We start from the raw sequence: 56,675 nt of genomic DNA, 5'->3' as shown, positions 1-56,675 counted from the left end.
CAAATACCGGGAAGCGGAACAGGGTGTCCTGATAATAGCGGGGGCCACCCAGCCGGATGCCCAGCGAGCTGGATAGCTGGGCGAGCAAGATGCCCATGGCGGGGTAGGGCCACTGAATGGCAGTGCGCATCCTGGCGCCCAGCTGGCGCACTTGGGTCAGGCACAGGGGCAGTGCCAGCAGCAGAATGGCAGGGGTGCAGAGGGCCTGATAAAGCACGGCGGCGGCGCGGCCGAAGTGGCTGAATGCCACCTGCTTGGGGCTCCAGCCCTGATCCATCAATTGGGCGAGTCGCCACAGCAGGGCGCCCTGAACGCCTGCCAGTGCAAACCCCAGCAAGGGACCCGCCCATTGTCCTGCCAGGCGCAGTGCACAGGTCTCGCTGACGGCCTTGGCAATCCCCATCACGGAGAGCTTGCCGGTATCGCGCCTGAGCCAGGGGGTTGCCTGCAGGCGGGCAACGACCAGCGTCTCCTGGCTTGCCAGGGAACGGGTTGCCTTGGCCAGCTCACGCAACGGACGGGACTCTATCATCAGCAACAGAAACAACAGGTCAAACAGCGGCTCGGAGAGGGAGAGATTGCGCACCGCCCAGAGTCCGGCTGCGCATGGCAGCCAGACGACCAGCAGGGCCAGCAGGCCGGCCCGAAACTGTTGCTGAGGGGAGCCATCGGGGCGGTGAACCTTGTGGCCCAGGCGGGTCAACAGGGGTACCAGGGCAGAGAGTCTGAACTGGGCAGGCCAGGGCAGTATGGCTTCCAGCAGCACGGCCCCGAGCAAAATGGCCGCCGGAGTGGCGGCCATGTGTTCCAGTGTGGCGAGGTCGATCACAGTTTGCCGAGCATCTTGATGATCATCTCGGCAGAATGCTGGCCCGCCACCTCGATGAAAGCATCGAAGGATTCAACCTGTTCCTTGCCGGCGATGTCTGACATGGCGCGCACCACCAGATAGGGCACCTTGAACATGTGGCACACCTGGCCGATGGCGGCCCCTTCCATTTCGACCGCCAGCATCTGCGGGAAATCGGCACGGGCCTTGGCGATGGCGTCTGGTTTGCACATGAACTGATCACCGGTGCAGATGAGGCCAACTTTGGTCTGATGCTTGCCTTGCTCGGCGATGCAATCCTGTGCCACCGCGATCAGTTTCCCATCGCAGGGGAAGGCGGCAGGTTGCTGTGCCATCTGGCCCATCTCATAACCAAAGGCGGTCACGTCCACATCGTGAAAGCGCATCTCATCGGCGATGACCATATCACCGATGTGCAGATCCTGAGCGAAGCCGCCAGCTGAGCCTGTGTTGATGACACAATCCGGGGCAAATTTTTCCAGCAGCAGGCTGGTGGCGACACTGGCGGCGACCTTACCGATGCCGGAGCGAGTCAGGATCACCTCTTTGCCTGCCAGCTTGCCTTGATAGAATTCGCAGCCGCCCAGTTGCAGCGTGGTTGGCTCGTTCATCTGGCTGCGCAGCAGGGCCACTTCCTGTTCCATGGCGCCGATAATACCTACTTTCATCACTCACCTCGTCTCGATGGCCGCACGGCCGAATAAGTTGTTGTGGATCATAACAAAAGTTGGTGATGGCGCCGAGCATTCAGATGACGCGGGGAAAGATACGCTAGCGGTAATGCTCGACCAGGCTGGCCAGCTCCCCGCTGTTGGCGACTTGCTGCAGCGTGTTGGCAAACAGGCCAAGCCGCTCGGGGGAAGTCTGCTGGTAAAACAGGATATAAAAGGGCGTTTCCTCCATGACCGTCGGGAGTACGCGGATCTGGCTGGCGAGGTTGTGCTGGCGGATATCGAATTCAAAACCCGGTGAGCGGTAATAGACGAAACGTCCCCGTTTCATCAGCAGCTTGTGGTAATTGGCTGAACTGCTGATCCCGCCGCTATCTATGATGAGACCGCCTATGGTTTGCAGCCGCTCTATGGCGCCGCTGCCATGATTGATAAGGATGGTGCCCTCCTTGCCGAGTGCTCTGACATCATCCCAGCCCTTGACCTCGACAGTGTCGTCGCTGCGCACCGCCAGGTGGTAGCGCACGGTAAACACAGGTGGTTGCAGATAGATGAACTGATGCCGACGCGCCGGGTTGTCGCCGACACCACAGATAAAATCGAGCTGGCCATGCCGCACGCTCTTCTCCAACCGCTTTAGCGGCAGGAAGGCTTGATCGCCCTGGATGCGCAGGGCGGGCTCTCGCTGCTCCATGAGACGAAACAGGTCGACGCAAATGCCGCCGATCCGGCCATCCGGGTTTCCAATGTACTTGGGAGCCGATTCCGGTTGCGCCGCCGTGTGATAAACCTCGGGGGAACTGGCTGCCCAGAGTGCAGGGGCAAGCAGGCAAAGCAGTGAGGCCACCCAGGATCTCATGTCATGCAGGCCCTCGATGAAGGCTCGGGGAGATCCCGATGCCAGCTATGTCAGTATCGTCAACGAATGAGATATCAGGCTATTTATCAGCATGTTATCAACCCAAGGCGGTGTCGAGGGTCATCATCAGGGCAAAGCCGGCCATCAGCCCCAGGGTGGCGTGGGTCTGGTGACCATTGCGGTGCGTTTCCGGGATCACCTCGTGGGAGACCACAAACAGCATGGCGCCTGCGGCCAGCCCCAGCCCTATAGGGTAGGCGATGGCCATGCCGCTGGAGAGGCCGACCCCAAGCAGGGCGCCGAGGGGTTCGAGCAAGCCGCTTGCTATGGCGACCAATACCGCAACCCAGGGTCTGAATCCGGCGGCGCACATGGCCAGCGCCACCGCCAGCCCTTCCGGAATGTCTTGCAGGGCGATGGCCGTGGTCAACGGCAGCCCCACCGACATATCCCCCTGAGAGAAGCTGACCCCGATGGCCATCCCCTCCGGCAGGTTGTGCAGGGCAATGGCAAACACGAACAGCCAGACCCGGGAGCACTGCTGGTGGCCTGGGCCGCAGGGGCCTGTCTTGTCGTGTTCATGAGGGGTGAACTGATCCAGCCCCAGCATCAGCAGTACCCCCAGGGTCATACCGGCTACCACTACGGCTGCGGCGAGAAAGCCATCCCCTGTGATCCCTTCTGCTGCTTCGAGCCCCGGCAGCAGCAGGGAGAAGGCGCTGGCGGCAAAGCCTGCTACCCCGCCGATGAGACCATAACGGACGCCTGTGCTCATATCGTCAGTCGCCAGCATGATGAGGCTCTGCAATAGCAGCAGCAAGACGGCGGCCAGCGCGATGAGCAGACCGAGGGCGGTCAGTGGGCGAGCCTGCACCTGCTCGCGCAGTTGGATTGACCAGGAGGAAACCGGCAGCGCCGATGCATTATCCATAAACTAGACCTCTCTACAGCAGATGAGGATGGCTTGTAACCATCCTGTGCATTACACCCAGCCTGACCTGCTTTGTCCATGCCCGCCCGTCGATTGTCCCCATCGGCTAACTATTTGAAATGATTTGGTCGCTATAAAAAGTGCGTGATGAAAGTCTGGTTATGGGGGAAAACAACTTGCTTTCTCGCCGAAAATCCGGTGAGGGAGTGAGCGGTTTTATGGTAAAGTGCCGCCCTCGCGAAACCCGCCCTTCCCTTGGTCTTTCGCAACGCCCCACTTCCCGGCAGGAATGCCCGGGTATCAGCTCATACGGATGTGATCGCCACAGTGCACCTGCTTGTCAGCAGTTGAGGATCACCAGCCACTATGTTTTATAAAAATCTGTCTATCGGCAAAAAGATTGCCGTGGTTTTTGCGGTCATTGCCGCCGTCAATGTGATATTCGGTATTTTCCTTTCCAGCGAGTTGCGCGGCGTGCGCGACCGCGTGCTGAACTTTACCGACTCAACCTTGCCGAGCGTGCTCTCGGTAGAAAAATTGCTCTACGACGTCTCCTATGTGCGTCGTGCCCAGTTTGCCCTGTTGATGGTTGACGATGCCGCCGATCTGCAGGCTCGTCGTGGCCGCATCCAGGACAATGTCCAGAAGGTCGAGCGTGCTTTTCGTGCCTACGAGGCAACGGTCGGCGCCGATCATGAGCGTCAGGTATTCAATCGTGCCAAGCAGGACTGGCAACAGTACCTGAACTCGGTCAATGCCGTTGATCAGATGCTGGTGCAAGGTCAGCCTGCCGAGGCCAAGGCGTTGCTATTCCAGTCAAACGCCGCCTATGGCGCCCTGGAGCAGTCGGTCAACAACCTGGTGGAGGTGAACCTCGGCTTCGTGAAGGAGAATCGGGGCAGCCTGCTCGGCAGCGTCAACATGGTGATCAGTTTTGCCATGGTGAGCATCGGCGGCCTGCTGCTGTTCATGATGGCCATGACCTGGTTCCTGACTCGCCAGATCTGTTTGCCGCTGTACGCCGTCGTGGCACAGGCCAACGCCATCGCCTCCGGTGACCTGACCCATCAGCTGGATCGTCAGCACATAGGTCGCGATGAGCTGGGCATGCTAGCCAAGGCATCCCTCAAGATGCAGGACAATCTGCGTGGTCTGATTGAAGAAGTGGTGGCTGCAGTGACTCAGCTTGGCGCCGCCATCGAAGAGGTGAGCGCCGTTTCCGAACAATCGGCGCAAGGGATCCAGAGCCAGCAGCAGGAGATCTCTCTGGTCGCGACCGCCATGACCCAGATGAAGGCGACCGTGGCCGACGTGGCAGGCAACACAGAGACAGCCTCCGAATCCGCCAGCTCTGCCAACGCCCTGGCCCGTCGCGGCAATCAGGATGTGCAGAGCTCGCTGGTGGCCATTACCCGGGTTGCCGAGGAGATTGAACAGGCAGGGACCTTGGTCGCCGAGCTGGAGCGTGAATCTGCCCAGATCAATCTGGTGGTGGACGTGATCCGCGGCATCGCCGATCAGACCAATCTGCTGGCGCTCAACGCCGCCATCGAGGCGGCTCGTGCCGGTGAGCAGGGACGTGGCTTCGCCGTGGTGGCCGATGAGGTACGAACCCTGGCGGGTCGCACTCAGGCATCCACCGGCGAGATAGTGGCCATCATAGAAACCTTGCAGGCACGAGCCAACCAGGCGAAAGAGGTGACAGGCCAAAGCTGTGACATGATCCGTCAGTGCGTGGTGCAGAGCGAGCAGACCAGCAACGGCATTCAGCAAATTGAAGAGGCGGTCGCCCAGATTGCCGACATGGCCATTCAGATTGCCAGTGCCTGTGGCGAGCAGGATGCTGTCTCCGATGAACTGGGTCGCAACGTGGAGCGGATCAATGAATCCTCCAACGAGGTTGCCATCGGCGCCGATCACACCGCCCGTGCCTGTCTGGAGCTGAGCCAGCTGGCCGCCGGCCTGAAGCAGACCATGGGTCGCTTCCGTCTGGCTTGATGACATGAGGGCAGTGCCGGGTCGGCTCACGCTGAGCTGGCACTGTCCCCGTTGGATTGATAACAAAACCCGGCTCAGGCCGGGTTTTGTTATTTGGTAAAGACGACAGTACTGAAAAGGCCGGCGCCCAGTGGATAAACTCCTGTTTGCGGCTGATTGAGCCAAGGCGGGCAGTGGCAAAAGGGAGGGGCTTGATATCGGATGCAAGACACTTGCTGAGTGCATGTGTATAGCAAGCTCCCGGATAAGGGCATGGCAGGATTGTTTTGCGGCTTTGCAGATAAATTGCTTGGCAATAGACATAAAAAAACCCGGCCTGGACCGGGTTCAATGTGTGTGCGCTGTGGGTAACGACTTACTTGGCCAGAGATTCCGGCAGGTTCTCACGGATCTTGCCGAGCATCTCTTTCAGGACGCGCGGGTTGGCAACCACTATGTTGCCGGAGTTTTCGTAGTTGTGACCACCCACGAAGTCGGTGACGATGGCGCCGGACTCTTTGGCCAGCAGTTCACCGGCTGCGGTATCCCAGGGCTTGAGGCCGATCTCCCAGAAACCGTCGACGCGACCGGCGGCCACATAGGCCAGATCCAGTGCGGCAGAGCCGGAACGACGGATGTCGGCACATTCGATGAACATGCTCTGGAACATCTTCAGGTAGGGCTCGATATGATGCTTCTGCTTGAATGGGAAACCGGTGGCCAGAACGGTGCCAGCCAGCTCTTTGGCCTTGCCGACACGGATGCGGTAGCCGTTCAGCTGAGCGCCGTTACCACGGGTCGCGGTAAACAGCTCGTCACGGATGGGATCGTAGACGACGGCTTGTTCTGTCTTGCCCTTGACGCGCAGAGCGATGGAGACGGCAAAGTGCGGAATGCCCTTGACGAGGTTGGTCGTGCCATCCAGTGGGTCAATGATCCATTGGTAGTCCGGATTGGTACCGGCAATCTCACCAGACTCTTCAGCAATGATGCTGTGTTCCGGGTAAGATTTTTTGATGGTGTGAATGATGGCCGCTTCGGCGTCACGGTCAACGTTGGTCACGAAGTCATTGCTGCCTTTCTGGATGGCCTCGATGTTTTCGGGCTGGGAAAAGGCTTTTACTACTACTTGACCGGCGTTGCGCGCAGCGCGCACGGCGATATTCAGCATCGGATGCATAGGTTCACCACTGGATGTTAAAGAACGGGGGATAAAAGGACGCGGTATGATACCAGTCTTTTCGATAATGGCAACCGTTATACGCCTTCTCCCCGACCTTGGCGACTGCCAGATCTGACGGCTCCAATACAGACTCTTTTTGGTCTAGTCTTATGGCAGTAGCCGAATAACAGGCTGCATGAGCATAGGGATGTGGATCATGAATTTGTCATTAGTCAGTCAAAAACCGTCGGCAGCAACTACCCAGGGACTGCTAGCGGCGCTGAGAGCATCAACCGGATATGGCGCCTACTTCGACGAGGTGAATATTACCCAGCCATCGCAATGGCAGCCGGGTAAAGAGGAGGCGGCCATTCTGCTGCTCGATGGCGATACTGTCTGGCCCGAGTTCGGTTGGCAGCGAAGTGGCGATAGCTTCGGCTTGCCGGTATTACCGCTGCTGATGCACAGGGGGGATGACTCCCTCACCATTCAGGGGCCGGATGTACGGGATCCCCGTTTTTATTTTGTCTCCAATGGCATAGCGCTGGCCGAGTCTGAACTGGCTGATCCCGCCTGCAGCCGGGTGCTATTAAACAAGCTTGAGTCCTACTTTCCGCTGCTGTCCCGCCTCATTCTGCTGCGCCAGCGCCAACCCATGGGGTTGTGCAGCTAACCTGGCGTCCTCTTTTATCGGGCTGTTCAAGCGGCGCAATATTTGTCATAACTGGCCGATATTGTGCCGCTGCTGCGAGATGCGCAGCCCACATCCAAGTTGTCTTGCTGCATGTGCACATAGCACCAACCCGGATCCGGCATAAATGGGCCGAGGTTAGCCTCTGCACCCAGGCCTGAATCACAAGGAGTCCATGATGATCGATTTTTATACCGCAGCCACCCCCAATGGTTTCAAGGTGGCGATTGCCCTCGAAGAGCTGGGATTGCCCTATCGGGTGATCCCGCTCGATTTGTCGGCGCTGGATCAGAAAAAGCCCGAGTTTCTGGCCATCAACCCCAATGGTCGCATTCCGGCCATCGTCGATCGGGATAACGGCGATTTCGCGGTGTTTGAGTCCGGCGCCATTCTGCTCTATCTGGCAGAGAAGGCGGGCAAGCTGTTGCCGCAGGATCCCAAGCGTCGCTCCCAGGCCATCCAGTGGTTGATGTTCCAGATGGGCGGTGTGGGTCCCATGATGGGGCAGGCCAACGTCTTCTATCGCTACTTCCCGGAGAAGATCCCGGCCGCCATCGAGCGATATCAGAAAGAGGGGCGACGCCTGTTCGAGGTACTCGACACCCATCTGGCGGAGCACGAGTATCTGGCCGATGAGTACAGCATCGCCGATATTGCCACCTGGCCCTGGGTGCGCATCTATGACTGGAGCGGTATCTCCATCGACGGGTTGACCCATCTGCAAGCCTGGATGGCGCGTATGGCGGCTCGCCCCGCGTGCCAGAAAGGGATTGCCATACCGCCGCGCAACGAGGATCCGGCCGATCTGGTCAAGCAAGCCCAGCATATGGTGACTCGCTAAGCTGACAAGATGGCCCCGTGACGGGGCCATCTTTTTCTCGCTTCTCCGCCTTGTTTTTACATCACCCCGCCACATCATCCATGCCCTTTGAGAAGGGGCGTCTGGCCCCACTATTTACTCCCCACAAACGAGTGATTCATCAAGAGTGGAAAGTCATTCTGCACGATTAATTGTTATGTTATAACTACATCCTTTCGGTTGATGGCAATGATTATTCGGATGGAGACGATGACAAAAAAATACGCCTATTCAGGATGGTGTGCCCTGGCGTTGCTGGCAGGCATGAGTGCTGGTGCACATGGCAAGCCACTGACCATGGTGGGGCCATGGGAAATCCACAGTATCGACCCGGCCAGCAACGGTGTCTTTTTTACCCGTTTGCAGGTAGCAGAGACCCTGGTCGAAGTTGACAGTCAGGGAGGCTTGCAGCCGGGGCTGGCCAGTGATTGGTCCCGCTCAGAGGATGGCTTGCAGTGGCGATTCACGCTGCGCCCCCACGCCCATTTTCACGATGGCAGCAAGGTGAATGCCGAGCAGGCTGCGTTTGCGTTGCAACAGGCCTGGCGCAAACCAGGGGTACTGACCAGCGCACCGATTACCGCCATTGAGGCCAAAGAGGGGGCACTGCTTGTCACCCTTTCCCACCCCTTCGCCTCGCTGGCGGCTGTGCTGGCCCATCCCAGTACCCAGATCCTGGCCAGGGGGCCTATGACGACAAGGGGGAGGTGACGCAGGTGATTGGATCCGGCCCCTATCGCATTACTCGTTTGCAGCAGCCTCAGCGGATCGAAACAGCGCGCTTTGACCGCTGGGATGGCCCTCAGGCCGCCATCGAGCAGGTCAGCTACCTGACGGTCGGCCGCGCCGAGAGCCGTACCCTGATGGCAGAGAGTGGTCAGGCCGATATCGCATGGGGGCTGGATCCGGTCAGCATACGCCGCTTGCAGCAGGCGCCCAGGGTGAGCATTGCCTCTGTGACCTTGCCACGCACCATACAGCTCAAACTCAATGGGGCCGATCCGCGCCTGAGCGATCCGGCCGTGCGGCGTGCGCTCAGTCTGGCCATCAACCGCAGCGGCATGGCGGCAGCTCTGCTGCGGGATCCCGAGATGGCGGCGACCCAGCTCTTTCCTCCCAGTCTGAAGGAATGGCATCAGCCCGGCTTGACACCGCTTGCCTATGACGTGCAGGCGGCGCAAGCGGCCTTTGCCGCGGCAGGCTGGCAGAAGGGGGCAGATGGCGTGCTATACAAAGGGAAGGATCGCTTCACTCTGACCCTGCGTACCTTCCCGGATCGCCCCGAGTTGCCTCAGCTGGCGACGGCGTTGCAGGCACAGTGGAAAGAGGTTGGTGTCGAGCTCAAGGTGGCGGTGGGCAACTCGAGCGAGATCCCGGCAGGTCATCAGGATGGCTCGCTCCAGCTCGGCCTTTATGCCCGCAACTATGCGCTGGTGCCGGATCCGCTGGTGACCCTGCTGGGGGACCTGGCCCCTGCCGGTGCCGACTGGGGTGTAATGAACTGGCAATCCCCTGTACTGACAGCTCAACTGGCGCGGCTTGGTCGTGAAGCCTTGCCCACGCAAGAGGCCGCCATGCTGAGGCGCGACATCGCCGCTACCTTGCAACAGGAGTTGCCGCTGCTGCCCATTGCCTGGTATCGCCAGAGTGCAGCCGTCAGCCGCCAGCTCAAGGGTTTTGAACTGGATCCCCAAGAGCGCAGTTATTACCTGACCAGGCTGACTTGGGGTGCGCAATGACAGGCTTGCCCTTGTCTGCTGTCGTGGGCGTCCTGAGTCAGCGTCTGGTACAGGCACTGATGGTGGCGCTGCTGGTGGCCGGTCTCTGTTTTCTGATGGTGCAATCCCTGCCCGGGGATATCGCCTTTCGCATCGCCGCCGGTCGCTACGGCTATGACTATGTCACCGCAGAGGCGGCGAGCGCTGTGCGCCATGAGCTGGGGCTGGCCGAGTCGGCCCTGTCCCGCTTCGGCGACTGGCTGGCCGCCTTGCTCCAGGGGGATCTGGGCAGCTCGCTGGTCACCGGGGCTCCGGTCGTCGGTGAGATTGGTCATCATCTGGGGGCGACTTTGTCGCTGGCACTGGCCGCCTTTGTGCTGGCCTTGTTGCTGGCGCTGCCCCTTGGCAGCCTGAGCGCCTTGCATCCGGGGGGGCTCTGCGATCGGCTGACTCTGGCCTGGAGCGTACTGATGCGGGCACTGCCGCCCTTTCTGCTCGGTCTGGTGCTGATGGTGCTGCTCTCGGTGGAGCTGGGCTGGTTCAGTGCCGCCGGGCACGGGGAGGGGCACAACCTCTGGCTGCCCGCCCTTACCCTGGGGCTCGGCCTGTCCGGCGTGCTGGCCCGGGTCGTGCGAGAAAGCGTGCTCACTGTCGTGCAGTCCGATTATTACCGCTTTGCCCTCACCAAGGGGCTGTCGCCAGTACGGGTATTTCTGCGCCACGGGTTGCGCAATACCGGAGTCAGCGTCATTGCCTACACCAGCGTACAGCTGGTGCTCCTGATTGAAGGTGTGGTGGTGGTCGAGAGTCTGTTTGCCTGGCCCGGCATCGGCCATGCGCTGGTGCATGCCATTTTCTGGCGCGACGTGCCCATAGTGCAGGGCACAGTGCTGGTGCTGGCTGCGCTGTTTGTGCTGCTCAACACCCTGACCGATCTGCTCTGCCTCGCCATTGATCCTCGCGGTCCCAAGGAGTCTTGATCATGTCTCTCTCATTGAAAGCCGGCGCGAGCCTGCTCCTGCTGGTGGTGCTGTTTGCCTTGCTGGCACCGCTCATCTGGCCCGATCCTGCCGCCCAGGATCTGGTCAACTTTCTGGCCGACCCTTCCTGGCAGGAGCCCCTCGGGCGGGATCAGCTGGGGCGCAGCCTGATGGCGCGGCTGGCCGCTGCTACCCGCTTGTCGCTGCTGCTGGGGATCCTGTGCGTCATGACGGCCGCCCTGCTCGGTTCTCTGCTGGGTTGGCTCTCAGCCTGGCGCGGTGGCTGGGCAGATGGGCTGCTGCGCAGCCTGGCCGACGGTGTGCTGGCCCTGCCCAGTCTGCTGCTGGTGCTGTTGTTCTCCGCCATGGCTCAGGGCGGCTTTGCCATCCTCTATCTCGGTCTGGCCATGGCGCAGTGGGTGGAATACTACCGGGTGGTGCGGGCCCGCAGTCGCACCTTGCTCGCGTCACCCCAGGTGGAGGCGTCCCGTCTGCTCGGTTTTGGCAACGGCTACATAGTGCGCCGCCACCTCTGGCACGAGCTGGCACCCCAGTTGCTGACCATGATGGCGTTCGGTCTGGCGGGGGCCATTCTGACCCTCTCCACCCTGGGCTTTGTCGGGGTGGGCATTCAGCCTCCCACCCCCGAGCTGGGGCTGATGATGACGGAGGCGTTGCCGCACTATCAGGAGGCACCCCGTTTGCTGCTGGCCCCCATCATGGTGATGGGCTTGATGCTGCTGGCACTGGTGCTGCTCAACCAGAAGGCAGAGCCCCATCCCCGTTCTTCACAAGGAGCCAGGTCATGACTGCTATTCACATCAAGGGCGTGCAGGTTGGCGATGGCAAGCAGACCCTGCTGCAAGCGCTGGACTTGACCCTGACTCCCGGCAGTGCCCTGACCCTGGTGGGGGAGAGTGGCTCGGGCAAATCCCTGCTGGCCCATGCCCTGATGGGCACTCTGCCTGCATCGCTACTTGGGCAAGGCCAGCTTGAGGTGGCCGGTCATCACTACGATCTGGCCGAGCCCCATCGACTGCGTGCCTTGTGGGGGCGGGAGCTGGCGATGTTGCCGCAAGAGCCTGTGATGGCACTCGACCCTACCATGGGGCTGCTGCACCAAGTGGAGGAGGGCTGGCTTGCGGGAGGTCAACAGGCCCGCTCGCGGGCGAGAGCCTCCCTCGAACACCAGGGGCTTGCAGGGCGTGAGCCTCATTTCGCGCACCAGCTTTCCGGCGGCATGGCCCAGCGCGCCGCCTTTGCGGCCGCCACCCTGGGGCAGGCCCGACTGCTCATCGCCGACGAGCCTACCAAGGGGCTAGACAGTCTGGCCCGCGCCAGGCTGCAAGGGCTGCTGCTGGGCTATCTGGCGCAGGCTCGTCAGTTGTTGACCATCACCCACGACCTGACTCTGGCCCGTGCGCTGGGTGGCTGGGTGTTGGTGGTCAAGGGGGGCGAGATAGTGGAGCAAGGGCCCGCCGAGCGGGTGTTGCATCACCCGGCCCACACCTACACCCGGGCGCTGCTGGCGGCAGAGCCGGCGGCCTGGCCCAAGAAAAGTGCACCGGCCACAGGCGACTGGTTGCTCAGGGGGGAGGGGCTGACCATGGGGTATGGCGAACAGACCCTGTTCCAGGGGCTCGATGTGCAATTGGCGCAAGGGGAGCGGCTTGCCATCATGGCGCCGAGCGGTGCGGGCAAGAGCACCCTCGGTAATGTGCTGCTCGGTCTGCAGCGTCCCTTGCAGGGGCATGTGGTGCGCCGGGAAGGGGTCGCTCACCATCGCTGGCAGAAACTCTATCAGGATCCTGTGCAGGCGTTTGCCAGTCGGGTGCGCCTCGGGACCCTGTTTGACGATCTGCTGCGCCGCCATCGGTTGCCCCGTCAGCGTCTCATCGATTATCTGGCGAGGCTTGGGCTCGATGAGAGCTTGCTGAGGCGTCTGCCGGGTCAGGTATCTGGGGGCGAGTTGCAGCGGTTGTCGCTGATTAGGGCCCTGTTGCTGCGCCCCGTTCTACTGTTTGCCGATGAGCCCACCTCCCGGCTCGATCCCCTCAGTCAGCAGCAGACCATGACCTGCCTGTTGGAGGAGCTGGGAGAGATCGGCTGTGCCCTGCTGCTGGTGACCCATGACGAAGCCCTGGCCGACAAGGTGGGGGAACGCTGCCTGCGGCTGGGGATGACAGCAGGCACCCAAGATGAGGGGCTGGATGTTGCCCGCGTGCGGCGGACAGTATGATGATGAGGTCTGAAAGCATCTTGTCGATGATAACCCCTTGATTTGTTTCGCAGACGGGGTGAATAATCCCGTCACATTAGAAAAACTAGGGAAAGCTGATTATAAAGATTCGTTCGTTTTTCGTGATCTGAATCACTAAGATCACCCCAAGCCAAGGGAGTGTCCTGCTCCCGGCCGGTGCGGGTTCTCCGCCTTGTATTTTCACCTTTGATTGACTCTGTTTTTTGGATCCCCTCTGCAGATTATCTGCCAGGGGTGCGGCAGCTTTTGATGATTCGCGGGACTGAGATATGTATCGGCACAGTTTTTACCCTCTGTTTTTTCTGACCATTCTCATGGTCGCTGTGGGCCAGATGACCCAGACCCTGTATGTGCCCTCCATTCCCATGATGGCGGGGGACTTCAACGTGGCCTCCGGCCAGTTGCAGGCGGTGATGGCCTGTTACCTGATCCCGTACGGGCTCTCCCAGTTTGTCTATGGTCCGCTGTCGGATCGCATCGGCCGTCGCCCCGTGCTGCTTATCGGCATGATGGTGTTTCTGGTGGGGACACTGACCATTCAGCTGATCCCGAGCTTCACCGCGCTGCTGGTGGGCAGCCTGATCCAGGGGATGGGTACCGGTGCTGGTGGTGCCATGAGCCGGACCGTGATGCGCGACCGCTACAGCGGCGCCGAGCTCAACCGGGCCAACAGTCTGGTGAGCATGGGGGTGATCTTCTCCCCGCTGCTGGCCCCTGTGCTGGGCGGCTGGTTGACCGAGCTGTTCAACTGGCGTGCCGGCTACTGGTTCCTGTTTGGTTTTGGTGCCGTGACTACCCTGGCCCTGCTGGCCTGGTTTGGTGAAACCCTGCCGGTGGCGGCGCGTCAAGAGCGGCTGCGGGTCGGCGCCGCCTACCGCCATGTGCTGGGCAATCCACGCTTCCAGGGCAATCTGCTCTGCCTGATGGCGACCTTTGCAGGACTTGCCGTGTTTGAAGCGGCGGCAGGCGTGCTGCTCGGCGATGTGCTCAAACTGAGCGCCCGCACTGTCAGCGTATTGTTCGTGCTGCCGCTGCCCGGTTATCTGTTTGGTGCCTGGCTCTCTGCCAAGCTCAGTTTTCGCCTGAGCCAGGGCAAACTGATGCGCCTTGGCATCGCCTTCCTGGCGCTGGGGTCGCTCATCATACTGCTGCCAGGCCTGTTCGGGGTGGTGAGTGCCGCCTCTTTGGTGGGGGGCGCCGCTGTTTACTTCATCGGTAGCGGCATCCTCTATCCGACCGCGACTTCCTGCGCCATCGAACCCTTCCCGGGTCAGGCAGGGACGGCTGGCGCCATTCTTGGCGGGATGCAGAACCTGGGGGCGGGGATAGTCACCCTGCTGGCGGCTTGCTTCCCGATGGAGGGCCAGGTGACCCTGGGGGCCATCATGACGATCATGGTCCTGCTGGTAGCCCTGAGCTTTGCCTGGCTGCGCCATCATGGATCGCCCCACGAGCAGATGGCGACCTGATCCTGTCTGTGCTCCTTGCATAACGAAGAAGCCCGCCATTGGCGGGCTTCTTCGTTATTGCCCCCGGCCTATGGTGGCGTCTTCTGCCACCAGATCCAGAAAGGCCCTTATGGCGGGAGTGATGCTGTGCTGGCGAGTGAGGAAGACGGTGCTGCCGGCTTCGATCGGTTCTAGGGGGTGACAGACCAGATCAGAGAGCTTGCTGGCGGAGTGGGCGAGGCCAGCGCTGACGATGGCCCAGCCCAGCTGGTGGCGCACCGCACTCACCAGATGGAACAGGGAGTCTGTCTCCAGCACCACATTCAGATTTATCCGTGCGCGCTCGGCGGCGAGATCCAGGTATCGGCGAAACTGCATGGAGCGGCTTGGCAGCACCAGTGGCCGGGTTTGCAGACTGGCCAGGGTCATGGGCGCAGAGGAGGGGAGGGGTTCCACCGCGCCGCGGTTCATCAGCACCGCCATCCGGTTGTGACCTTGAGGGTAAAGGTTGAAGGCGTGCCTGCCAGGTTCACCAGGGGGCTCGTCAAACCCCAAACCTATGTCGCATTGGTGCAGCGCCAGCTGTGACAGCAGGGCTTCGTTGCTCAGCACCAACAGGCGAATGACGATATCTGGGTAGCGCTGCTTGCACCTGGCAATGAGCGGCATGATGTCGACATTGGATTGGGGCACTATGCCGATGCGCAAGGTGCCCGACAGTTCGCCGTGAAATAGCGCCAGCTCCTGCTTGAGCGCCTCCTGCTCCAGCAGCATCCGCTCGGCGTACTGGCGCACCAGCTCGCCCGCCTCGGTGAGGGCGACGAACTGGCTGGTGCGTACCACCAGATCCGTGCCCAGGTTTTTTTCCAGTGCCGTGATGCTGGCCGACAGGGTCGGCTGGGTGATGTGGCAGGCTTTGGCGGCCTTGGCAAAATGCCGATGCCTGGCCAGTTCGTGGAAATAGTGCAGTTGCTTGATGTTCATGGCGGTGTTGCGAGGCGTCTGGCGGGGTGATACTTAAAATTAATCAATTGAAAATTCATCGTCAATAGAGTGATTCTATCGGGAGATAGATTTAATTCATTGGTTTTGCCGGTGCGGCCTCTCTAAACTTGAATGCAGTTTGCATTTTTAGGCCAACCTTTCATGCCTGCAGCCAACCCCATGGTTCAACCTGCCATCCACCATGCCTTGCCTTCGCTGGATCATCTGGTGGAAGAGGTGGCGGTATCCATCAATATCAATGGCATCAACCATGCGGTGATGATGGCGACACCGGACGATCTCGACGATTTTGCCATAGGATTTCTGTTCTGCGAGTCGATCATCCGGCACAACCACGATGTGCACGATATCCGGGTATCCCCTGCTGAACATGGCTTTGTGCTGGATGTTACCATCGCCAATCGTTGTCTGGCGCAGCTACAGCAGCGTCGGCGCAGGCTGACCGGCGCCACCGGCTGCGGCATCTGCGGGGTGGAGGCGGTCGAGCAGGCGTTTCCCCCCTTGCCAGCTCTGCCGCTCACCCCACCCCTTGATGTCGCCTTGCTGGCCGAACTGCGCCCGCAGATCGCCCGCTGGCAGCTCAAGGGGCAACACTCTGGCGCCCTCCATGCGGCGCTGGCGCTGGATGAGCATGGGCTGATCCTCCACTGCCGAGAAGATATAGGGCGCCACAATGCCCTCGACAAGCTGATCGGTCTCCTGTTGCGCCAACCACAGGCCTGCGACACCCTAGTGGTGACCAGTCGCTGCGGCAGCGAGCTGGTGCAAAAAGCAGCGCTGTTCGGCGCTCGCCACCTCGTTTGTCTGGCGTCCCCCAGCCAGCTGGCGGTCAGGCTGGCCCTCAAATACAACCTCAATGTCGTCCATATTCCCAAGTTTGATGCCCCGGTCAGCTACTCCAGCTATCGCCCGGCGGATCCCATCGGAGAGTGCCATGAGTCATATTGAAAAACCTGCCAAAGCAGGCGGTTTCTCGTCCCTGCAGTCCACCATGAAGCAGGTGTTGCGCAGCCAGAAGACCCGCCAGAACATCAAGAATCTGCTGCGGGTCAACCAGACCGATGGCTTCGACTGTCCGGGCTGCGCCTGGGGCGACAACGATCACGGCGCCTTCCAGTTTTGCGAAAACGGCGCCAAGGCTGTGGCCTGGGAGTCCACCGGCAAGACGGTGGGGGCCGCGTTTTTTGCGGCCCACTCGGTGCGCCAGCTGGCCACCCAGAGCGACTACTGGCTGGAGTATCAGGGGCGGCTGACCGAGCCCCTGTGCTACAACCCGGCGACCGATCACTATGAACCGATAAGCTAGGATGAGGCCTTTTCGCTGATCGCCGATACCCTCAAGGGGCTCGACAGCCCGGATGAGGTGGAGTTCTACACCTCGGGGCGCGCCAGTAACGAGGCTTCTTACCTTTATCAGTTGTTTGGCCGCCTGTTTGGCACCAACAACTTCCCCGACTGCTCCAACATGTGCCACGAGGCGAGCGGGGTAGCGCTGGCTCAGTCGGTCGGCGTCGGCAAGGGCACTGTGGTGCTGGATGATTTTGACCGTGCCGAGGCGGTGTTCGTTTATGGCCAGAATCCGGGCACCAACCATCCGCGCATGATGAATGCCCTGCGCAAGGCTGCGCGAAATGGCTGCAAGATTGTCAGCTTCAACAACCTCAAAGAGGTGGCCCTAGAGCGTTTTGCCAGTCCGCAGAGCCCCCTTGAGCTGCTGACCCCGGCGGCCACCACCATCAGCCATCAATACCTGACGCCCAAACTGGGCGGCGACATGGCCGCCATCCGCGGCATGGCCAAATACATGCTGGAAGAGGCGCCCGAGGTGGTGGATCGCGACTTCATCGCCCGCCATACCCGTCATTTTGACGAGTACGAGGCGCAGGTGCGCGCCACCGGCTGGGCCGAGATCGAGCAGCAATCTGGCCTGACTCGCGCCGATATCGTGCAGGCTGCCCGGGTCTTTGCCGCCAGCCGCAGCGTCATCAGCTGCTGGGCTATGGGGCTGACCCAGCATCTGCACTCGGTCGACACCATCCGCGAGATAGTCAACCTGCACCTGATGCGCGGCCAGCTTGGCAAGCCGGGGGCGGGGCTCTGTCCGGTACGGGGCCACAGCAATGTGCAGGGCAACCGCACCATGGGGATCAACGAGAAGCCGACAGTCGCCTTTATTGACCGGCTCGAACGCCATCTGCAGGCGAGCCTGCCCAGGGCGCGTGGTCACAACGTTTATGAGGCGCTCAAGGCATTGCACGAGGGCAAGAGCAAGGTGCTCATCTGCCTGGGCGGCAACCTGGCCGCCGCAGCACCCGACACAGACTTCACCTACGGAGCCATGAAGAGGGCCGCGCTCAATGTGCAGATCAGCACCAAGCTCAACCGCAGCCATCTGCAGGTGGGCAAGGCGGCGCTGATCCTGCCCTGTCTGGGTCGTACCGAGCTCGATATCCAGCGCACGGGCAACCAGAAGATCACGGTGGAGGATACTTTCAGCATGGTGCACGCCTCGACCGGTACAGCCGAGCCGGTGTCGCCGCTCTGCTTGTCAGAGACCGACATAGTGGCGCGGATGGCCCACGCTACCCTTGGCAGCGAGCGGGTCGACTGGTTGGCGCTGCGCGATGACTATGGCCGCATTCGCGATCTCATCGAGCAGACCATCGCAGGTTTCACCGATTTCAATGCCCGCATCCAGCAGCCGTGTGGCTTTCATCTGGACAACGCCGCGGCGCAACTGAGGTGGAATACCGCCAGTGGCAGCGCCGAGTTTCGCGCCAGCACCCTGCCGCGCTCTGTGCTGCCGGAGTGTACCCGCCATGCCGAACAGATGAGCGACCAGCCGGTCTTGCTGCTGCAGAGCTTGCGCTCCCACGATCAGTACAACACCACCATCTACGGCATGGACGATCGCTATCGTGGCATCAAGGGCCAGCGCAACGTGGTCTTCATGAACGGGGAAGATGCCCGTCGTCTTGGTTTTGCCGAAGGGGATCGGGTCGATATGGCGGCCATCTGCAACGATGGGCGCGAGCGGATTGTTACCGGATTCAACGTGATGATCTACGAGATCCCGCAGGGCAATATCGCGGCCTACTATCCCGAAACCAACCCGCTGGTGCCCATCGACAGTATCGGCGAGGGCTCGTTTACCCCCACCTCTAAGTCGATACCCGTGCTGGTCACCGCCACCCGTCAGCAGGACAATCTGCTGCTGAGCAAATGAGATAGCACTGCCGTGCCGGTTACTGAGTGATCTTCAAGCAAAGAAAAAGCCCGTCATCGTGATGACGGGCTTTTTGCTGTTGGTACCCCGGAGATGCCGTTGCCGGTTTGGGCCCTTGAACCGTAGGTTCAAGGCGGGAATCGAATCTGACCGCAGGCTTCTCGGTCGTGCCGAGCATGCGCAATAGCCAGAAGGCCGATCCCCTGTTGGGTATGATTATCGGCTCGGGGACTTGAACCGGCTGACGCACATCCCAGGGAATTTTAAAACATTGCGCGATTAGGGCTGCTGGCCCTGTTCGCTGGATTCGCCATACTGTCCGTGTTCGATCAGCGCTGCTTCTATGGTGCGTTGCAGCATCTTGATCCGCTTGTCCATGGTCTCAGAGTATTGGTGATTCTTCTCTTTTTCAAGGCAGAGCTCATGGCAAAAATTGAGTGCTGCCATCACCGCCAGCTGTTCGTTGCTGGAGACCTTGGAGCGCTGACGCAGCTCTATGAGTTTGTCAGTCAGCTGGTCGGCGGCCTGGCGCAGGGCGTCCTGCTGTCCCAAGGGACAGGATACCTTGTAGGGACGTCCCAAAATGACGATTTCTACGGCCTCTGTGCTCATGCCTTCCTCAATACGGCGGTGCTGATTTCCGCCTTTATCCACGTGGACAACTGGGCGGGACTATATAGCGCAGATGCAGAAGTTTCAAGGCCTTGCTGGCTCTGGAAGGGGGAGAATGCTAGGATCCTGACCATTAATTCTGCATATTTGCCTGAACTTTGAGCGGATCCTCGATGAGCAAAACGAACCCCCTGAAATACACGGCCGTGGCCGACCTGATGGAACAGCATGAGCTGATGGCAACGGCGGTGGAGGCCCATGGCGTGATCTGCGGTCTCGTCTGCGGTGGCGTGGCACTGGATGACAAGAGCTGGTTGCCGCCTTTCAACGATCTGGTCAACGACGGTTTCGGCCTGCCGGCCCCGGTGCGCCAGGTGATGACAGATCTCTATCACGAGATAGTCGAGAGCCTGATGGCCCAGAAGGGTGTCGAGCTGCTGCTGCCAAGCGACGAGGCGCCGCTCGACGAGCGCATCGATTCGCTGGTGGACTGGTCCCAGGCATTCCTGGCCGGTTTTGGTGTGGCGCAGCAGGAGCTGTCCAAAGCGTCTGAAGAGTTGCAGGAGATGATCCAGGACATCGCCAGCATCACCCAGGTTTCTGCCGAGTTCGATCAGGAAGATGATGAAAACGAAGCCTCCTTCCTGGTGCTCTACGAGAATGTGCGCCTGGGGGTCATGATGACCTTCGAGGAGTTTGGCAAACGCCCGGATACCCCGATCGCACCGCCGACTTTGCATTGATTGGCCCTTGCGGTCGTCACTGCGACAGAAACAGCATAAAACAACGCAGAGCGCCCAGGTGGCGCTCTGCTTTTATCCGGCTTTTTTGCAGGTGTCGGCTTGCCGACATAGTCCGGCAGGTTTTCGATTGCATCATGGCCGCCCCCCGATTTTTGCCCGTGGCTTCGCATCCTGGCCCACTGCTTTGTGATAGCATGAGGCCACGTTTTAGCTTATCCCTCTCATCTCATGTCTCAATCTGATCTGGTTCACGTCGATGTGGCTATCGTCGGCGGTGGAATGAGTGGCGCCGTGTTGGCGCTCTCCCTCGCAGCGCTACGAGGTGCTGACGGCAAACCCCTGCAGATCCTGCTGCTGGAGGCGAGTGCCCCCGAGTTCACGCTTCACCCTGGCTTCGATGCCCGTGCCATAGCGCTCTCTGCAGGCACCTGCGAGGCGCTTGCCCGCCACGGACTCTGGCCTCGCTTTGCCCCTCACTGCTCCCCCATCACCCAGGTTCATGTCTCGGATCGGGGCCATGGCGGTCAGGCCAGGCTGTCGGCGACGGAATATGGTTTGCCCGCGCTTGGTCAGGTGATCGAGCTGTCGGCGGCAGGGATTGAGCTGCAACAGGCGATCGCGGCTTGCCCGCAGATCCGGATGTTGTGCCCGGCCATGCTGGCCAGGGTCGAGCCGCTGGAAGAGGGCGTGGATTTACTGCTGGCCAGCGGTGAGCGTTACCAGACCCGACTGCTGGTGGCGGCCGATGGCGGCAACTCCTTCGTGCGCCAGCACTTCAAGATGGCGGTGACCCGCCACGATTTTGAGCAGAGCGCCATCATAGCTACCGTCAAGACGGCGCAGGATCTTGCCGGTCGGGCGTTCGAGCGCTTCACCGAGGGGGGCCCGCTGGCCTTGTTGCCGATGCAGGAGGGGCTCTCCTCTCTGGTGTGGAGCGTCGGGCGGGATCAGGTGGATGAACTGATGGCGCTGAATGAGGCCGCCTTTCTCGCCCGGCTGCAACAGGCGTTTGGCTGGCGGCTGGGGCGCTTCGAGCGGGCCGGTCAGCGCCACGTTTATCCGCTGGTGCTGACGGCGGCTGACTATCCACTGGCCCAGCGCACAGTGCTGGTGGGCAATGCCGCTCACCTGCTGCACCCTATCGCAGGGCAGGGCTTCAACCTCGGCATGCGCGACCTTGACCTGCTCACCCAGGCGGTTGCTGGCGCGCTTGCAGTGGGGAAGGACATCGGCAGTTTCGGCGTGCTGAACGGCTACTGGCAGCAACGCAAGGAGGATCAGGCCAAGACCATCTGGCTCACCTCCTCCCTGGCCCAGCTCTTCTCCAATGGTCATGAGCCCCTGGTGGCAGGCCGCAACCTCTTGCTCTCCCTGATGGGGCGGCTGACTTGTCTCAAGGCGCCGCTGGCCTCCCGCACCCTGGGGTTTGTGGCCGACCTGTGCCGTAAATAAGGTGTGCCGCCCATAGGTGGCAGCAAACCGCGTATTGAACGGGGTCGATGCCAATGGGCGTCCCCTGCTGACCCTGTCGGTCAGCCACGAAAGGAACAGATGATGCAGATGCAAAACGTGGATGTGGTGATTGTGGGAGGTGGCATGGTGGGCCCGGGGCTCGCCGCCGCACTCAAGGAGAGCGGCCTCAAGATTGCCATCGTGGAGGGGCAGTTGCCCGAACCCCAGCTCGGCGAGGCACCGGACAACCGGGTCAGTGCCCTGAGTCTGGCCAGCCAGCGGATCTTGCAGCAAGTTGGCGCCTGGGCCGGTATCGAGGCGCGCCGCCTGCAGCCCTACGAGAAGATGCAGGTGTGGGAGCAAGACAGCTTCGGCCAGATTGGTTTTGACGCCGCCAGCCTGCGCCAGGCGGCGCTCGGCCACATAGTCGAGAATCGGGTCATCCAGCTGGCGCTGCTGGAGGCGATCCTCGATGACAGAAACGGGGAGGCGAGCAACATCAGCCTGCTGAGCCCCGCCCGGGCAGCCAGCCTGCAAAGTGGCGAGGCGGGGTCACTCCTGCTGCTGGATGATGGTCGTGCCCTGTCGGCCAAGCTGGTGGTGGCCGCCGATGGCGCCCACTCCTGGGTGCGCCGCCAGGCCGATATTCCGCTCACCAGCTGGGATTACGGCCACCATGCCCTGGTGGCGACGGTACGCTGTGCCGAGCCCCATGAGGCGGTGGCCCGCCAGATCTTCACCCCGGATGGCCCGCTCGCCTTCCTGCCCCTGTGGCAACCCAACCTCTGCTCCATCGTCTGGTCCGTGCCCGCCACCCGGGCCGAGGCGCTGTGCGCCTGCGATGATGAACAGTTCAACCGCCAGCTCACCACCGCTTTCGATGGGCGGCTGGGATTGTGCAAGGTGGAAGGGGCGCGCAGCGCCATCCCGCTCACCGCCCGCTATGCCCGCGACTTCGCCCGCGAGCGACTGGTGCTGGTGGGGGATGCGGCCCATACCATACATCCGCTGGCGGGGCAGGGGGTCAACCTCGGCCTGCTGGATGCGGCGGCGCTGGCGGAGCAGATTGTGCAAACGCATCGTGCCGGTAGGGACATAGGTCTGCTGGCCAACTTGCGTGGCTATGAGCGCTGGCGCAAGAGCGAGGCGGCCCGCATGCTGGCGGCGATGGAAGGGCTCAAGCGATTGTTCAGCGGGGCCAACCCCCTCAAGAAGCTGGTGCGCGGAATGGGATTGTGCGCCTTCGATGCGCTGGTGCCGCTCAAGCAGGGGGTGATCCGGGCCGCCATGGGGCTCGATGGCGAACTGCCTGGGTTGGCCAAGGGTGAAAAAATCTAATACTACTCAGGTTTTTTTACAACAAAACTAATGTGACGAGGCTGATGACCCATTTTGGGCATCAGCCTTTAATCTGGGTGGCAGGCGAAACGTTTTTCTTCAAATTGTGACGAAACGGTAAAAATCAAAATTTAATCTCGTGTGAGTCGCTGTTCGACTGTTTTTATCACTGTTTTTATCACTGTTTTTACCTTAGTGTCTGGGGTCTGTTTACTAGCGGTGGATTAGTTTTTTTTGAGCGGCGTGCTCGCCCTCTTGTCATATAATCCGCTGCGTTCAAGGAATCACTCTTGCCCTGCGGGGCTGGAACGAGCACAGACTCCGACTGTCTCTTCTCTTTCTGTTGCACAGGCGATTGACCGTACTGTTGGCTGTCAGAGGAAGGCGGATTGCGAGTGTTGTCGCGAACGCTTAAGGAAACACAGCGATGATCCAGACTACAGTACTGCATCCCAAGCACCTGGAAGCCGGCGCCAAAATGGTGGACTTCCACGGTTGGGAAATGCCCATCAACTACGGCTCCCAGCTGGAAGAGCACCACGCGGTGCGCACCGATGCCGGCATGTTCGACGTCTCCCACATGACCATAGTCGACTTGACCGGCGAACGGGTCAAAGCCTTCCTGCAACACCTGCTGGCCAACGACGTAGCCAAACTCACAGTCCCGGGCAAGGCCCTCTACAGCGGCATGCTCAACCCCGATGGCGGCGTCATCGATGACCTCATTACCTATTATCTGACCGATACCTTCTACCGTCTGGTGGTCAACTCCGCCACTCGCGAGAAGGATCTGGCCTGGATCCGCCACCACGCCATCGATTTTGCCGTGAGCGTGACCGAACGCCCCGAGCTCGCCATGATCGCGGTACAGGGCCCCAACGCCAAGGCCAAGGCGGCCAAGGTATTCACCCCTGAGCAGAACGCGGCAGTGGAAGGCATGAAGCCCTTCTTCGGCGTGCAGGCAGGGGATCTCTTTATCGCCACCACCGGTTACACAGGTGAAGACGGTTATGAAATCGTGGTGCCGCAAGAGAAGGCGTGTGACCTGTGGCAGGCGCTGCTGGATAACGGCGTGGCCCCGTGCGGACTGGGCGCGCGGGATACCCTGCGTCTCGAAGCCGGCATGAACCTCTACAGCCAGGATATGGACGAAAGCATCAGCCCGCTCGCCGCCAACATGGCCTGGACCCTGGCCTTCGAACCGGCCTCCCGCCAGTTTATCGGTCGCGCCGCGCTGGAAGCACAAAAAGCGGCGGGTACCCAGCTCAAGCAGGTCGGTCTGGTGATGGAAGAGAAGGGAGTACTGCGTGCCGGCATGCCAGTCACCTTCACCACCGCCAGCGGTGAAAAACGGGAAGGTGTGATCACCTCCGGCTCTTTCTCGCCGACCCTGGGTTACAGTATTGCCCTGGCGCGGGTGCCCCGAGATATCGGCGAGCAGGCCGAGGTGGAGATCCGCAAGAAGCTAGTCACCGTCAAGGTCACCAAGCCCGCTTTCGTGCGCAACGGCCAGAAACTGGTGTAACAACCCCATTGCGGCGAAGGGGATCGCCTTCGCCAGTACCCCTTGTACCCCCTCCAGGTACAAGTGATCCAAGTGAATAAGGAAGCACAAATGAGCCATATCCCGAGCGAACTGAAATATGCCACCTCCCACGAGTGGATCCGTGTTGAAGCCAACGGCGAGGCCGTGGTCGGTATCACAGAGCACGCCCAGGATCTGCTGGGAGACATGGTATTTGTCGACCTGCCGGAAGTGGGCAAGCAAATTGGTGCCGGTGATGACTGCGCCGTGGCCGAGTCGGTCAAGGCCGCCTCTGACATCTACAGCCCGGTGAGTGGCGAGATTGTTGCCATCAACGAGGAGCTGGAAGGCAGCCCTGAGCTGGTCAACTCAGACCCCTACGGCGCTGGTTGGCTGTTCCGCATCAAGCTGGACGACGCGGGTGAGCTCGCCAACCTGCTGGATGCCGAAGGCTACCAGAACCTGGTGGACGAAGAGTAATGCCCCCGGGCCCTGCCAACACGGCAGGGCCCGTTTGTATGTCTGCCAGCCGGACCCGTTCCGGCCGGCATCAGGGTGAAGTCGCCCGCGCCCGCCGCTTGCAGGTATTGCCTGCCATCGGGCCAGTCTGTTTGTGCGCCAGGTTATGCGTAACAAGGTGACCCCCTGTCGATGCTGTCGCAGCATCCGGTACCGCACTGTGCACACTGCCTGCGGTATTCAGAACATGAGTAGAGTCGGTATCAGCCGGCTATCAGGAACATCAGGTCTTGGTTACCAGGACTTATTACCAGGAATAGGGAAATGACCCAGTCACTGTTTGAACTCGAACAAAAAACCGATTTCATCCGCCGCCACATAGGCCCGGGTGAGGAAGAGCTGCGTGTGCTGCTGGCCGAGGTGGGCGCCGAGAGTCTGGATGACCTGATTGAGCAGACGGTCCCCGCCGCCATTCGCCGTCCGGGTCCGCTTGGCATTGGTGCCTCCATGACCGAAGTGGAAGCCCTGGCCAAACTCAAGGGCTACGCCGCCCAGAACAAGATCGCCAAGAGCTACATCGGCATGGGTTATCACGATACCCATGTGCCCCATGTCATCTTGCGCAACGTGCTGGAAAACCCGGGCTGGTATACCGCCTACACCCCCTATCAGCCTGAGCTGGCTCAGGGCCGCCTCGAAGCCCTGCTCAACTTCCAGCAGCTCACACTTGATCTAACGGGGATGGATCTGGCCAGCGCCTCCCTGCTGGATGAAGCCACCGCCGCTGCCGAAGCCATGGCGCTGGCCAAGCGCATGGCCAAGTCCAAGTCTCATCTCTTCTTCGTAGCCGATGACGTGCATCCGCAGGTGATCGACGTGGTCAAGGAGCGCGCCGTGCACTTTGGCTTCGACGTGGCTGTCGGCCCTGCCAGCGAGGCGGTGAGCGAAGAGGTGTTCGGTGCCCTGTTCCAGTACCCCACCACCACGGGGGAAGTGAAGGATGTACGGGCGCTGGTCGCCGCCGTGCAAGCCCAGAAAGGGCTGGCCTGCGTCAGTGCTGACCTGCTCTCCTTGCTGTTGCTCAAGTCCCCGGGCGAACTGGGCGCTGACGTGGTGTTCGGCTCCGCACAGCGCTTCGGCGTGCCCATGGGTTACGGTGGCCCCCACGCCGCTTTCTTCGCCACCCGCGACGCCTACAAACGTTCCATGCCGGGTCGCATCATAGGCGTCTCCAAGGACGCCCGTGGCAAGAGTGCCCTGCGCATGGCGATGCAGACCCGCGAGCAACATATCCGCCGCGAGAAGGCCAACTCCAATATCTGTACCGCCCAGGTGCTCTTGGCCAATATGGCGAGCTTCTACGCCGTCTACCACGGCCCCGTGGGGTTGAAAACCATCGCCTCCCGCGTGCACCGTCTCACCACCATCCTGGCGCTGGGGTTTAAAACCAAGGGCGTGGCCCTCAAACACGCCAGCTGGTTCGATACGCTCACAGTGCTGACCGCCGACAAGGCGGCACTGATCGCCAAAGCCGAAGGGCTGGGTATCAACCTGCGTGCCGATCTGGATGGTGCCGTGGGTGTGTCCCTCTCCGAGACCACTACCCGCGCCGATGTGGCCGAGCTGTTTGATCTCTTCCTCGGCAAGGGCCACGGCCTGGACGTGGAAGCGCTCGACAAGGCGGCCCAGACCCATCAGGGCATTCCGCAGGATCTGCTGCGCACCGACGCCGTGCTGACCCACGAGGTGTTCAACAAGTATCACTCAGAGACCGAGATGCTGCGTTACATCCACCGTCTCGAAGCCAAGGATCTGGCGCTCAACTACGCCATGATTTCCTTGGGTTCTTGCACCATGAAGCTCAACGCCACCGCCGAGATGATCCCGGTGACCTGGCCCGAGTTCGGCAAGCTGCACCCCTTCGCTCCGCTGGCCCAGGCCAAGGGCTACCAGCTGCTGCTGGCAGACCTCGAAGACTGGCTGGTGAAGGTGACCGGTTACGATGCGGTCTGCATGCAGCCCAACTCCGGCGCCCAGGGCGAGTACGCAGGCTTGCTCGCCATCAAGAAGTACCACGAGTCCCGTGGCGACGGTCATCGCGATATCTGCCTCATTCCGGCCTCTGCTCACGGTACCAACCCGGCCTCCGCCCAGATGGCGGGGCTGCGAGTCATCGTCACCGCCTGTGACAAGTCCGGCAACGTGGATCTCGACGACCTGCGCGCCAAGGCCGCCGAGGCGGGGGATCAGCTCTCCTGTCTGATGGTGACCTATCCCTCCACCCACGGGGTGTACGAGGAGACCATCAAGGAGGTGTGCGACATCGTTCACCAGCACGGTGGTCAGGTCTACCTTGACGGTGCCAACATGAACGCCCAGGTGGGCCTCACTGCCCCGGGCTTTATCGGGGCGGACGTGTCACACCTCAACCTGCACAAGACCTTCGCCATCCCTCACGGCGGTGGCGGTCCGGGCATGGGCCCCATCGGCGTGAAGAAACACCTGGCACCCTTTGTGGCTGGCCACGCTGTGGTCAAGACCGACAAGGAGAGCCGCAACAACGGCGCCGTGTCGGCGGCACCGTTCGGTTCGGCCAGCATCCTGCCCATCAGCTGGATGTACATCGCCATGCTGGGCGACGAGGGGCTGAAGAAATCCACCCAGGTGGCCATCCTCAATGCCAACTATCTGGCCAAGAAGCTGGGTGAATCCTTCCCGGTGCTCTATTCCGGCCGTAACGGCCGGGTGGCTCACGAGTGCATCCTGGATATCCGTCCGCTGAAAGAGGCGTCCGGTATCAGCGAGATGGACGTGGCCAAACGGCTGATGGACTACGGCTTCCACGCGCCGACCATGAGCTTCCCGGTAGCGGGCACCCTGATGGTCGAGCCGACGGAATCCGAATCCAAGCGCGAGCTGGATCGCTTCGTCGAGGCGATGACTGCGATTCGCGCCGAGATTGCCAAGGTGCAGGACGGGCAGTGGAGCCTGACCGACAACCCGCTGGTCAACGCGCCCCATACCCAGGATGACGTGATGGACGAGCAGTGGGATCGTGGCTACAGCCGGGCCGTGGCGGTCTTCCCGTCCGATGCAGTACGTGCAGCCAAGCTGTGGCCGTCAGTGAATCGCATCGACGACGTCTACGGCGATCGCAACCTGTTCTGCTCCTGCATCCCGACCGAGGATTACGCCAAGTAATAGCGGTGCAGAGTGAATGAGGGTTAGCTACCCGATAAAACCAAGGCCACCCCAGCGGGTGGCCTTGTTGTTTGTGGCGCATGTCTGACATGACATCACGCCGGAGTCTTCGCAGTCTCGGGTTGCGTCAGGACTTGCCCGGTGCGAGCAGCGCCAGGGCTTTGGCCAGGGTATCGACGGACGCCTGATGCTTGCCTGCCTTGTGCAGGGTTTCCCCTTCGGCGCGCAGCCTTTTCACCTCGGCCAGTTGCTCCGCACTGAGGGCCGGGCCTTTGGCGAGGGCGTCATCAATGCTCTTCATGTCTGCAGGGCAGTGAAAGGCGAGGGCGTTGCCGGCAAAGAGCAGGCCGATCATCAACAGTTTGGTTTTCATATTTGTTAGCTCAAGGAGGGGGCTCATCAAGGATAGCGCGCCCCTTGCAGGGCCGGTTGGGTTGATGTGGGCAGGAAGCAAGCGGTACCATGACTGTTTAGCTCATTAATGAGCCACACAGGGAGACCCAATGTCACTCACAAGGTTGCTGTCACCCTTGGCCAGTCTGGTGATTTTTATCCTGGGCCACGGCATGTTCAATACCCTGCTGACGGTGCGCCTCTCGGCCGAGCAGGTGTCGGTGCAAGCCATAGGCCTGGTGTCGGCCGCCTATTTTGGCGGTCTGGTGCTGGGCGCTTTCGTCAATGCGTGCCTCATTATCCGGGTGGGTCATATCCGGGCCTATGCGGCCTACGCTTCCCTGCTCTGTTTTCTGTTTCTGCTGCACGGCATGGTGGTGGAACCCGTCAGTTGGGCGGCGCTGCGGCTAGTGGGGGGCTTTGCCACCGGCGGTCTGTTCGTGGTGCTGGAGTCCTGGATGCTGGTCTCTAGTTCCCCGGCCAATCGGGGGCGGCTGATGTCGCTCTACATGATACTGCTCTACGGATCACTGGCCATGGGCCAATTGGTGCTCAAGTGGGTGGATCCCATGGTGCTGACACCGTTTGCCCTGTGTGCCATGGTGGCGCCCCAACCGGTCGGGGTGATTGAGCTGGTGCGGCTCACCCCGGCGGGCATGGGTAGCAGCTTCACCTCAGGTCTTATCCTCGGTGCCATCTACGGTCTGTTGCCGCTTTATTTTACCGACAGCGGGGCTTCGCTTTCGCGGGTGGCGGACATGATGGCGCTGGTGATCCTGGGGGGCATGTGCCTGCAGTATCCCATTGGCCGCATCTCTGATCGCTATGACCGGCGGCTGGTGATCCTGCTGCTCAGTGCCGTGCTGACCCTGCTTGCTTTGCTGATGGTATTGTTGCCCGAGGATTGGCGCGAGCCGATCGCCGGCGTCCTGGTGTTCTTGCTGGGGGGGATGGCGTTCTCCATTTATCCCCTGAGTCTGAGCCATGCCTGCGATGAGCTGCGCCCGGATCAGGTGTTGGGGGCCAATCAGGGGTTGCTGCTCGCCTACAGTTTGGGCGCCATGATAGGGCCATTGCTGGCGCCTTTTGTCATGATGCAGTTCGGGCCACAGGGGCTGTTTGTCTACTTTGCCCTGTGCGGTGCCCTGCTGACGGCGTATCTGGGCTGGCGCAAGCGGCAGCGGGCACCCATTCCACTGGCCGAGCATCAGGTGTTCATGCCGGTACCGCCCAATACCCCCATGACAGCGGAGCTGGAGCCGAGAACGGATCTGGAAGGGGAAGCTGTGCCTGCGACCTTTGCCACGCCCGAGGCGGAGGATGTGAAGGCCAACTAGCGCTTGGTGAATAACACGAATAAAAAAAGCCGACTCCAGAGAGTCGGCTTTTTACTGGCACGAGGGCCGTTATCAGGCGGTCACGGCATCGGCTTTGGCGGATGTTTCTGCCGCCTCTGGCGCCGCATTGCGGATGAGGTAATCAAATGCCCCCAGCGCTGCGGTTGCACCGGCTCCCATGGAGATGATGATCTGCTTGAACGGCACTGTAGTGGCGTCACCGGCAGCATAGACACCGGGCAGGGAAGTGGCGCCCTTGGTGTCGATCTCGATCTCGCCGAAGCGGGTCAGTGCCACTTCGCTCCCCTTGAGGAACTCGGTGTTCGGCACCAGTCCGATCTGGACGAAGATGCCGGCCACGCCTAAGTGCTTGATTTCACCCGTGGTGCGATCTTCATAATCCATCCCCACCACCTTGCTGCCATCACCGATCACTTCCGTGGTGCGGGCGCTCATGATGATGTCGATGTTGCCCATGGAGCGGGCTTTCTTCTGCAGCACTTCGTCGGCGCGCAGGGTATCGGCAAATTCCACCACTGTGACGTGCTCGACGATGCCGGCGAGATCGATGGCTGCTTCGATACCGGAGTTACCACCACCGATCACTGCCACGCGCTTGCCCTTGAAGAAGGGACCGTCGCAGTGGGGGCAGTAGGCCACGCCCTTGGTGCGGTACTCGAGCTCGCCCGGCACGTTCAGGTCACGCCAGCGGGCACCGGTCGCCAGGATCACGGCGCGACTCTTGAGGGTGGCACCAGAGGCCAGCTCCACATTCACATAGCCGTCCTTGCTGATGGCGGCGGCACGCTGCTCGGTGATCACTTCCACACCGTACTGCTTGACGTGCTGCTCCAGGCTTGCGGCCAGCTTGGGACCTTCGGTGTAGGGCACGGAGATGAAGTTCTCGATCCCGACCGTGTCCATCACCTGACCACCAAAACGCTCTGCGACGATGGCGGTACGAATGCCTTTACGGGCGGCATAGATGGCTGCTGCGGCACCAGCCGGGCCACCACCCACTACCAGCACGTCATAGGGGGCTTTTTCGCTCAGTTCGGCGGCCTTGCGATCGGCCGCACCGGTATCGAGCTTGGCAATGATCTCTTCCAGCGAGATACGGCCCTGGCTGAACGGCTGACCGTTCATGTAGACGTTCGGCACCGCCATGATCTGGCGCTCGTTCACTTCGTCCTGGAACAGGGCTCCGTCGATCATGGTGTGGGTGATACCGGGATTCAGGGTCGCCATCAGGTTCAGCGCCTGTACCACGTCCGGGCAGTTGTGGCAGGAGAGGGAGATATAGGTCTCGAAGTGAAACTCGCCCTTCAGCTGCTTGATCTGCTCCAGTACGGCCGGATCTGTCTTGGAAGGGTGGCCGCCGCTTTGCAGCAAGGCGAGCACCAGAGAGGTAAATTCATGACCCATGGGGATGCCGGCAAAATGAACGCGCGGGGCTTGGCCCTGTGGTGCAACGCTCATGGAAGGCTTGCGGGCATTACTGCCATCAGTCATAGCAATTTTGGGGGACATCTCGCTGATCTCGCGGGCCAATGCCAGCAGTTCTGCGGATTTGTCACTGTCGTTGCCGGACACGCTGATCTCGATGGGATTGACGATGTACTGCAGATAGGTGTTCAGCTGTTGTTTGAGGTTGGTATCCAACATCTTCGAATTCCTTCTTAATGATTGCGGGTCGGCGATGACTGGCCTGATGATCCAAGAGGAGGCCAGAAAGCAGACCGGCCCTTGAATGGGCCGGTCTTGGAAGCGGGAGGCTTAGATTTTGCCTACCAGATCCAGGGACGGGGCCAGGGTGGCGTCGCCTTCTTTCCACTTGGCCGGGCACACTTCACCCGGGTGGGAAGCTACGTACTGAGCCGCTTTGACCTTGCGCAGCAGTTCCAGCGCGTCACGACCGATGCCATCAGCGTTGATCTCAACGATCTGGATGATGCCTTGCGGGTCGATAACGAAGGTGCCGCGGTCAGCCAGGCCAGCTTCTTCGATCATGACGCGGAAGTTGCGGGTGATGGCGCCGGTCGGGTCACCAATCATCGGATACTGGATCTTCTGGATGGTGTCGGAAGTGTCGTGCCACGCCTTGTGAGTGAAGTGGGTGTCGGTGGAGACGGAGTAGATCTCGACGCCCAGTTTCTTGAATTCGGCGTAGTTGTCAGCCAGGTCACCCAGCTCGGTCGGGCAAACGAAGGTGAAGTCAGCCGGGTAGAAGAACACCACGGACCACTTGCCTTTCAGGTCTGCGTCAGACACCTGAACGAACTTGCCATTGTGGTAGGCGGTGGCGTTGAACGGCTTGATTTCAGTGTTGATATAGGTAGACATGTATTAGCTCCTTGGTGATGTACATGTGCCTGTCTGGTATTGAAGAGTCTGTCCGGACCAGGCGTTTAACGTTCGATGGATTCATCATAGGGGCTTTTCTTAATCGATTAAAGCCGCAAAATTGAATCACTTCAATCTATCTATTAGATAACCTATCGCTGCTGTACCTAACATGAATATCTCTGACGTACAGAGGTAACTCCTTGTCGAGGTTCAACATCTGTGCGGCACATCGGCTTTTCAAGGTCCGAATGGCTATTTGTTTTGTGAGGCGGCAGGACGGTGCAGTGGCGTGCTACGCAATGGGAGCAGGAAGGGCAAGGCCGGGCAGGATTGTGCAGATAAAAAAATCCCGGCGTTGTCGCTATGACAAGGCCGGGTCATCAAACAAGGAATGGCTATATAAACAAAAGCTTTACAGCAAAGACTAACTACGGGGTGTGCAAACTTGCAGACATATGAGAGGAAGAGGCTGGGTGCACAATCCCTCGTCTCCCCCTCAGCAACTATTGCATGGGGAGATAATAGTGTGATGCAGATCACAAAGCAAGGTTGTGATGTAAATTTTCAATCAAAATGAAAGGCTTTCAGCTTTATTGCCGATTTCATGTGCTGAAAACGCTTTTATCGTAATTTTATTACAGAATTTAAAGATCAGAAATCGCTGGGCGGCTCCTGTTCTTCCATCAGTTCGAGCAGGTTGATGGCAACCGCAATGAAATCCGACTCTGTCACTATGCCGATCAGCTTGCGCCCCTTGAGAACCGGCTGGCAGCCATATTTGTGGCGCTGCAGGTAGAGGGCCGCCTCTTTGATGCCGGCGTGGGGATCCACGCTCGCCACCTGGCGGGTCATGATCTCGTCGAGCTGGACACTGTCGGTGAATTCCGCCTCCCGCTCCGGGTTGATGAGCAGCAGTTTGGACTCGCGGGTGGCCAGGATGTCGGTGAGGGTGACCAGACCCAGCAGATGATGGTGTTCGTCGACGATGGGAATATGGCGTATCCGCTCCTGCTGCATTAGATCCATCGCCTGCTTGACGCTGTTTTCCGGACCCAGAGTGAAGGGATGTTCTGTCATGATCTCGGATAAGGTCATCATGGTGGGCCTCCTTGTGTATCTGCTTTCACCCTAGCCCAGCCCCCGCAGGCAAAACATGATCAGGGTCAATACAGATCATTAAAGAATCATTAACCGGATGGATGTCGCAATATTGCTCGCTATCCCTTGTCTCTCTTGGGTTTTTGGTCTTTTGGGTTGCCTTGGAAGAGGGGGATAACTAGACTAGCCGCCGATTCCCCCGAGGTGAAAGATGCAAGTATCCGATTTTCATTTTGATCTGCCAGACGAGCTGATTGCCCGCTATCCGATGGCAGAGCGTACCGCCAGCCGCCTGTTGCAGCTCGATGGTCAAAGCGGCGCCCTGCGCCATGGTCAATTTGTGGACGTGCTGGACCAGCTCAACCCCGGCGATCTGCTGGTATTCAACAACACCCGTGTCATTCCGGCGCGCATGTTTGGCCAGAAGGCCAGCGGCGGCAAGCTGGAGGTGCTGGTGGAGCGCATTCTGGACGAGCACAGCGTGCTGGCTCATGTGCGGGCCTCCAAGGCGCCCAAGCCGGGCACCCGCCTGATCCTGGATGGCGGCCCCGATGGCGAAAAGGTCGATGCCGAGATGCGTGCCCGCCACGATGCCCTGTTCGAGATCCACTTTCTCGACCCGCGCCCCGTGCTGGAGATTCTGGAAGCCATAGGCCATATGCCGTTGCCCCCCTATATCGACAGGCCCGATGAGGACGCCGACAAGGAGCGCTACCAGACCGTTTACAATCAGAAGCCGGGCGCCGTGGCGGCGCCGACCGCCGGCCTGCACTTCGATGAGCCGCTGCTGGCAAAGATCCGCGCCAAAGGGGTTGAAACGGCCTTCGTCACCCTGCATGTAGGGGCGGGGACCTTCCAGCCGGTGCGGGTGGACAAGATTGAAGATCACCACATGCACTCCGAATACGCCGAAGTGCCGCAGGAGGTGGTGGATGCCATAGCCGCAACTCGCGCCCGGGGTGGCCGCGTGATTGCGGTGGGCACCACCTCGGTACGCTCCCTGGAGAGCGCAGCCAAGGCAAGTCTGGCCCTGAGCAAGCCGCTGGCGCCGTTTTTCAGCGACACCGACATCTTCATCTTCCCCGGCTACCAGTTTCAGGTAGTCGATGCCATGGTCACCAACTTCCATCTGCCGGAGTCGACCCTGATCATGCTGGTCAGCGCCTTCGCAGGGTACGATCACGTGATGGCGGCCTATCAGGCGGCCGTGGCCGAGCAGTACCGTTTCTTCAGCTACGGGGACGCCATGTTCGTCACCCGTCGCCGGGCAGTGGCATAAGCCTCGCCCTTTATACCGGGCCTTCGGGCTCTCTATTGTCAGACTGTTTCTCTGACGCAACGAGGTAGCAATGAAATTTGAACTGAAAACCACTGACGGCCGTGCCCGTCGCGGTCAACTGGTCTTCGAACGTGGCACTGTGCAGACTCCCGCCTTCATGCCGGTCGGTACCTATGGCACCGTCAAGGGGATGACCCCGGAAGAAGTACGCGAGACCGGCGCCGAGATCCTGCTTGGCAACACCTTCCACCTCTGGCTGCGGCCGGGGCAGGAAGTGATGCGCGCCCACGGCGATCTGCACGACTTCATGAACTGGCAGGGCCCTATCCTGACCGACTCGGGTGGTTTCCAGGTATTCAGCCTGGGGCATATTCGCAAGATCACCGAAGCGGGCGTGCACTTCCGTCACCCCATCAACGGCGAGAAGATCTTCCTGGACCCCGAGAAATCCATGGAAATCCAGTACGATCTGGGTTCCGACATCGTGATGATCTTCGACGAGTGCACCCCGTACCCGGCCACTTACGAAGAAGCGCGCAAGTCCATGGAGATGTCCCTGCGCTGGGGCAAGCGCTCCCGCGACAAGTTTGATGCCTTGGGTAACAAGAACGCCCTGTTCGGTATCATTCAGGGTTCCGTGTATGAAGAGTTGCGGGATGTATCCCTCAACGGCCTGCTGGAGATCGGCTTCGACGGTTATGCGGTCGGCGGTCTGGCGGTGGGTGAGCCCAAGGAAGACATGCACAGGATCCTCGAGCATGTCTGCCCGAAAATTCCGGCTGACAAGCCGCGCTACCTGATGGGCGTGGGCAAACCGGAAGATCTGGTGGAAGGCGTACGTCGCGGGGTCGACATGTTCGACTGCGTGATGCCGACCCGCAATGCCCGCAACGGCCATCTGTTCACCACGGATGGCGTGGTCAAGATCCGCAACGCCAAGTATCGCAGCGACACCAGTACCCTGGATGCGGACTGCGATTGCTACACCTGCAAGAACTACACCCGCAGCTATTTGTACCATCTGGACAAGTGCAACGAGATCCTCGGTGCCCGTCTGAACACCATTCACAACCTGCGTTATTACCAGCGTGTGATGCAGGGTTTGCGGGACGCGATCGAGCAGGGTAAATTAGACGACTTTGTAACTGAGTTTTACCGTCGGCAAGGGAAGCCTGTGCCTCCGTTAGCTGAAAATGACGTGAAATAACAACGATATATAAGTTAGTTATCAAATCTACATCAAATAAGAGGTTGTTAAATGAGCATTATCTCCAAGGCGTATGCAGAAGGCGCAGTTCCGGGTGCACAGGGTGGTGGTATGAAAATGATCATCATGCTGGCCGTGTTCGGTCTTATTTTCTACTTCATGATCTATCGTCCCCAGGCCAAGCGCGCCAAGGATCACCGCAACCTGATGAGCTCCCTGGCCAAGGGTGATGAAGTACTCACCTCAGGTGGCCTGGTTGGCAAGATCGCCAAAGTGTCCGCCGATAGCGAATACATTGTGCTGTCCCTGAACGATCAGACCCAGGTCACCATCAAGCGTGATTTCGTCTCTGCCGTACTGCCCAAGGGTTCTATCCAGTCCCTTTAATCTCCTGAGGAGCACAGCGTGTTAAATCGCTATCCGCTGTGGAAATACCTGATGGTGGTCTTCGTGATTGCCATCGGTTTTCTATATGCAGCCCCCAATCTTTACGGCGAAGACCCGGCCTTGCAGATTTCTGCAAGCCGTGGTGCCGAAGTCAAGTTAGAGACGCTTGATCAAGTGAAGGAGACGCTCGAGGCGGCTCAGATCCCGGTCAAACATGCTGCGTTCGAGCACGGCTTCATTCTGATCCGCTTCAAGAACACTGAAGATCAGCTCAAGGCGCGTGATGTCGTTGCCAGCAAGCTTGGTGATAATTTCATTACTGCTCTTAACCTGGCGCCTTCTACCCCCGCCTGGCTTGAAGCCATCGGTGCTGCCCCCCTGAAGCTGGGTCTTGACCTGCGTGGCGGTGTGCACTTTCTGATGGAAGTGGACATGGCGGAAGCACTGACCAAGCAGCAAGAGCAGATGGTGCAGGATTTTCGCACCGAGCTGCGTACCCAGAAGATCCGTTACTCCGGCGTACGTCGGGTCGGTGATCAGGTACAGGTTCTGTTCCGTGATGAAGCGGATCAAGCCAAGGCTGTGTCTCACCTGCGTCGCCAGAATCCGGATTTGACCTTCACAACAGAGCAGAAGGGGGATGAGTTCATCCTGCTGGCTGGTTTGAGTGAAGCCAAAATCAAGGAAGTGAAAAAGTATGCTCTCGAGCAGAACATCACCATCATCCGCAACCGGGTGAATGAGCTGGGGGTGGCTGAGCCGCTGGTACAACAGCAAGGTGCCGAGCGCATCGTGGTGGAACTGCCCGGTATTCAGGATACGGCCCGTGCCAAGGAGATCCTGGGTGCGACCGCGACCCTGGAATTCCACATGGTCGATGAAACGGCCGATATTCAGGCTGCTGCCGATGGTCGCGTACCGCCGAGTTCCAAGGTGTACAACGACCGCAACGGTCGCCCCGTTGTGCTGCAAAAGCGGGTGATCCTGACCGGTGACCACATAGTGGGTGCCCAGTCCGGTTTCGATGAGTACAGCCGTCCCCAGGTCAACATCAAGCTTGATGGCCAGGGTGGCAACAAGATGGCCAACTTTACCAAGGACAACGTGGGTAAAGGGATGGCTACCGTCTTCATCGAGTACAAGCCGGTCGGTCAACCGGGTCCGGATGGCAAGCGCAAGTTCCGCAAGCAGGAGGAGGTGATCAACGTCGCCACTATCCAGTCGCGTCTTGGCAGCCAGTTCCGCATCACGGGTATCGACAACGCCAACGAAGCCCACAACCTGGCGCTGCTGTTGCGTGCCGGTGCCCTGATTGCCCCCATCCAGATCGTTGAAGAGCGGACCATAGGCCCAAGCCTGGGTCAGCAGAACATCGACAGCGGTATGGAAGCCATCGGCTGGGCCATGCTGGTTATCGTGCTGTTCATGGGGATCTACTACCGCGCGTTTGGCTGGGTCGCCAATCTGGCGCTCACCATGAACCTGGTACTGATCGTCGGTATCATGTCCATGATCCCCGGAGCCACCATGACACTGCCGGGCATTGCCGGTATCGTCTTGACGCTGGGGATGGCGGTGGATGCCAACGTGTTGATCTATGAGCGTATTCGGGAAGAGATTCGGAACGGTCGCGGGGTACAGCAGGCCATTCATCTGGGCTTTGATCGTGCATTCTCGACCATCGCTGACTCCAACGTCACCTCGCTCATCACCTGTGTGATCCTGTTCGGTATCGGCACTGGCGCCATCAAGGGCTTCGCCCTGACGCTGGGTATCGGTCTGAGTGCTTCCATGTTTACTGCCATCACAGTATCCCGCGCCATTATCAACCTGGGCTGGGGTGGACGGCGCATCGACAAGCTGCCGATCTAAGGAAGAGACATGTTTCAGATTCTACATTTTGAAAAACCTATCCCGTTTATGCGCTATGCCAAGCCGGGTGTGGTTTTCTCTGCCTTGCTGATGGTGATCTCCCTGTTCTTCCTGTTCGATCGGGGCCTGAACTGGGGGCTGGACTTTACCGGTGGTACCACTATCGAGGTGGGGTTCCAGCAATCGGTGAGCCTGGACAAGATCCACGAGGTGCTGGATGAGCAGAAGATTGAAGGGGCAACCCTGCAACACTTCGGCTCCAGTCGCGACGTGCTGTTTCGCCTGACCCCGAAAGAGGGGGTCAAGGTGGAGCAGCAGGGCAATGAAGTGCTGGCGGCCGCCAAGCGGCTTGATCAGGGTGCCGTGCTCAAGCGCGTCGAATTTGTCGGCCCCTCAGTGGGTGACGAACTGGCAACAGACGGTGCGATGGCCATGCTGGCATCCATCATCTGTATCCTGATCTACGTGGCAGTGCGCTTCGAATGGCGTCTGGCATTGGGGGGCATTATTTCCCTGGTGCACGACGTGGTCATCACCCTTGGCGTGTTTGCCTACTTCCAGTACGAGTTCGATTTGACCGTGCTGGCGGCACTGATGACCCTGGTGGGTTACTCCTTGAACGACACCATAGTGGTGTTTGACCGCTTGCGGGAGAACTTCCGCAAGGTGCGCAAGGGGGATACCGAGTACATCCTGGATCTCTCCATGACAGAGACTCTGAGCCGGACCATCATCACCTCGGGTCTGACGTTCGTGGTGGTGCTGGCGCTGCTGCTCAAGGGCGGTCCGCTGATCCACGGTTTCTCGGTCGCCATGGTGATCGGGGTGGCCTTCGGCACCTACTCATCCATCTATGTGGCGAGTGCCTTCGCCATGTTCCTCGGGGTCAAGCGGGAGCACATGCTGCCGACCCAGGTGGAAAAAGAGGGCGCGGATCAGCAAGAGATCCTGCCGTAATTGACAAGGGCGCCGCGAGGCGCCCTTTCTCTTATGGGCCGGGTGAGTCATTATGCTCCCCATCATCGATCTCCTATTACTCAAGGCAAGGAGCAAGCCATGCAACATAATCCCCGTTTTCTGGCCCTGGTCGAGGCTATTCGCACCCAGGTGAAAGAGACTGACGTGCACCAGATAAAGCGCTGGCAGGATGAGGGGCGAGCCTTCCACCTGATCGACGTGCGGGAAGAGAGCGAGTGGGCCAGAGGTCACCTGCCAGGGGCTGCCTACCTCGGTCGCGGCGTGATTGAACGGGATATCGAGACCCGCTATCCGGATCCGCAGACTGAACTCTATCTCTATTGTGGTGGGGGATTCCGCTCCATCCTGGTGGCGGAAAATCTGCAAAAAATGGGTTATAGCCGGATTGTCAGTGTCGATGGCGGTTTTCGGGGCTGGTGTGATGCCGGATACCCTGTCGAATCCTGATTTATTTGAGGGAGAGGGGAACCGCCACATGACAAAGTGTCGGTGGACCTTTACCATATGCGGGGTCAAGCGTAAGCGTCGGAGTGTTCATTGAACGTCAGGAAAGGGATTGGATACCTCCTTGGTGTCCTGTTGTTGCTCGCCATGTGGGGTTGCAGCAGTAGCAGTCAGGTTAAAGCGCCTCAAGTTCCTAAGCCGCAACCCGCTTCACTGGTATTGGCGACCCCCCTGCAGGTCTCTTACCAGAGCGAGTTGGCGTTGGCGCGACTCGGTCAGATGCTCGGTGAGATGGAATTGACCACCGAGCAGCGTGCCGAACTGTTTTATGAGCGTGCCGTGGTGTTTGATCGGGTCGGTTTGCGTTCCCTGGCGAGGCTGGATTTCAACCGTGCCTTGCGGGAGAAACCGGATTTTGCCGAGGCCTATAATTTCATCGGCGTCTATCTGGTGCAGCAGCAGAATTATGACGAAGCCTACGAGGCATTTGATTCCGCCCTCGAACTGGCTCCCGACTATGACTATGCCTATCTCAACCGCGGGATCGCACTCTATTACGGTAATCGCCCCGAGCTGGCCGCCGCCGACATGAAACGCTTCTATGAAGCGCAGCCGGAAGACCCGTATCGGGTGATGTGGCTCTATCTGGCTGAGCAGAAGCTCAATGCGCCGGCTGCCATGAGCCGGATGCGCGAGCGTCTCAACAAGTATGATGACGACGCCTGGAACTGGGATCTGGTTCGCCTCTATACCGGTGAGCTCAATGCCACCCAGTTGATGGGCAATGTGGTGAAAGGAGTGAAGGATAACCGGGAGCTCGCCGAGCGCCTGTGTGAAACTTACTTCTATCTGGGCAAGTTTGAACTGGCCAAGGGCAACCGCAAGGAAGCCATCAGCTACTTCAAGCTGGCGCTCGCCAACAACGTGTATGACTTCATCGAGCACAGATACGCCCTGCTGGAGCTGGAGCTGATGGCGCGCAAACCCTTGCCGCCGGGCGCCCAGAGCTCACAGGGCAAGAGCAGCAAGCAGGCCTCCTGATTTGCCTGTGTCTGCGATGTAAAAAAGGCCTCTTGATGAGGCCTTTTTGCTGTCTGTGTGCTGGTATTGGTACGGCGTTATTCCATCAGGACTTATGCCGGGGATATTTGACACCAGCAGCCGTGGCCGCCCCGCTCAGGTCCGGCATTGGCGCTGTGTCATTCCACCAGGACTTATGCCGGGGATATTTGACACCAGCAGCCGTGGCCGTCGCGCTCAGGTCAGGCATTGGTGCTGTGTCATTCCACCAGGACTTATGCCGGGGATATTTGACACCAGCAGCCGTGGCCGCTTCGCTCAGGTCCGACATTGGTGCTGTGTCATTCCACCAGACTCATGCCAGGGATCTGGCGCCAGTAACCGTTGCAGTCCCGCTCCTGTTGCAGGGTCAGAGGGGCCTGCCCCTGCTGGTTGGCCTTGAAGCGAGCCAGCATCTCAAGGGTGTCCAGTCCCTCCGGGGAGAGGCGCACCACATCCACCAGGTCCGCCATACCGCCAAGCTCGTTGCCGAGGTTGTAACAGTAACCGGACTGGGTCTGGATGCCGTTGAGATTGAACACCTTCTGCCCCTCGCGGCTGCTGGCCAGTCGGCCAGTGGGGTAATGGATGCAGGCGAGCTCGCAGTTGTCTTTGGGCTTGTCGAGGGAGCGGGCAGTGAAGCAGCGCGCCGAATAGGCGAGCGGCAGATGGCCGTAGGCAAACACCTCCACTTCAAACTGCTGACGGGCAGCGCCCAGATCCTGGCTGAGCTGAATCAGCCAGTCGCGGGAGAGCTCCACCGGCATCACCCAGCGTCTCATCCCCTGTTTGAGCAGCATGCGCAGCACATCGGCGTTGTAGGCGTTGATGGCGGGGCCACAGACAAACGGGAACCCGGCCTCGCTGGCGAGTTGAACTGTGCCAAGATCGTTGGCTTCGACCAGCAAGTCGCCGTTGTCGACCAGCCGCTTCACCTCCTTGAGTTCGGAGGGGGCAGAGATGAGGGCCAGGGTCGAGAGCACCACTTGCTTGCCAGTGCTGGCTACCTGGCGGGCGAGGGCAATCCAGTCATCTGCTTTCAGCTCGCGGCGTTTGCTGCAGACGGTTTCTCCCAGATAGATGATATCTGCCTGACTGTCGGCAGCGGCTTGGTAGAAGGCCTGGGTGTCGGCCTTGGGCCAGTAGAAGAGCAGGGGCCCGAGAGAAAATTGCATTAGTTGTGCTCCTTGTGGCGACTGAAGGGGCTGAAGGCAGAATCGGTTGTTTCGGGAAGAAATGGCATCGGGCCTCCTTATTGCCACTGACGGTGATAGGCACCCAGGGTAGTCTGGCTCCCTTCGGAGACGCGGGCGAGCTGGGCATCCCACTCGGCCTTGACCTGATAGGCCTCGGGATTGGCCTGATAGGCATCGATGGCCGCACGCCAGACCCGGGTGACCTGCTCCACATAGGCGGGGCTGCGCTGGCGCCCTTCAATCTTGACTGACTGGATGCCGGTCTGGAACAGCTCGGGCAAGAGGCCAAGGGTGTTGAGGCTGGTCGGCTCCTCCAGTGCGTGATAGGTCTGGCCATCTACCTCGAAGCGCCCCTTGCACAGGGTCGGATAACCGGCGTTTTCACCAGGGCCATAACGGTCGATCAGCACCTCGTTGAGGCGGGATTCGAGGCCCGCCGGTGTCTCCTCCCAGCGCACGAACTTGGCCGGTGAGCAGGCACCGACCGTGTTGGGGCTCTCCCCTGTCATGTAGGAGGATAGGTAGCAGCGGCCCTCCGCCATGATGCAGAGGCTGCCGAAGGCGAACACTTCCAGGCCGACATCGGTCTCGCGGGCCAGTTGCCGGACCTGGTGCATGGAGAGTACCCGTGGCAAGACCACCCGGCCGACGTTGAAATGCTGCTGATAGAAGCGAATGGCGGCGGCGTTGGTGGCACTGGCTTGCACAGAAACGTGCAGCTCCATGTCCGGATAATGGCGGCTGGCGTAATCGAGCACGGCGAGATCGGCGATGATCAGCGCATCTGCACCCAGGGCAACCCCCCTGTCTACTGCCTGTTTCCATCTGGTATCGGAGCCCGGGTGGGCGAAGGTATTGATGGCGATGTGCAGCTTGCGGCCATGTTGATGCACGTAGTCCACCGCCTTTTCCAGCTTGCTGTCGGTGAAGTTGAGACCGGCAAAGTGGCGGGCATTGGTGTCATCCTTGAAGCCGATATAAACCGCATCGGCCCCGTTATCCACGGCTGTTTTCAGTGCCGGCAAGCTGCCTGCCGGACAGAGTAATTCCATCGGGTACGCTCCGAGAGGGGAAAAATGCAAAAGTGGCCCGATTGTATTCATCGATGCCTTCCCACTTTTTGACCTGAGGCAGCTTTGTGTGGCTTTACCCTTCTTGAGGTAAGTCGGCACAAGTTTGATTTCCAACAGGATCCAGAGTGCAACCCTGTGCTTGAATGCGTAAAAACTTGGGAGTTCATCGTGTTTCAACAACTGCAACGTCGTCTGGTCGAACAGGCCCCCCGCTTTTTGCGTCACCCCCTCAAACTGGTGCCTTTTACCCTGCAGCAGAACCTGATGGAGCGCCTGCTGGCGCGGGTGTTCAAGGAGGCCATCCAGGATGGTGACTTTGCGTTTCTGGCCGGGAAATGGCTGAAAGTCGAGGTATCGGATCTCGAGCTTTGCTGGTTTATCAGCGAACAGGATGGAAAGCTGGTGGTGGCTCGCCATTGCGATCATGCGGATGTCTGTTTCAGCGGTACCACCAACGACCTCATCCTGATCGCTGGTCGCAAAGAGGATCCAGATTCCCTTTTCTTTCAGCGCAAGCTGAAGATTGAGGGAGATACCGAGCTGGGACTGGAGGTGAAGAATCTGATGGACAGCCTGGATCTGGACGGTTTGCCGAGCCTGATGCGCTATTCCTTGATGGATCTCGCCACCTTTATCGAAGGTGCGCGCACCCTGTCAGCGCAGGAGTCGCACCCTGCGCCGACGGGCGGGATCCCGTCTCAGGTGTGAAGCCAGGCCAGCGGCATGGTGGCGGTAGTGACTGCGAACCCACAGGCAGCGGCATGCCCAGGCACAAGGAAGCAAGGCCACCAGGGCCATGGCGTCGGGGAGGTGAGAGAGCAGCAACCCCAGCGCCAGCCAGATAAAAGGCTGAGCCTCGTAGAGCCATTCCGGCTGGAACCAGCGCTTGGTCGGAAAGATGACCAGGTCGGTACGCCGATAGCTGGAGCGCATCATCCAGCTTGCCGCACCAGCCACAAACAGCAAGGCACCTGCCAGCCAGAGCAAAGGGGAGTCGGTGAGCATGATCATGCCGACCGCCGTCAACAGATAGCAGGCAGGCAACCTCTCATAAAGCCAGCGTGGGCACATGTCGCCTCCACTCGTTTCCTTCTCCATCCTCCAAGTTTAGCCAGCCTCCCCGGTTGGCTAATGATGCTTTGTTCTACAAAATGACGGTTTTGTTGTGAAATGGGACGCCATTTACGGTGCCAAAATAGCGATTGGCTATGTTACAATTGCGCGCCATTTTTGACTGAAGATTGACTGGGCATGTTGGATCAGATTCGTATCGTTTTGGTAAACATCTCTCACACAGGCAACATGGGATCCGCGGCGCGAGCCATGAAGACCATGGGGCTGACCCGGTTGGTGTTGGTTGATCCGCAAACCTTGCCAGATGACAGCGCTCATGCGCTGGCTGCAGGTGCCAGTGATGTGCTCGCCAATGCCCGTGTCGTATCGACCCTGGATGAGGCCATTGCTGACTGCGGTCTGGTCATCGGCACCAGTGCCCGTTCCCGTACCCTGAGCTGGCCCATGCTGGATCCCCGTGAAGCAGGGGAAAAAGCCGTGGGGGAGGGGATGAAGCATCCGGTTGCCCTGGTGTTTGGCCGTGAACGTACCGGCCTGACCAACGATGAGCTGCAGAAATGCCACTACCATGTGGCCATTCCGGCCAATCCGGAATACAGCTCCCTCAATCTGGCCATGGCGGTACAGACTATCTGCTATGAAGTGCGGATGTGCTGGCTGCAGGATCAGGCTCCCGAGGTGGAGAGCGAGGCGGATTATCCCAGCGCCCATCAGCTGGAAGGCTTTTATCAGCATCTGGAGCAGACTCTGCTCAAAACAGGCTTCATTGCCGACGACCACCCGGGTCAGGTGATGAGCAAGCTGCGCCGCCTGTTCAATCGGGCCCGTCCGGAAGCGATAGAACTCAATATTTTGCGCGGCATTCTGACCTCGATCCAGAAGCCAAAGCCGCAGGATTAAACCCGACTGTATTACTCAACCATATACTTGACTGTTTTAGTCGGGTATGTGACCATGTGCCCATATTGATTGGTTCGCAAGACGGTAAGGCATATGAGACTGACCTCAAAAGGACGTTACGCTGTGACTGCCATGCTCGACGTGGCGTTGCATGCAGAGCAGGGGCCCGTGCCCCTGGCTGATATTTCAGAGCGCCAGGGCATCTCCTTGTCCTATCTCGAGCAACTGTTTGCCCGCCTGCGCAAGCATGGTCTGGTGAGCAGTGTGCGTGGTCCGGGCGGTGGTTATCGCCTCGGTCTGACCCCTGATGCTATCTCTGTCGGTCAGGTGATCACTGCAGTCGACGAGTCGGTTGATGCCACCAAGTGTCTCGGCAAAGGTGGCTGCCACGGCGGCACCCAGTGTCTCACTCACTCCCTGTGGCGTGATCTCAGCGAGCGTATTTCCAGTTTCCTGGGGGATATCACCCTGGCTGAGCTGGTGGGTCAGGCGGACGTGCGCCGGATTGCCGGCAAGCAAGATGAACAAATGAAAACCGTGTTGTCCCTGGTTGATCGGGTAGAACACGGCGATGTGAGCTTGAAAGTCCAACTATAAACAAACGTGCTTTCCACAGCCGGTCGATGTGTGACCCTGGCTGTAACGGAGAAAAACATGAAACTGCCTATTTACCTTGATTATTCGGCAACCTGTCCGGTGGACCCGCGTGTCGCAGAAAAAATGATGCAGTGTCTCACCATGGATGGCCTGTTTGGCAATCCAGCTTCCCGTTCCCACCGCTTTGGCTGGCAAGCCGAAGAAGCGGTAGACCTGGCCCGTAATCAAGTGGCAGAGCTGCTCGGTGCAGACCCGCGCGAGATCGTCTTTACCTCCGGCGCGACCGAATCCAACAACCTGGCCATCAAGGGCGTTGCCCATTTTTATGCTGGCAAGGGCAAGCACATCATCACCTCCAAGACAGAGCACAAGGCAGTACTCGATACTTGCCGCCAGCTGGAGCGTGAAGGCTATGAGGTGACTTACCTCGAGCCGATGCCGAACGGCCTGTTCACCCTGGAGCAGATCGAAGGCGCCCTGCGCGATGACACCATTTTGGTGAGCATCATGCACGTCAACAACGAAATTGGCGTGGTGCAAAACATTGCCGCCATCGGCGAGCTGTGCCGCTCCCGCAAGATCCTGCTGCACGTCGACGCAGTCCAGAGCGTGGGCAAGATCCCGGTGGATGTGGAAGCGCTGAAAGTTGATCTGCTCTCTGTTTCTGCGCACAAGGTATACGGCCCGAAAGGGATCGGTGCCCTGTTTGTGCGTCGCAAGCCCCGCGTTCGTCTGGAAGCCCAGATGCACGGTGGTGGCCACGAACGTGGCATGCGTTCAGGCACACTGCCGACTCACCAGATCGTTGGCATGGGTGAAGCTTTCCGTATCGCCAAAGAAGAGATGGCGAGCGAAGGCCAGCACATCATGGCCCTGCGTCAGCGTCTGTGGGATGGCATCAAGGATATTGAAGCCGTCTACATCAACGGTGACCTGGAACAGCGTGTACCGGGCAACCTCAACGTCAGCTTCGCTTATGTGGAAGGGGAATCCCTGATCATGGCGCTGAAAGATCTGGCGGTCTCTTCCGGTTCTGCCTGTACCTCGGCCAGCCTGGAGCCCTCCTATGTGCTTCGCGCGCTGGGCCTGAACGACGAGCTGGCGCACAGCTCCATCCGTTTCAGCCTGGGTCGCTTTACCACAGAAGAAGAGATTGATTACGCAATCAAGCTTATCCGTGACTCCATCGGTCGTCTGCGCGAGATGTCTCCCCTGTGGGAGATGTACAAAGACGGCGTCGATCTGAACACGGTCGAATGGGCTCATCACTGATCCATCGGATCAGTGATCAACGGAATTAGCAGGAGTTAGATATGGCTTACAGTGAAAAAGTAATCGACCACTACGAGAATCCCCGCAACGTAGGTGGCTTCGACAAGAACGATCCCAACATAGCGACCGGTATGGTCGGTGCTCCGGCGTGTGGCGACGTGATGAAGCTGCAATTGAAGATCAGCGACGACGGCATCATCGAAGACGCCAAGTTCAAGACCTATGGCTGTGGCTCCGCCATTGCCTCCAGCTCCCTCGTGACCGAGTGGGTCAAGGGCAAGACCCTGGACGAAGCCGCAGGCATCAAGAACACTGACATCGCCGAAGAGCTGGCTCTGCCACCGGTGAAGATCCACTGCTCCATTCTGGCTGAGGATGCCATCAAGGCCGCCATCGCCGATTACAAGCAGAAGAAAGGTCTCTAAGGTCAGGAGAGCAGTATGGCCATTACCATGACAGATGCCGCAGCGGCACGGGTTTCCTCTTTTCTGACCAACCGGGGCAAGGGCATAGGCCTTCGCCTCGGCGTCAAGACCACCGGCTGTTCGGGTCTTGCCTATGTGCTCGAGTTTGTCGATGAGCTGGCGGATGAAGATCAGGTGTTTGAGCAGAACGGTGTCAGAATCATCGTCGATGCCAAGAGCCTGATCCATCTGGATGGCACCGAACTGGACTTCGTCAAGGAAGGCCTCAATGAGGGCTTCCAGTTCAATAACCCCAACGCCAAGGGCGAGTGTGGTTGCGGCGAAAGTTTCAGTGTCTGACAGGTTTGATATACATGATGTCCAGCCGGTTGAACTGGTCGAAAACGACCAGTTCAACAACACCCGGCTTAGCGAGTTTGGTGGCGGTGAAAACGTCTGTGTCTAAGAGGTTTGCATGAATCATTTCGAGCTGTTTGGGCTGGTTGAAGGCTTCGAGCTCGATACCCGTAAGCTGGCGGACACCTACCGTCAGTTGCAAACCCAGTTCCACCCCGATCGTTTTGCCACGGCGCCCGAGCGGGAACAACTGGTTGCGGTGCAACGAGCCGCCCAGATCAACGATGCCTACACCACCCTCAAGACGCCCCTGCGCCGAGCCGAGTATCTGCTCTCCCTGCGAGGCACCGATATTCGTGGCGAGCAGCAAACCCTGCAAGACACCAGCTTCCTGATGCAACAACTTGAGTGGCGCGAGCGTCTTGCCGACTTGAAAGGGGAAGCCGACCCTGAGGGTGCCATCAAGGATTTTCGCCAGGAAATAGGGCATGATCACCAGCTGTTGATGCAACAGCTGACACTGACGCTTGCCGCTGGCGATGATCTGATCGCGGCTGATTGCGTCCGCAAACTCAAGTTTGTCGACAAGCTCCTCGAAGAGCTGGAACGATTCGAAGACTCACTGTTCGAGTCTTGATCCTTTAACGCTGGAATTTTGATTACCCATGGCATTACTGCAAATCGCCGAGCCCGGCCAGAGCGCCGCACCTCATCAGCATAAACGTGCCGTTGGCATCGATCTTGGCACCACCAATTCTCTGGTCGCGGCAGTGCGCAGCGGCCACGCCGATACCCTCTGTGATGAGCAGGGTCGGGATCTGCTGCCCTCAGTGGTGCACTATCAGGTTGATGCTATCCGTGTCGGCTTTGACGCCAAGCGTGAAGCCTCACTCGATCCGCACAACACCATCGTCTCCGCCAAGCGGATGATGGGCAAGGCCCTGGCCGACATCGATACCCGCCAGCAGCCTTATGAGTTCGTGGCCGCTGACAACGGCATGCCCCAGTTGCAGACCCGTCAGGGGCTGGTCAACCCGGTACAGGTTTCAGCCGAAATTCTGAAGAAACTGGCAGAGCGTGGTGCCGCCGCACTGGGTGGCGAGCTGGATGGCGTTGTCATTACCGTGCCCGCCTATTTTGATGATGCCCAGCGTCAGGGTACCAAGGACGCGGCCCGTCTGGCCGGTCTGCACGTACTGCGCCTGCTCAACGAACCCACTGCCGCCGCGATTGCCTACGGCCTCGACTCCGGTCAGGAAGGGGTGATAGCAGTGTATGATCTCGGCGGCGGGACCTTTGATATCTCCATCCTTCGTCTGCACCGCGGTGTGTTTGAAGTGATGGCTACCGGTGGTGACTCGGCGCTGGGGGGCGATGATTTCGATCACCTGCTGGCGGACTGGATCAAGGCACAAGCCGGCCTTGAAGGTCAGCTTGATGCCAGCACCCAGCGCGAATTGCTGGATGTGGCCGCCGCCGTCAAACACGGCCTGACCGATGCCGATCTGGTGCCCTGTGCCTTTGCCGGTTGGCAGGGGGAGGTGAGCCGTCACCTGTTTGAGGAACTCATCACTCCGCTGGTCAAGCGTACCTTGCTGGCCTGTCGCCGCGCCCTGCGTGATGCGGGGCTGGAGCAGGTGGAAGTGCTGGAGGTGGTGATGGTCGGTGGCTCTACCCGGGTGCCGCTGGTACGCGAGCGAGTGGGGGAATTCTTCCAGCGCACGCCGCTGACCAGTATCGACCCGGACAAGGTAGTCGCCATTGGCGCCGCCATCCAGGCCGATATCCTGGTGGGCAACAAGCCTGATGCCGAGATGCTGCTGCTGGACGTGATCCCGCTCTCCCTTGGCCTTGAGACCATGGGTGGCCTCGCCGAGAAGGTGATACCGCGCAATACCACGATTCCGGTGGCCCGCGCCCAGGAGTTCACCACCTTCAAGGATGGCCAGACCGCGATGGCAATCCACGTGGTGCAAGGGGAGCGTGAGCTGGTGGCCGATTGCCGCTCTCTGGCCCGTTTCACCCTCACCGGGATCCCCCCCATGGCGGCGGGTGCCGCCCACATTCGCGTCACCTTCCAGGTGGATGCGGATGGTCTGCTATCGGTCAGTGCCATGGAGAAATCCTCCGGCGTGCAGGCCGAGATCCAGGTCAAGCCTTCCTACGGGCTGGGGGAGGAGGACATACTCACCATGCTGAGCGCCTCCATCGCCAACGCCCAGCAAGACATGGATGCCCGCATGCTGGCAGAGCAGCAGGTGGAGGCCGACCGAGTGGTCGAAAGCCTCAATGCTGCCCTGGCCGCCGATGGCGATGCGCTGCTGAGCACCGCCGAGCGCGCTGCTATCGACAGTGCGATCACCCATGTGCTGTCCGTGCGCGCCGCAGGGACAACCAATCAAATCAAAGATGCCATCGAGGCGGCGGACGCTGTCAGTGGTGAATTTGCAGCCCGCCGGATGGACGCCTCCATCCGCAAGGTGCTGACCGGACAAAACGTCAACAAGGTGTAATATGCCAAAACTGATTATTCTGCCCCATCCCGAGCTCTGTCCGGACGGTGCCGCGCTCGAAGGCAAGAGTGGCGAGACCATCCTGGATGTGGCGCTGCGCAATGGCATCGAGATCGAGCATGCTTGCGAGAAGTCCTGCGCCTGCACCACCTGTCATTGCGTGGTGCGAGAAGGGTTTGACTCCCTCGAACCGAGCGATGAGCTGGAAGATGACATGCTGGACAAGGCATGGGGATTGGAGCCGGAATCCCGTCTCAGTTGCCAGGCAAGACTGGCAGACGAGGATCTGGTGGTGGAGCTGCCCAAGTACACCATCAACCTCGCTTCAGAACGCCATTGATGGCACTTTAATTACACATGAGTGAATTGAGCGTGCAGCATCCCATGGTGCAGTAATGATATGGTGAAGGCCGTGACCCTTGAGGGGAACGGCCTTTTTTGTGCTCGTTATTTCCCTATTGATTAATGAAAAGTGCCAATAAAAAGGAAGCAAGAGAACATGGCTGACATGATGAACATACGCTTGTCCCTCCAGGCCGCCGCCGCCCATTGGGGCGAAGGTGCCCAGCTCAGTTTCAACGGTGACGAGACCCGCATTCATCTGGGCGCTATCGCCCAGGAAGATGACGCCTTGCGCACCATACAGCGTGCGGCCCGCCGTCTCGAGTCCAGCGGCATCAAGCGGGTGAAGCTGGTCGGTGATGATTGGGATCTGGAACGCCGTTACGCCTTCGCCCAGGGCTTCTACGCCGCCAAGGGGACGCGTGAGCTGGACTTTGGCCCACAGAGCGAGTCGGATGCCCGCGAGCTGGATGCGCTGATCAAGGCGACCCGCTGGGTACGCGAGGTGACCAACGGTTGTCCGGAAGCCATTTATCCCATGAGCCTGGCGGAATCAGCCTTGCTGCTGATCCGTGGTCTGGGTGGGGATCAGGTCACTGCCCGTATCACAGCTGGTGAGGCGTTGCGTGAGGCCGGCCATATCGGCATCTGGTCGGTAGGTCGTGGCAGCGAGCGAGAGCCCGTGCTGCTGGAGCTCGACTACAACCCGGCCGGGGATCGCAATGCCCCCGTGGTGGCCGCCCTGGTGGGCAAGGGCATCACCTTCGATTCCGGTGGCTATTCCATGAAGTCCTCTGACAACATGCTGCCGATGAAGTCCGACATGGGCGGTGCAGCCATGGTCACCGGTGCCCTGGCGCTGGCCATCAGTCGCGGTCTCAAGCAAAGGGTCAAACTTATCCTCTGCTGCGCCGAAAACCTGGTCTCCGGCCATGCCTTCAAGCTCGGCGACATTCTCACCTACAAGAACGGTATCTCGGTCGAGATCCAGAATACCGATGCCGAAGGGCGTCTGGTGCTAGCCGACGGTCTGATGGCTGCATCCGACTGTGGTGCCGCCTATATTCTCGATGCTGCCACCCTGACCGGCGCCGCCAAGACGGCGCTGGGTCGTGACTACAACGCCGTGTTTGCTCTCGATGAAGTCGAGCAGCAACGAACACTGGCAGCCGCCTTCCTGTCCCGTTTCGTGCGTGACGAGGGCAAGGGTTGGGTACACCTGGATCTGGCGGCTTCTTATCAAAAATCAGGCAATGATCTCTGGGCAACCGGGGCCAAAGGCCACGGTCTGCGCACTATCGCACGCTGGCTGCAGGAGGTGAATGTATGAAGGTCAGCTTTCATTGCCGGTTGCAGGAGGTACTTGAATGAACATCTGGTTAAGCCGTGAGTTTGCTACCGCCGAGTGGGGGGAGGGGGCGCTGCTCTCTCACCGTGCCGATGGCATGGTGATCCATCTGGTGACCGCTACGCCGCTGATCGATATCCAGCAGGCGGCGCGTCGCCTGTGCAGCCAGGGGATCCAGAAAGTGGCCCTGGCCGGTCATTGGGAGCGCGAGCAGCAGTGGGCCTTTGCCCAGGGGCTGCAGACCCCCAAGGCCGAAGTCGAGCTGCAATGGGCCACCTCGTCCGAAGAGGACAGGGAGGAGCTGGAGGCGCGCTGGTTGTGCGGACGTTGGGTGCGCGAGATGACCAATGCCACCCCGGAGCAACTGGGGCCGCTGGAGCTGGCGGTGGAGGCGGCAGCCTTTATCACCGAGCTGGCGCCGGACAGGATCAGTCATCGCATCCTGAAAGGAGAGGCGTTGCAACAGGCTGGCTGGGTCGGTCTCTATCAGGTTGGCCGTGGCAGCGATCGCGAGCCCGTGCTGCTGGAGCTGGACTACAACCCGACCGGAGATCGTAATGCCCCGGTGGCGGCGGCCCTTGTGGGCAAGGGCATCACCTTCGACTCCGGTGGCTACTCCATGAAAACCTCCCAGGGCATGCTCACCATGAAGCATGACATGGGGGGGGCGGCCATAGTGACCGGTGCTCTGGCGCTGGCCATACTGCGCGGCCTCGACAAGCGGGTGAAGCTCATCCTCTGTTGCGCCGAGAATCTGGTTTCCGGCCATGCCTACAAGCTGGGTGACATCCTCACCTACAAGAACGGCACCACGGTCGAGATCGTCAACACGGATGCCGAGGGGCGCCTGGTGCTGGCCGACGGCCTGCAACTGGCAAGCGACAGCGGGGCGCCGCTCATCATAGATGCAGCCACCCTGACGGGCGCCGCCGTCATGGCGCTGGGGGGGCGTTACAACGCCCTGTTTGGACTGGACAAGGGACTGGTGAGTCGTGCCATGGCCTACGCCGATGCCGAGCAGGAGCCCGCCTGGCCGCTGCCGCTGGAGCCCTGGCACCGCCAGCAGTGCCCGTCTCACTATGCCGACACGGCCAACAGCCGCCCAGTGCCGGGCGGTGGCCCGGGCGGCGCCTCCAACGCGGCAGGCTTCCTCTCCCGCTTCGTTGGCAATGAAGGACGGGGTTGGTTGCACGTCGATCTGGCCGCCTGTTTCAGCGAGAACGGTGACAGCCTGTGGGCGCCGGGCGCCAACACCCTGGGGATGCGCACCATAGCGCATACCCTGCTGGCGGAAGCGCGCTGAGAAGGATGACAATCGTCAAGGAAGGGCACCTGAGGGTGCCCTTTTCAGCAGTGCTGCATTAGTGAGCAATAGGCAGGGTTTCAGGGGCTTAACACGGCTATCGTGCACAAGCGCACATTTTTTCCTGCCGCACTGGGCCAAGATGAGTGGTGATGTTGTTTTAAGGACTTGTTTGTTTAATAAAAAGTTGCTTTTTTGTGTGTTATTTCGGTTTTTGTTTACGTATAATCGCCGCCGAACATGGATTCTAACAATAAAACTCTGTAGTTAAGGAAAGATCTCAATGGCCATCGAACGTACCTTTTCTATCGTCAAGCCGGATGCAGTCAGCAAAAACTTGATCGGTGCCATCTATAACCGCTTCGAGAGCGCGGGTCTGAAAGTCATCGCCGCCAAGATGCTGCACATGAGCAGCGAGCAAGCCGCTGGTTTCTATGCCGAACACCAGGGCAAGCCTTTCTATGACGGATTGGTCAGCTTCATGACGTCTGGTCCTGTCATGGTACAGGTGCTGGAAGGGGAAGACGCCATCCGCCGTCATCGTGAAATCATGGGGGCGACCAACCCGAAAGAAGCCCTGGCCGGCACCCTGCGTGCCTGCTACGCCGAGAGCATCGACCGCAACGCCGTGCACGGTTCCGACGCGCCGGCCTCTGCCGCCCGTGAAATTGCCTACTTCTTCTCCGACGACGAGATCTGCCCGCGCGGCTGATTCTGGCGTTTGAAGATGATCAAGGGAGCCTCGGCTCCCTTTTGTTTTTTGGCCTTTTGGTCAATATCCCCTTATTCTCCGGGTAGAAAGCCAGACCCATTATTTGTACAATGCCGCCCCCTGACATCGTCAGCCAATAATTTATGTAGTTTGTGGACTGAGGCCTTTGATGAGCGAAATAAAAACCAACCTGCTGGATCTTGATCGGGATGCCATGCGTGCCTTCTTCGTCGAACTGGGCGAGAAGCCATTCCGGGCAGATCAGATCATGAAGTGGATTTATCACTTCGGTTGTGATGATTTCGATCAGATGAACAACGTCAACAAGGTACTGCGCGAGCGCCTGAAGGCGATCGCCGAGATCCGTGCGCCGGAAGTGAGCCGTGAACAGCGCTCCTCTGACGGTACCATCAAGTGGGCGCTGCAGGTGGGCGGTCAGGAAGTGGAGACCGTCTACATCCCGGAAGAGGACAGGGCGACCCTGTGCGTCTCCTCCCAGGTAGGTTGCGCGCTGGCGTGCAAATTCTGCTCCACCGCTCAACAGGGTTTTAACCGCAACCTGAAAGTGTCCGAGATCATCGGCCAGGTGTGGCGCGCCGCCAAAATCGTCGGTGGCAAGCGCCCCATCACCAACGTTGTAATGATGGGCATGGGTGAGCCGCTGCTCAACCTCGCCAATGTGATACCGGCCATGCGCCTGATGATGGATGACTTCGGTTATGGCATCTCCAAGCGTCGTGTCACCATCTCCACCTCGGGTGTGGTGCCTGCGCTGGACATTCTCGGCGATCAAATTGATGTGGCCCTAGCCATCTCCCTGCATGCGCCGAACGACAAGCTGCGCTCCGAGATCATGCCGATCAACGACAAGTACAACATCGAGGACTTCCTCGCCGGTGTGCGCCGTTATCTGGCCAAGTCCAATGCCAACGGCGGTCGCGTGACCGTGGAGTATGTGCTGCTCGATCACATCAATGATGACATGCAGCATGCCCACGAGCTGGCCAAGGTGCTCAAAGACACCCCGAGCAAGATCAACCTGATCCCGTTCAACCCCTTCCCGGGCAATCCCTATGGCAAGCCGAGCAACAGCCGCATCGACCGTTTCTCCAAGGTGTTGATGGAATATGGCTTCACCGTCATCGTCCGCAAGACCCGTGGTGACGACATTGATGCCGCCTGTGGTCAGCTGGTAGGGGAGGTCATCGATCGCACCAAGCGCACCATGAAAAATCGGATGCAACAGGATGGGATTTCCGTCAAAATGGTTTAACTTGCTAAGCCATTGTATAGTCAGGGAATGGATACACGTACATTGATCGTAGTGGCAGCGCTCAGCGCTCAGCGCGCTGCCCGGCTGTGTTACCGAGACCACTTACGCTGGCCAGAACTCTACCCAGCGTGAAGTGGGTCCCGACCTCAAGGCGGCTGCTCAGACCCGTCTGGATTTAGGTATTCAATATCTGCGGCAGGGCAATGCCGAACAGGCCAAGTTCAACCTTGATCGCGCCCTTCAATACGACCCCGACAACCCCAAGGTCCAGATCGGCTTCGCCTACTTCTACCAGCAGGTAGAGGACTACAAGGCGGCCGAAGAGAGCTACAAGAAAGCCCTTGCCATGGATCCGTCCAATGCTGACGCAATGAACAACTATGGTGCCTTCCTGTGCAACCGAGGCCGCTTCGACGAGGCGGAGAAGGCATTCCTGCAGGCCGTGAGTCAACCCGACTATATCCGGATTGCCGATACCTATGAAAATGCGGCACTTTGCGCCGCTCAAAATCGCAGAAATGATAAAGCAAGCGAGTACTATCGCTTGGCCTTGGGGTATAATCCCCGCAATCCAAGGTTATTGCTGGACATGGCTGAGCTTTCCATGAAAGATGGCAAGCTGCCTGATGTGCAGGCCTATCTCGTCCGTTTTGCCGATGTGTCAGACGAGAATGAAAGCAGTCTCTGGTTGAGATTGCGGCTGGCTCAGGCCATGGACAAACCGGCACTCCTTCACCAATTCGGGACTGAGCTGGTAAGGCAATATCCCACTTCGCAACAAGCCAAGCGTTACTTAGCCAATGACTACTGAACAGCCACACGATATTCAAGACGACTCTCAGGCAGCAGGCCCAGGCCAGCTGCTGCGCAACGCCCGTGAACAGCTTGGCTGGACACGAGAACAGGTTGCGTCCCGCATTCACCTTCGTCTGACCCTGATTGCTGCGATCGAATCAGATACGTATGACAAACAGACTTCCCATACTTTCATTCGGGGTTATCTGCGCACCTACGCCAAGCTGGTCGGCATCCCGGATGAAACCATTCTGGCTGCCTACGACAAGCTGGGGCTGACGCCACCTGACAACATCGACATGCAGAGCTTCTCCCGCCGTTCCCGCCAGCAAGCCAACGACAGTCGGCTTAAGGTAGTGACCTGGCTGGTGATCCTGGTGCTGATCGCGCTCTCCGTCGCCTGGTGGTGGCAGAGTACGGCGCGCCGTTCCGCCGGTGACGAGGCTCTGGCGGCAACAGAAATGAGCAGTACGACTGACATGGGTGTGACTGGCAATATGCCGGGCGCCACCCTGGCCCCTGCGATGGAGATGGCGGATCCTGCCGTTGAGCAGACCATGAGCAGTGCTGCTGCAACCGCTGCGCCAGCGACCCCAAGCAGTGCAGCTGCAACGGATGTGTCCGCTGAGGTGGCAACATCGGCTGGGGAAGGCGAGACAGCGAGTGATACAGCCACAGCCTCCCAACTCAAGATGAACTTCACTGCAGACTGCTGGCTGGACGTCAAGGATGCCAATGGCAAGACGCTGTTCAGCGGTCTGAAAAAAGCAAATGATCAACTGGTATTGGAAGGATCCGAGCCGCTCAAGCTCATCATTGGCGCGCCCATGGCGGTCAATATCGAGTATCAGGGCAAGTCCATCGACATGAGCCGTTACAACAACGGCCGGACTGCTCGCCTCTCACTGCCGCAGGAGTAATCTGTCCGCCATGTCCGCTCACGAATCTCCCATTATTCGTCGTAAGTCCAGGCAGATCATGGTCGGTAACGTGCCGGTTGGGGGTGATGCCCCCATCACTGTGCAGACCATGACCAACACCAAAACCACGGACGTGGCCGCCACCGTCGAGCAGATCCGGCGGATCGAGCGGGTCGGCGCCGACATAGTCCGGGTCTCGGTACCCACCATGGAAGCGGCCGAAGCCTTC

At 59.6% G+C, this 56,675-nt stretch carries 53 protein-coding genes, 1 other RNA gene and 2 pseudogenes (2 of these 56 cut by a window edge); 41 read left to right on the top strand and 15 right to left on the bottom strand.

Going from position 1 to position 56,675, the window contains the following annotated elements; translation table 11 throughout:
* The 4 genes from AXW79_RS02700 to AXW79_RS02685 form a co-directional block, all read right to left on the bottom strand.
* A protein-coding gene (locus AXW79_RS02700) for a cobalamin biosynthesis protein CobD/CbiB (RefSeq protein WP_005310318.1) crosses the window boundary here: on the bottom strand, positions 1-829 show its 5' portion. Its footprint begins 122 nt before the window's first position; the window shows 829 of its 951 coding nt (coding positions 1-829); the start codon lies at positions 827-829; its stop codon lies beyond the left edge, outside the window.
* Positions 826-1,518, bottom strand: coding sequence for a 5'-methylthioadenosine/S-adenosylhomocysteine nucleosidase (gene mtnN / locus AXW79_RS02695; RefSeq protein ID WP_005310320.1), 693 nt, complete (start codon positions 1,516-1,518; stop codon positions 826-828). Before mtnN ends, AXW79_RS02700 begins: the two co-directional genes overlap by 4 nt.
* Positions 1,519-1,621: 103 nt before the next feature.
* Positions 1,622-2,380 (bottom strand): substrate-binding periplasmic protein, encoded by a 759-nt coding sequence (locus tag AXW79_RS02690; RefSeq protein ID WP_011898876.1) that lies wholly within the window; start codon positions 2,378-2,380, stop codon positions 1,622-1,624.
* Between the two features lie 97 nt (positions 2,381-2,477).
* Positions 2,478-3,311 carry a ZIP family metal transporter gene (locus AXW79_RS02685; RefSeq protein WP_005310324.1) on the bottom strand — a complete coding sequence of 278 codons (834 nt, stop codon included), beginning with the start codon at positions 3,309-3,311 and terminating at the stop codon, positions 2,478-2,480.
* Positions 3,312-3,677: 366 nt separating this feature from the next.
* On the opposite strand from AXW79_RS02685, the gene AXW79_RS02680 reads away from it, so the two are divergent.
* Positions 3,678-5,309, top strand: coding sequence for a methyl-accepting chemotaxis protein (locus tag AXW79_RS02680; protein ID WP_005310325.1), 1,632 nt, complete (start codon positions 3,678-3,680; stop codon positions 5,307-5,309).
* A 355-nt stretch (positions 5,310-5,664) separates the two neighbouring features.
* Here AXW79_RS02680 and suhB read toward each other — a convergent pair whose 3' ends face one another.
* Positions 5,665-6,468 carry an inositol-1-monophosphatase gene (gene suhB, locus AXW79_RS02675; RefSeq protein WP_005310327.1) on the bottom strand — a complete coding sequence of 268 codons (804 nt, stop codon included), beginning with the start codon at positions 6,466-6,468 and terminating at the stop codon, positions 5,665-5,667.
* 199 nt (positions 6,469-6,667) lie between these two features.
* On the opposite strand from suhB, the gene AXW79_RS02670 reads away from it, so the two are divergent.
* The 8 genes from AXW79_RS02670 (at position 6,668) to emrD (ending at position 14,427) form a co-directional block, all read left to right on the top strand.
* Positions 6,668-7,123: a hypothetical protein gene (locus tag AXW79_RS02670; RefSeq protein WP_011898874.1), complete on the top strand. Its 456-nt coding sequence runs from the start codon at positions 6,668-6,670 to the stop codon at positions 7,121-7,123.
* 196 nt (positions 7,124-7,319) lie between these two features.
* On the top strand, positions 7,320-7,982 hold the full coding sequence (locus AXW79_RS02665; RefSeq protein ID WP_005310331.1) for a glutathione S-transferase family protein: 663 nt from the start codon (positions 7,320-7,322) through the stop codon (positions 7,980-7,982).
* A gap of 219 nt (positions 7,983-8,201) precedes the next feature.
* On the top strand, positions 8,202-8,711 hold the full coding sequence (locus AXW79_RS24095) for an ABC transporter substrate-binding protein (RefSeq protein WP_005310333.1): 510 nt from the start codon (positions 8,202-8,204) through the stop codon (positions 8,709-8,711).
* 5 nt (positions 8,712-8,716) lie between these two features.
* Positions 8,717-9,739, top strand: a complete 1,023-nt coding sequence (locus tag AXW79_RS02660) for an ABC transporter substrate-binding protein (RefSeq protein WP_250637108.1) — start codon at positions 8,717-8,719, stop codon at positions 9,737-9,739.
* Positions 9,736-10,698: an ABC transporter permease gene (locus AXW79_RS02655; protein ID WP_005310337.1), complete on the top strand. Its 963-nt coding sequence runs from the start codon at positions 9,736-9,738 to the stop codon at positions 10,696-10,698. The genes AXW79_RS02660 and AXW79_RS02655 overlap by 4 nt, the downstream gene beginning before the upstream one ends.
* A gap of 2 nt (positions 10,699-10,700) precedes the next feature.
* Positions 10,701-11,507 (top strand): ABC transporter permease, encoded by an 807-nt coding sequence (locus AXW79_RS02650; RefSeq protein ID WP_005310339.1) that lies wholly within the window; start codon positions 10,701-10,703, stop codon positions 11,505-11,507.
* A complete protein-coding gene (locus AXW79_RS02645; RefSeq protein WP_005310341.1) occupies positions 11,504-12,937 on the top strand; it encodes an ABC transporter ATP-binding protein in 1,434 nt (477 codons plus the stop codon). Before AXW79_RS02650 ends, AXW79_RS02645 begins: the two co-directional genes overlap by 4 nt.
* A 290-nt stretch (positions 12,938-13,227) precedes the next feature.
* Positions 13,228-14,427: a multidrug efflux MFS transporter EmrD gene (gene emrD, locus AXW79_RS02640; RefSeq protein WP_005310343.1), complete on the top strand. Its 1,200-nt coding sequence runs from the start codon at positions 13,228-13,230 to the stop codon at positions 14,425-14,427.
* Positions 14,428-14,481: 54 nt separating this feature from the next.
* Here the strand turns inward: emrD and AXW79_RS02635 are convergent, their stop codons facing one another.
* Complete coding sequence (locus AXW79_RS02635) at positions 14,482-15,390, bottom strand: LysR family transcriptional regulator (protein WP_005310345.1); 909 nt, start codon at positions 15,388-15,390, stop codon at positions 14,482-14,484.
* A gap of 180 nt (positions 15,391-15,570) precedes the next feature.
* Between AXW79_RS02635 and AXW79_RS02630 the strand changes: the two genes are divergently transcribed.
* Both AXW79_RS02630 and AXW79_RS02625 read left to right on the top strand, forming a co-directional pair.
* Positions 15,571-16,359 (top strand): formate dehydrogenase accessory sulfurtransferase FdhD, encoded by a 789-nt coding sequence (locus AXW79_RS02630; protein ID WP_005310347.1) that lies wholly within the window; start codon positions 15,571-15,573, stop codon positions 16,357-16,359.
* Positions 16,346-18,637, top strand: a pseudogene (locus tag AXW79_RS02625) (FdhF/YdeP family oxidoreductase). Before AXW79_RS02630 ends, AXW79_RS02625 begins: the two are co-directional and overlap by 14 nt.
* A gap of 80 nt (positions 18,638-18,717) precedes the next feature.
* Here AXW79_RS02625 and ssrS read toward each other — a convergent pair.
* Both ssrS and zapA read right to left on the bottom strand, forming a co-directional pair.
* Positions 18,718-18,900: non-coding RNA, 6S RNA (gene ssrS / locus AXW79_RS02620), on the bottom strand.
* Between the two features lie 16 nt (positions 18,901-18,916).
* Positions 18,917-19,249, bottom strand: coding sequence for a cell division protein ZapA (gene zapA / locus AXW79_RS02615; protein WP_005310350.1), 333 nt, complete (start codon positions 19,247-19,249; stop codon positions 18,917-18,919).
* A gap of 173 nt (positions 19,250-19,422) precedes the next feature.
* Here zapA and AXW79_RS02610 point away from each other — a divergent pair, with 173 nt between their 5' ends.
* From AXW79_RS02610 to gcvP, 6 genes are all read left to right on the top strand, one after another.
* On the top strand, positions 19,423-19,992 hold the full coding sequence (locus AXW79_RS02610) for a UPF0149 family protein (RefSeq protein WP_005310355.1): 570 nt from the start codon (positions 19,423-19,425) through the stop codon (positions 19,990-19,992).
* Between the two features lie 228 nt (positions 19,993-20,220).
* Positions 20,221-21,444, top strand: coding sequence for a 2-octaprenyl-6-methoxyphenyl hydroxylase (gene ubiH / locus AXW79_RS02605; RefSeq protein WP_043143705.1), 1,224 nt, complete (start codon positions 20,221-20,223; stop codon positions 21,442-21,444).
* Between the two features lie 102 nt (positions 21,445-21,546).
* Positions 21,547-22,782 (top strand): FAD-dependent 2-octaprenylphenol hydroxylase, encoded by a 1,236-nt coding sequence (locus AXW79_RS02600; protein ID WP_011898868.1) that lies wholly within the window; start codon positions 21,547-21,549, stop codon positions 22,780-22,782.
* 427 nt (positions 22,783-23,209) lie between these two features.
* A complete protein-coding gene (gene gcvT / locus AXW79_RS02595; protein WP_005310363.1) occupies positions 23,210-24,307 on the top strand; it encodes a glycine cleavage system aminomethyltransferase GcvT in 1,098 nt (365 codons plus the stop codon).
* A 90-nt stretch (positions 24,308-24,397) separates the two neighbouring features.
* Positions 24,398-24,787, top strand: coding sequence for a glycine cleavage system protein GcvH (gcvH, locus tag AXW79_RS02590; protein ID WP_005310365.1), 390 nt, complete (start codon positions 24,398-24,400; stop codon positions 24,785-24,787).
* 303 nt (positions 24,788-25,090) lie between these two features.
* Positions 25,091-27,967, top strand: a complete 2,877-nt coding sequence (gcvP, locus tag AXW79_RS02585) for an aminomethyl-transferring glycine dehydrogenase (RefSeq protein WP_005310366.1) — start codon at positions 25,091-25,093, stop codon at positions 27,965-27,967.
* Positions 27,968-28,094: 127 nt separating this feature from the next.
* Here the strand turns inward: gcvP and AXW79_RS02580 are convergent, their stop codons facing one another.
* Positions 28,095-28,340, bottom strand: a complete 246-nt coding sequence (locus AXW79_RS02580; protein WP_005310368.1) for a helix-turn-helix domain-containing protein — start codon at positions 28,338-28,340, stop codon at positions 28,095-28,097.
* 130 nt (positions 28,341-28,470) lie between these two features.
* On the opposite strand from AXW79_RS02580, the gene AXW79_RS02575 reads away from it, so the two are divergent.
* Entirely contained in the window at positions 28,471-29,697 is a 1,227-nt protein-coding gene (locus tag AXW79_RS02575; protein ID WP_011898867.1) for an MFS transporter, read from the top strand.
* Between the two features lie 72 nt (positions 29,698-29,769).
* Here AXW79_RS02575 and ahpF read toward each other — a convergent pair whose 3' ends face one another.
* The 3 genes from ahpF to AXW79_RS02560 form a co-directional block, all read right to left on the bottom strand.
* Positions 29,770-31,362, bottom strand: a complete 1,593-nt coding sequence (gene ahpF / locus AXW79_RS02570) for an alkyl hydroperoxide reductase subunit F (protein WP_005310372.1) — start codon at positions 31,360-31,362, stop codon at positions 29,770-29,772.
* Positions 31,363-31,473: 111 nt separating this feature from the next.
* The gene (ahpC, locus tag AXW79_RS02565) at positions 31,474-32,040 is read right to left on the bottom strand and encodes an alkyl hydroperoxide reductase subunit C (RefSeq protein WP_005310374.1); all 567 of its coding nucleotides are present in this window, start codon (positions 32,038-32,040) and stop codon (positions 31,474-31,476) included.
* 654 nt (positions 32,041-32,694) lie between these two features.
* Positions 32,695-33,141 (bottom strand): CBS domain-containing protein, encoded by a 447-nt coding sequence (locus tag AXW79_RS02560; protein WP_005310376.1) that lies wholly within the window; start codon positions 33,139-33,141, stop codon positions 32,695-32,697.
* A 211-nt stretch (positions 33,142-33,352) separates the two neighbouring features.
* On the opposite strand from AXW79_RS02560, the gene queA reads away from it, so the two are divergent.
* The 7 genes from queA to nlpI all read left to right on the top strand — a co-directional run bounded on the left by queA (position 33,353) and on the right by nlpI (position 40,349).
* A complete protein-coding gene (gene queA / locus AXW79_RS02555) occupies positions 33,353-34,420 on the top strand; it encodes a tRNA preQ1(34) S-adenosylmethionine ribosyltransferase-isomerase QueA (protein WP_005310378.1) in 1,068 nt (355 codons plus the stop codon).
* Positions 34,421-34,490: 70 nt separating this feature from the next.
* Positions 34,491-35,627 (top strand): tRNA guanosine(34) transglycosylase Tgt, encoded by a 1,137-nt coding sequence (gene tgt, locus AXW79_RS02550; RefSeq protein ID WP_005310380.1) that lies wholly within the window; start codon positions 34,491-34,493, stop codon positions 35,625-35,627.
* 51 nt (positions 35,628-35,678) lie between these two features.
* Complete coding sequence (gene yajC, locus AXW79_RS02545; protein ID WP_005310382.1) at positions 35,679-36,014, top strand: preprotein translocase subunit YajC; 336 nt, start codon at positions 35,679-35,681, stop codon at positions 36,012-36,014.
* An 18-nt stretch (positions 36,015-36,032) separates the two neighbouring features.
* Positions 36,033-37,886: a protein translocase subunit SecD gene (secD, locus tag AXW79_RS02540; protein ID WP_011898866.1), complete on the top strand. Its 1,854-nt coding sequence runs from the start codon at positions 36,033-36,035 to the stop codon at positions 37,884-37,886.
* A 9-nt stretch (positions 37,887-37,895) separates the two neighbouring features.
* Complete coding sequence (secF, locus tag AXW79_RS02535) at positions 37,896-38,843, top strand: protein translocase subunit SecF (protein ID WP_005310386.1); 948 nt, start codon at positions 37,896-37,898, stop codon at positions 38,841-38,843.
* Positions 38,844-38,942: 99 nt separating this feature from the next.
* Complete coding sequence (locus AXW79_RS02530) at positions 38,943-39,311, top strand: rhodanese-like domain-containing protein (RefSeq protein ID WP_005310388.1); 369 nt, start codon at positions 38,943-38,945, stop codon at positions 39,309-39,311.
* A gap of 90 nt (positions 39,312-39,401) precedes the next feature.
* Positions 39,402-40,349: a lipoprotein NlpI gene (nlpI, locus tag AXW79_RS02525; RefSeq protein WP_283240312.1), complete on the top strand. Its 948-nt coding sequence runs from the start codon at positions 39,402-39,404 to the stop codon at positions 40,347-40,349.
* Between the two features lie 320 nt (positions 40,350-40,669).
* Here the strand turns inward: nlpI and AXW79_RS02520 are convergent, their stop codons facing one another.
* Both AXW79_RS02520 and ubiU read right to left on the bottom strand, forming a co-directional pair.
* Positions 40,670-41,542: a U32 family peptidase gene (locus AXW79_RS02520; protein WP_005310392.1), complete on the bottom strand. Its 873-nt coding sequence runs from the start codon at positions 41,540-41,542 to the stop codon at positions 40,670-40,672.
* Positions 41,543-41,619: 77 nt separating this feature from the next.
* Positions 41,620-42,615, bottom strand: a complete 996-nt coding sequence (gene ubiU, locus AXW79_RS02515; RefSeq protein ID WP_005310394.1) for a ubiquinone anaerobic biosynthesis protein UbiU — start codon at positions 42,613-42,615, stop codon at positions 41,620-41,622.
* A 189-nt stretch (positions 42,616-42,804) separates the two neighbouring features.
* On the opposite strand from ubiU, the gene ubiT reads away from it, so the two are divergent.
* Positions 42,805-43,344, top strand: a complete 540-nt coding sequence (ubiT, locus tag AXW79_RS02510; protein ID WP_005310396.1) for a ubiquinone anaerobic biosynthesis accessory factor UbiT — start codon at positions 42,805-42,807, stop codon at positions 43,342-43,344.
* On the opposite strand, the gene AXW79_RS02505 is transcribed toward ubiT, so the two are convergent.
* Positions 43,291-43,707: a hypothetical protein gene (locus AXW79_RS02505; RefSeq protein WP_005310398.1), complete on the bottom strand. Its 417-nt coding sequence runs from the start codon at positions 43,705-43,707 to the stop codon at positions 43,291-43,293. The two genes, ubiT and AXW79_RS02505, sit on opposite strands and share 54 nt — an antisense overlap.
* A gap of 180 nt (positions 43,708-43,887) precedes the next feature.
* Here AXW79_RS02505 and trmJ point away from each other — a divergent pair, with 180 nt between their 5' ends.
* From trmJ to ispG, 15 genes and pseudogenes are all read left to right on the top strand, one after another.
* A complete protein-coding gene (gene trmJ / locus AXW79_RS02500) occupies positions 43,888-44,610 on the top strand; it encodes a tRNA (cytosine(32)/uridine(32)-2'-O)-methyltransferase TrmJ (RefSeq protein ID WP_005310400.1) in 723 nt (240 codons plus the stop codon).
* 93 nt (positions 44,611-44,703) lie between these two features.
* Positions 44,704-45,207 carry a Fe-S cluster assembly transcriptional regulator IscR gene (iscR, locus tag AXW79_RS02495; protein WP_005310401.1) on the top strand — a complete coding sequence of 168 codons (504 nt, stop codon included), beginning with the start codon at positions 44,704-44,706 and terminating at the stop codon, positions 45,205-45,207.
* A 57-nt stretch (positions 45,208-45,264) separates the two neighbouring features.
* Positions 45,265-46,479, top strand: coding sequence for an IscS subfamily cysteine desulfurase (locus AXW79_RS02490; RefSeq protein ID WP_005310403.1), 1,215 nt, complete (start codon positions 45,265-45,267; stop codon positions 46,477-46,479).
* Between the two features lie 41 nt (positions 46,480-46,520).
* Positions 46,521-46,904 carry a Fe-S cluster assembly scaffold IscU gene (gene iscU, locus AXW79_RS02485; protein ID WP_005310405.1) on the top strand — a complete coding sequence of 128 codons (384 nt, stop codon included), beginning with the start codon at positions 46,521-46,523 and terminating at the stop codon, positions 46,902-46,904.
* 15 nt (positions 46,905-46,919) lie between these two features.
* The gene (gene iscA, locus AXW79_RS02480; protein WP_005310407.1) at positions 46,920-47,243 is read left to right on the top strand and encodes an iron-sulfur cluster assembly protein IscA; all 324 of its coding nucleotides are present in this window, start codon (positions 46,920-46,922) and stop codon (positions 47,241-47,243) included.
* A 115-nt stretch (positions 47,244-47,358) separates the two neighbouring features.
* Complete coding sequence (hscB, locus tag AXW79_RS02475) at positions 47,359-47,877, top strand: co-chaperone HscB (protein WP_005310411.1); 519 nt, start codon at positions 47,359-47,361, stop codon at positions 47,875-47,877.
* A 28-nt stretch (positions 47,878-47,905) separates the two neighbouring features.
* Positions 47,906-49,753, top strand: a complete 1,848-nt coding sequence (gene hscA, locus AXW79_RS02470) for a Fe-S protein assembly chaperone HscA (RefSeq protein WP_005310412.1) — start codon at positions 47,906-47,908, stop codon at positions 49,751-49,753.
* 1 nt (position 49,754) lies between these two features.
* The gene (gene fdx, locus AXW79_RS02465) at positions 49,755-50,093 is read left to right on the top strand and encodes an ISC system 2Fe-2S type ferredoxin (RefSeq protein ID WP_005310414.1); all 339 of its coding nucleotides are present in this window, start codon (positions 49,755-49,757) and stop codon (positions 50,091-50,093) included.
* 159 nt (positions 50,094-50,252) lie between these two features.
* Complete coding sequence (gene pepB / locus AXW79_RS02460; protein ID WP_005310416.1) at positions 50,253-51,425, top strand: aminopeptidase PepB; 1,173 nt, start codon at positions 50,253-50,255, stop codon at positions 51,423-51,425.
* Positions 51,426-51,462: 37 nt separating this feature from the next.
* Positions 51,463-52,746 carry an aminopeptidase PepB gene (pepB, locus tag AXW79_RS02455; protein WP_011898863.1) on the top strand — a complete coding sequence of 428 codons (1,284 nt, stop codon included), beginning with the start codon at positions 51,463-51,465 and terminating at the stop codon, positions 52,744-52,746.
* Between the two features lie 283 nt (positions 52,747-53,029).
* Entirely contained in the window at positions 53,030-53,458 is a 429-nt protein-coding gene (gene ndk / locus AXW79_RS02450) for a nucleoside-diphosphate kinase (RefSeq protein WP_005310418.1), read from the top strand.
* 169 nt (positions 53,459-53,627) lie between these two features.
* Positions 53,628-54,731, top strand: a complete 1,104-nt coding sequence (locus AXW79_RS02445; protein WP_005310420.1) for a bifunctional tRNA (adenosine(37)-C2)-methyltransferase TrmG/ribosomal RNA large subunit methyltransferase RlmN — start codon at positions 53,628-53,630, stop codon at positions 54,729-54,731.
* A gap of 12 nt (positions 54,732-54,743) precedes the next feature.
* Positions 54,744-55,542 (top strand): annotated as a pseudogene (gene tapF, locus AXW79_RS02440) (PilW family type IVa pilus biogenesis/stability lipoprotein TapF).
* A complete protein-coding gene (locus AXW79_RS02435) occupies positions 55,532-56,446 on the top strand; it encodes a RodZ domain-containing protein (protein WP_005310424.1) in 915 nt (304 codons plus the stop codon). Before tapF ends, AXW79_RS02435 begins: the two are co-directional and overlap by 11 nt.
* Before the next feature lie 10 nt (positions 56,447-56,456).
* Positions 56,457-56,675: the start of a flavodoxin-dependent (E)-4-hydroxy-3-methylbut-2-enyl-diphosphate synthase gene (gene ispG, locus AXW79_RS02430; protein ID WP_005310427.1), read on the top strand. Its footprint extends 897 nt past the window's final position; only the first 219 of its 1,116 coding nucleotides appear in the window; it begins with the start codon at positions 56,457-56,459; its stop codon lies off the right edge, out of view.

It is taken from the genome of Aeromonas salmonicida subsp. salmonicida, assembly GCF_001643305.1.
GTDB classification, from domain to species: Bacteria; Pseudomonadota; Gammaproteobacteria; order Enterobacterales; family Aeromonadaceae; genus Aeromonas; species Aeromonas salmonicida.
The sequence above is the reverse complement of the archived record's forward strand: the minus strand, read 5'-3'. Positions and strand labels throughout refer to the sequence as shown.

Excerpts from the sequence above, each read along its gene's own strand:
- mtnN (WP_005310320.1), bottom strand. The coding sequence starts at position 1,518 with ATGAAAGTAGGTATTATCGGCGCCATGGAACAGGAAGTGGCCCTGCTG.
- AXW79_RS02690 (WP_011898876.1), bottom strand. The coding sequence starts at position 2,380 with ATGAGATCCTGGGTGGCCTCACTGCTTTGCCTGCTTGCCCCTGCACTC.
- AXW79_RS02685 (WP_005310324.1), bottom strand. The coding sequence starts at position 3,311 with ATGGATAATGCATCGGCGCTGCCGGTTTCCTCCTGGTCAATCCAACTG.
- AXW79_RS02680 (WP_005310325.1), top strand. The coding sequence starts at position 3,678 with ATGTTTTATAAAAATCTGTCTATCGGCAAAAAGATTGCCGTGGTTTTT.
- suhB (WP_005310327.1), bottom strand. The coding sequence starts at position 6,468 with ATGCATCCGATGCTGAATATCGCCGTGCGCGCTGCGCGCAACGCCGGT.
- AXW79_RS02670 (WP_011898874.1), top strand. The coding sequence starts at position 6,668 with ATGAATTTGTCATTAGTCAGTCAAAAACCGTCGGCAGCAACTACCCAG.
- AXW79_RS02665 (WP_005310331.1), top strand. The coding sequence starts at position 7,320 with ATGATCGATTTTTATACCGCAGCCACCCCCAATGGTTTCAAGGTGGCG.
- AXW79_RS24095 (WP_005310333.1), top strand. The coding sequence starts at position 8,202 with ATGGAGACGATGACAAAAAAATACGCCTATTCAGGATGGTGTGCCCTG.
- AXW79_RS02655 (WP_005310337.1), top strand. The coding sequence starts at position 9,736 with ATGACAGGCTTGCCCTTGTCTGCTGTCGTGGGCGTCCTGAGTCAGCGT.
- AXW79_RS02650 (WP_005310339.1), top strand. The coding sequence starts at position 10,701 with ATGTCTCTCTCATTGAAAGCCGGCGCGAGCCTGCTCCTGCTGGTGGTG.
- AXW79_RS02645 (WP_005310341.1), top strand. The coding sequence starts at position 11,504 with ATGACTGCTATTCACATCAAGGGCGTGCAGGTTGGCGATGGCAAGCAG.
- emrD (WP_005310343.1), top strand. The coding sequence starts at position 13,228 with ATGTATCGGCACAGTTTTTACCCTCTGTTTTTTCTGACCATTCTCATG.
- AXW79_RS02635 (WP_005310345.1), bottom strand. The coding sequence starts at position 15,390 with ATGAACATCAAGCAACTGCACTATTTCCACGAACTGGCCAGGCATCGG.
- AXW79_RS02630 (WP_005310347.1), top strand. The coding sequence starts at position 15,571 with ATGGTTCAACCTGCCATCCACCATGCCTTGCCTTCGCTGGATCATCTG.
- zapA (WP_005310350.1), bottom strand. The coding sequence starts at position 19,249 with ATGAGCACAGAGGCCGTAGAAATCGTCATTTTGGGACGTCCCTACAAG.
- AXW79_RS02610 (WP_005310355.1), top strand. The coding sequence starts at position 19,423 with ATGAGCAAAACGAACCCCCTGAAATACACGGCCGTGGCCGACCTGATG.
- ubiH (WP_043143705.1), top strand. The coding sequence starts at position 20,221 with ATGTCTCAATCTGATCTGGTTCACGTCGATGTGGCTATCGTCGGCGGT.
- AXW79_RS02600 (WP_011898868.1), top strand. The coding sequence starts at position 21,547 with ATGCAGATGCAAAACGTGGATGTGGTGATTGTGGGAGGTGGCATGGTG.
- gcvT (WP_005310363.1), top strand. The coding sequence starts at position 23,210 with ATGATCCAGACTACAGTACTGCATCCCAAGCACCTGGAAGCCGGCGCC.
- gcvH (WP_005310365.1), top strand. The coding sequence starts at position 24,398 with ATGAGCCATATCCCGAGCGAACTGAAATATGCCACCTCCCACGAGTGG.
- gcvP (WP_005310366.1), top strand. The coding sequence starts at position 25,091 with ATGACCCAGTCACTGTTTGAACTCGAACAAAAAACCGATTTCATCCGC.
- AXW79_RS02580 (WP_005310368.1), bottom strand. The coding sequence starts at position 28,340 with ATGAAAACCAAACTGTTGATGATCGGCCTGCTCTTTGCCGGCAACGCC.
- AXW79_RS02575 (WP_011898867.1), top strand. The coding sequence starts at position 28,471 with ATGTCACTCACAAGGTTGCTGTCACCCTTGGCCAGTCTGGTGATTTTT.
- ahpF (WP_005310372.1), bottom strand. The coding sequence starts at position 31,362 with ATGTTGGATACCAACCTCAAACAACAGCTGAACACCTATCTGCAGTAC.
- ahpC (WP_005310374.1), bottom strand. The coding sequence starts at position 32,040 with ATGTCTACCTATATCAACACTGAAATCAAGCCGTTCAACGCCACCGCC.
- AXW79_RS02560 (WP_005310376.1), bottom strand. The coding sequence starts at position 33,141 with ATGATGACCTTATCCGAGATCATGACAGAACATCCCTTCACTCTGGGT.
- queA (WP_005310378.1), top strand. The coding sequence starts at position 33,353 with ATGCAAGTATCCGATTTTCATTTTGATCTGCCAGACGAGCTGATTGCC.
- tgt (WP_005310380.1), top strand. The coding sequence starts at position 34,491 with ATGAAATTTGAACTGAAAACCACTGACGGCCGTGCCCGTCGCGGTCAA.
- yajC (WP_005310382.1), top strand. The coding sequence starts at position 35,679 with ATGAGCATTATCTCCAAGGCGTATGCAGAAGGCGCAGTTCCGGGTGCA.
- secF (WP_005310386.1), top strand. The coding sequence starts at position 37,896 with ATGTTTCAGATTCTACATTTTGAAAAACCTATCCCGTTTATGCGCTAT.
- AXW79_RS02530 (WP_005310388.1), top strand. The coding sequence starts at position 38,943 with ATGCAACATAATCCCCGTTTTCTGGCCCTGGTCGAGGCTATTCGCACC.
- AXW79_RS02520 (WP_005310392.1), bottom strand. The coding sequence starts at position 41,542 with ATGCAATTTTCTCTCGGGCCCCTGCTCTTCTACTGGCCCAAGGCCGAC.
- ubiU (WP_005310394.1), bottom strand. The coding sequence starts at position 42,615 with ATGGAATTACTCTGTCCGGCAGGCAGCTTGCCGGCACTGAAAACAGCC.
- AXW79_RS02505 (WP_005310398.1), bottom strand. The coding sequence starts at position 43,707 with ATGTGCCCACGCTGGCTTTATGAGAGGTTGCCTGCCTGCTATCTGTTG.
- trmJ (WP_005310400.1), top strand. The coding sequence starts at position 43,888 with ATGTTGGATCAGATTCGTATCGTTTTGGTAAACATCTCTCACACAGGC.
- iscR (WP_005310401.1), top strand. The coding sequence starts at position 44,704 with ATGAGACTGACCTCAAAAGGACGTTACGCTGTGACTGCCATGCTCGAC.
- AXW79_RS02490 (WP_005310403.1), top strand. The coding sequence starts at position 45,265 with ATGAAACTGCCTATTTACCTTGATTATTCGGCAACCTGTCCGGTGGAC.
- iscU (WP_005310405.1), top strand. The coding sequence starts at position 46,521 with ATGGCTTACAGTGAAAAAGTAATCGACCACTACGAGAATCCCCGCAAC.
- iscA (WP_005310407.1), top strand. The coding sequence starts at position 46,920 with ATGGCCATTACCATGACAGATGCCGCAGCGGCACGGGTTTCCTCTTTT.
- hscB (WP_005310411.1), top strand. The coding sequence starts at position 47,359 with ATGAATCATTTCGAGCTGTTTGGGCTGGTTGAAGGCTTCGAGCTCGAT.
- hscA (WP_005310412.1), top strand. The coding sequence starts at position 47,906 with ATGGCATTACTGCAAATCGCCGAGCCCGGCCAGAGCGCCGCACCTCAT.
- fdx (WP_005310414.1), top strand. The coding sequence starts at position 49,755 with ATGCCAAAACTGATTATTCTGCCCCATCCCGAGCTCTGTCCGGACGGT.
- pepB (WP_005310416.1), top strand. The coding sequence starts at position 50,253 with ATGGCTGACATGATGAACATACGCTTGTCCCTCCAGGCCGCCGCCGCC.
- pepB (WP_011898863.1), top strand. The coding sequence starts at position 51,463 with ATGAACATCTGGTTAAGCCGTGAGTTTGCTACCGCCGAGTGGGGGGAG.
- ndk (WP_005310418.1), top strand. The coding sequence starts at position 53,030 with ATGGCCATCGAACGTACCTTTTCTATCGTCAAGCCGGATGCAGTCAGC.
- AXW79_RS02445 (WP_005310420.1), top strand. The coding sequence starts at position 53,628 with ATGAGCGAAATAAAAACCAACCTGCTGGATCTTGATCGGGATGCCATG.
- AXW79_RS02435 (WP_005310424.1), top strand. The coding sequence starts at position 55,532 with ATGACTACTGAACAGCCACACGATATTCAAGACGACTCTCAGGCAGCA.